This window comes from Bordetella tumbae (assembly GCF_054780995.1).
Map to the genome: position 1 here is coordinate 57,672 of NZ_BAAGVG010000022.1, position 57,671 is coordinate 115,342.

A 57,671-nucleotide genomic window follows, 5' to 3' on the forward strand; every position below is an offset into this window, starting at 1 on the left:
GTTGCCCGAGGCGTTAGCGGCGTCACGCGCAGCAGCGACAGTGTAAGCAGTCTGCATGGCTTTCTTGGAGTGACCCAGAGCGACGTGGCCCATTTCGTGGCCAATCACGCCACGCAGTTCGTCGTCGGTCATCAGGTCCATCAGGCCGCTGTACACGCGCACGCAACCGTTGCCCATGGCCCAGGCGTTGACGTCTTCGGTCAGGTAGACCTTGTAGTTGACCTTTTGGCCGTTCAACGTCATGTTGCCAAAGCCCTTCATGACCTTTGTCAGACGCTTGCTGTATTTGTTGCCAGCCGGAGCGACTTTGGAGGTCTGATCGCTCTCTTTGCACGAGGCATCGGACAACTGCACGATCTGCGCGTCAGTCAGGGTGGCAGCCGAGTACAGATTAGAGCCAGCCGACATGGCGCTATCGAGATTCATGCCGCTGCAACCAGCCAAAAACACGCTGGCAGCCAACGCCGTAGCTATAAATTTGGTTTTGCTTTTCATTTTCCGAGATCCTCTTCTCACTGGGCACATTATGTGGAACGTCGTTGCTTTTTCTCGGTACGCCGCTCTCCCGTCCCTTGGCGCAGACGCGTGCCGGCAATTGCCAGCCTGGACCGATTAAAAATTCGCAGGCTCGACTGTAATGACAAGTGTCTGATCGTTAGGTGTTATACGTTTTCGAAATGCAACCAAAAACTTAACGTTATATGGCATGAGGTGACAAAAAAAGCTGCTCGCTGCTCGTATCAGTCCAGCTCCCTCATGGAACAGATTCGTTGGGAATTCATAGGCATGCTGGTTTGGCTTATCGTCGACGGGCGTTAACTCGGCCCGAGAAAAACCTACATGATCACCTAGCACACAATGTAACCAAACATGCCAATTTAATGTTGGCTTCAGGGGCCACGCGGGCAAATAGCCCTCCTGCGTCCCGCTGCCATACGCTCCTGCACAATGAAACCCAATCCTTGATACCAAGCATCACTATTAAAGGTTAGAAAATATATCCTTTAATAGAACTAACACTATTAAAGGATCGCGTTATCTACTTCGCACATTCATTTCGCAAGCATCCTATTTTTATACCCGTGCCAGACCAGGGGCAGAGCGCGTCTGCCGCTCTACTTCGAGTAGTACCCCATCCAAGCCGGTGTACAGCGCGTTCATGACCTCGTGCGCGTGAAAAACTCGATCGCGACGCTGGGTCTGGTCCATTTTGCGCAAAATATCAAAACGGACCAACTCGTCTATAGCGGTATTAGCAGCAGGGAACGTGACGCCCAGACGTTGTGCAATGGCCCTCACCGTCACGACGGGCTGCCCCAACAGCAGGTCGATCACTTTCCAGATAGCCGCGTCGCGCCGCTTGCCAGCTGCCGCGAGCAAGCCTTTCCAGCGCGTTTGAATTGCCCGCAATACGCTGAAAAGCCGCACGGTATGGCGACAAGACGCGATCACGCATTCCAAAAACAACGTGAGCCATGGTGCCCAGTTCAAACGTTTCTGTGCTTGCTCCAACGCGCGGTAGTAGTCTTGTTTACGCACCTTCAGGAAAGTGGCCAAATGCAGGGGAGGCTCGCCGTCTGCTTTGAACATCAGAGGCAATAACAACCGACCCGTGCGGCCATTGCCATCCTTGAATGGATGTATCGCCTCAAACTGCACATGAGCGATCGCAGCCCTCATCAAGATCGAGACCATGGCTGGGCCTTCGGGCTCATATTGAAAGAGCCTCTCCAGATCCGCCATAAGCCGTGGCACCTCTGCAGGAGGTGGAGGAACGTAGGTAGCCGTTTCGATCGCGAATCCACCAATCCAGTTCTGGATTTCGCGCCAATGCCCTGGCGCAGCCTGCCCGTCACCCGCCATCAGCAGGCGATGCAGATCAAGTATCAATTTCTGGTTCAGAGCTGTCGGGCCAAGTTGATCAATTTGCTCTGCGCCGTATGCGAAAGCGTGCACGTAGCCCAGAGTCATATCTGCATCGGCGTCAGATTGCGCCTGGTCCGTGTTCTCGTTGATCTCGTGGATCAATAAACCGTCAAAGCTGGTACGTGTGCCCTCGATCTGGCTACTATCAACCGCCTCCCTGCGATTAAGCATATGGAGTAACAAGTCCGCGTAGGCCTGGTTGTCTGCAATGACCTCTCGGAGTACATCCAACTCTCGCCTGGCCAGCAGAATCAGGGCATGGCAGGACGGCACGTCGATAAAAGTGGGAACGGGAAGAGGAACCACAGCGAAACACCCTGATTTTTCAGGGATAGGAACACACGTCGCTCGCAACTGAGGGGGTAGATCGCTTTTTCGCATTGGAGCGCTATCCTTTAATGGCGCCATTACTATTAAAGGATAATATCACTAAGCTTTAATAATACGAAAACTAATAAAGAATAGATTTGTTTAGCTGTGCAGCCCTACGACCAACCGTGTACAGCGTACCCGTCCCTGTCAGCGACATATGAAGCGAACAGCCCGGTGTGACCATCGTTGAGGCAAAATAGCCCCCAGATTCAGTTCGTAACAAGGGCCTCACACGGTGCTTCTGCGTCTTCGCGTTCTCGTTCCTATTGTCCTGCTGCTCGCCGCAGGCGGTTTTGCCTATACCAAGGTCATGGCGAGAGCCGCCACCGTCACCCCACCTGATCTGGCCGCCAAAGCGCAGCAGGCCGACAGGATCGTCGTCTCCAAGGCCGACAAGGTGATGTATCTATTCCGAGGCGATACCATCCTCAAAAGCTATCGCATCAGCATGGGCAGCCATTGGGATCAGGGCCATAAACAGCGCGAGGGCGACGAACGCACGCCCGAAGGTAGCTATCTGATCGATTGGCGTAATCCCAAGTCGTCGGCCTATCTGAGTTTGCATATTTCTTATCCGAACGCGGACGACACCGAGCGCGCGCGGCAGAGCAATGTCAGCCCTGGAGGGAATGTAATGATTCACGGGTTGCCCAATGGCTGGGGAATGCTGGGAACGCTGCATCGTCTGATTGACTGGACCGACGGTTGCGTGGGGGTGACCAATGAGGAAATGCGAGAGATCTGGTCGCTGACGCCGAATGGCACGCCGATCGCGATTCATGCGAGATGGGAGCCGTAGGAATTACGGCGATCATGCTTTGGGCCCAGTCTCCTTGGAAGTGCGTGGCCCGCTTCTTCTATCGCTACCTTACCGTTTTTCAGCGACCTGTCACTGGCCTTGACGAGCGGGGTCTCTTCCGCCTAAATTTCACCCAACACGGCCCCTCTCGGTAACCTCGCTTCAGCGAGGAAACTGCTGAGGGGTTTTTTATTCGACCGTGCCTACCAATCAGCCTCCCACCCGCTCGTCGAGTGAATACTGTGCCCTTGATTGATGACAGCACCTCTACCCGTCGCTGTCGAGTCGTTTGAGAACTGCCGCCACAATAGCCTCCGGCCGATCCTCCTGGACGAGGTGCCCCGAATCAGCTACGGGAATGCACTCAGCGTCGGAGATCGCTGCCGCGAGGGCCACCCCCTTGTCAAAGGGTATCCATTCATCGTTTCGCCCCCACAGGACGGTCACCGGGCATTCCATCCGCGCGTACTGTGGCTCGATCTCGTCGGTGAATTTCTGATCCATCTGCGCAATCTGACGATAGAACGCGGGTTGGCCGACGGGCCCGAGCCATGGTGCGCTGTAGATTTCCAGGGCCTGTTCGGACAGCGGATTGTGGGCAGCGGTCTGTAAATAAGCTCGCAGCAGCGCCCGGTGCATATAGTCCGGCATCCCGGAGAAGGCTATTTCATGCTTGCGCACATGCTGGACCAACGGGGACCCCCACGGGGCAAGCGCAACGGCGTCAAAGATAGTCAAGGACCTATAGCGCAAGCCGTTCAGATAGTAGGCACGCAGCGCCGTGGCCCCACCGAAATCATGTGCAAGCACATCTGGACGGTCGAGGCCCCATTCCGAGAACAAGGCGGCAAGGACCTTGTTCTGTACGGCCAGTGACACGTCCTGCCCCTCGCGCATCTCAGACAATCCATAGCCGACCAGATCAAAATAGTAGATGGTTCTGCGGTCAGCGAGCTGCGGCACTATCCTGCGCCAGACCTGCGAGGAAAAAGGTGTCCCGTGAATCGCTACCAGTGGCGGCCCGCTCCCGACCTGGCCCCAGCGAACGGCGTTTCCTTCGATGATCGTAGTATTGGGTAGGTCCAACATGGCATCACTCACATTGTCATTTAGCTATATGAAAATATATAATCAAGGCCATGGATAGATCAACCCAAATCAAGGCGATGGCGAGCGAGCAGCGGTTAACCGTCCTGCGACTGTTGGCGGAGCCGCAAAAGCATTTCGGGCATCAGTGGTCGGCCGATCCGATCGAGTTCGGGGTTTGCATGACCTTGATTGCCGAGGCTCTGGCCGTGGCGCAGCCTACGGCCAGCCGGCATTTGGATATTCTCAGGCAAGCTGGCTTCATCACGGTGCGCAAGCACCTGAAATGGTCGTATTGCAAGCGGGATGAGGCCGCGATCAGGGACTATCTGGATTGGCTGGCGGCCGAGCTTTCGTCGACGTTTGAGGCGAAAGCTACGGGACGCAGAACGAACCGTCAGGCGTTGATCACACGTTAAACAAGAAATTCATCACATCGCCATCCTGCACGATGTATTCCTTGCCTTCTGCGCGCATCTTGCCGGCCTCTTTGGCGCCGCTTTCACCCTTGTAGGTGATGAAGTCGTCAAACGAGATCGTCTGCGCGCGGATGAAGCCGCGTTCGAAATCGGTGTGAATGACGCCTGCCGCTTGAGGTGCGGTGGCGCCGACCATGACCGTCCAGGCGCGGACTTCTTTTACACCAGCGGTGAAATAGGTCTGTAGGCCAAGCAGGCTGTAGCCCGCACGGATCAGGCGGTCCAGGCCGGGCTCTTGCATGCCCATGTCGGCCAAGAACGCGACCTTGTCGGCATCATCCAACTCGGCGATCTCGGACTCGATGGCTGCGCAGATCGCCACCACCGGCGCGTTTTGCGCCTTGGCGTATTCGGTCAGGCGATCCAGCAGCGGATTGTTTTCAAAGCCGTCATCGCTGACGTTGGCGACGAACATGGCCGGCTTGGCGGTGATGAAGCCGAACGACTTCAGCGAGAACATTTCCTCGGCGTCCAGGCCCAGCGCGCGGATGGGCTGGCCAGCGTCCAGCTGTTTCTGGCAACGCTCGAGCAATGCGACCAATTTGGCGGCTTCTTTGTCGCCCGAACGCGCCAGTTTGTTGTTGCGGTGAACGGCTTTTTCGACAGTTTGCAGATCGGCCAGGGCCAGCTCGGTGGAGATGACTTCGATGTCGGCGATGGGATCGACTTTGCCCGCGACGTGGATGACGTTGGAGTCTTCGAAGCAGCGCACCACGTTGACGATGGCGTCGGTTTCGCGGATGTGCGACAGGAACTGGTTGCCCAGGCCCTCGCCTTGGCTCGCGCCAGCCACCAGGCCCGCGATGTCCACGAATTCGACCACGGCGGGCACGACACGCTCGGGCTTGACGATCTCGGCCAACTGGGCCAGGCGCGGATCCGGTACCTCGACTACGCCCACGTTGGGTTCGATGGTGCAGAAGGGGTAGTTTTCCGCAGCGATGCCAGCCTTGGTCAGCGCGTTGAAAAGAGTCGATTTGCCGACGTTGGGCAGGCCAACGATGCCGCATTGCAGAGCCATGGAAATCCTTGATTATTCGGCACGCTCGGGCCCAACGTGGGCATAGGTGAAGTGCCGACGATATCGCCGTTACCTCAACTGCTTGCCGCACAGAATCACCCTAGCCAGGGCGTAAAAAAGCGCCGTTTTGTGCCTGATTTGTCCAAATTTATGTCGATTGTAGCTTTGTCGGGTGTCTGTATTCGGCCGTGAGAAAACTCGGTGCACACCCAGGGGAGGAAAAGCGAGGCTCGCAAGGTCAGAAATCGTCTTATTTAACCGACAAACTGTATAAATAAACAGCTTTTCATATTAAGTCGAATAGGCTGGAGGATCTCTGATTCTCTGGTGCGATAGTTGCCTTAGTGCAATCATTGCACTAAACTTTTCATGCCGACTCTCGTCCGCCTCGCCAAGAGCACAATCGTTCTGTACGCCGGTGATCATTTACCGCCACACTTTCATGTGCGAATGAACGACGGACGAGAGGCACTAATTGTCATCGACAACCTGACCGTTCTGTCCGGCTCAATCAAGCCGTACGAGTTGGCCGAGGTTCTTACCTGGGCTCAGAGCAATCGCACCGCGTTGAGACAAAAATGGCAGGAGTTAAACCCGTGAATCAGCCTCAATTCGTTATTACCAACCTATCCGTCACCGGCCCGCAAAGCTTGCGCCTGACTTTTGCGGACGGATACCATGCCGAGGTGGATCTGTCAGGCTTGATCGCCAAATACCCCACATTGGCCCGTTTATCTGACGGCAAGGTCTTTGCCAAGGCAGCACTTGACGAATGGCGGCGTGGCGTCATCTTTGCAGATGACGACAATCTGAGTTTGGCCAGCGACAATCTGCGCGCTCTGGCATTGGAACAAGCCGGCGAGTATTCACATCAACACGTCATCGTGTGGATGCATCAAAACGGATTGACGCTGGACGGTGCCGCTGAAGCACTGGGCATCAGCCGCCGAATGCTCGCGTATTACCGCAGCGGCACAAAACCTGTACCTAAGTCCATTGGACTTGCCATGCTGGGCTGGGAATCGCTGCATCATCGACGCAAGGCCGCGTGAATGCCTGCCGCCTCGCACTCGTTATGAAAACGGCATCGTATGCACTACCCACGCAGCAGTAATCCCCCACACTATTCAGGCCAGTCCCGACTGAAATGAGCACCGCGGCTTTCGTGGCGTGCCGCAGCAGCCTGCACGATCAGTGCTGCCACCTGCAGCAGATTGCGCAACTCCAGTAAGTCGCGGCTGACGCCTTGTGTCTGCCATAACCGTTCCGTCTCTGACACCCACTCGGCGATACGCTGCGCCGCGTGGGCTAGCGTGGCATCGCTGCGCACGATGCCGACCTCCTGGCTCATCAGCTCACGCAAAGCTTGCCGGGTCCGTGCAATATCCGCGTCGGCCCTGCCGGTGATCTGCACATGCCAGACAGGCGCTTCGATGTGAGACAGGCCAGACGCCTCAGCGCGAGGCGGAACGCGTACGCCAGACGAATCGAGAATAGTCTGCGCGGCCCCGCGCCCCATGACCACGCATTCCAACAATGAATTGCTAGCCAATCGATTGGCCCCATGCAGGCCCGTGCAGGCAGTCTCGCCAATCACATAGAGACCCGGCAATTCCGTCCGTCCGTCAACATCGGCAACGACGCCTCCGCAAGTGTAGTGCGCAGCCGGCACGACCGGAATCGGCTGAACTGCCATATCGATCCCGATCGCCAAACAACGCGCATAAATATTGGGAAAATGCGCCAGCAAGAAATCACGTGGCCGGTGGCTGATATCCAGGTACACGCAATCGAGCCCATGGCGTTTGATTTCTTGATCAATGGCACGGGCCACTACGTCGCGCGGCGCCAATTCGGCACGATCATCGTATGTGGGCATGAAACGCGTGCCATCGGGCAGGCGCAACAGACCGCCTTCGCCACGTACCGCCTCGGAAATCAGGAACGTCTCTCCTGTCGGGTCATACAGACTGGTGGGATGGAATTGAATGAACTCCAGATTGGCGACACGGCATCCGGCGCGCCTAGCCATGGCAATACCATCGCCCGTCGCAATTGAGGGCGTGGTGGTGTGCGCATAGACCTGCCCTGCGCCCCCCGTAGCCAGCACCACATGTGCCGCTGCTAAAGTCACAATCTGATTACGCAGCAGATCCAGGACATGCAAACCCTGGCACCCTGCTTGCGGCGTCCAGACCAGATCAATCGCGCAATGCTGTTCGAGCAAGGTGATGTTCGGATGGCTCCGTACTCGCGCACTGAGCGTGGCCATGATCGCGCGCCCCGTCGCGTCATCAACATGCGCGATGCGGCGTCGGCCATGTCCCCCTTCGCGAGTCAAATGCAGCTCGCGCTGTCCCGCCGAGACCGGCGTGAAATCCACGCCCTGGCGTTGCAGCCATTCAATCGCATCGGGCGCGCGGGACGCAATCCGGCGTGTGGCGTCAACATCACACAACCCCGCTCCTGCGACCAGGGTGTCCTGTACATGTTCATCCACACTGTCGTCGGGGTCCAACGCGGCGGCGATGCCGCCCTGGGCGCGATTGCTGGCACTGTGATCGATGGTGCCCTTGGCGATCAGCGCCACGCGTCGATGTGGCGCCAGCGCCAACGCCGCCGACAAGCCGGCCAGGCCGGTGCCGATGATGAGTACGTCGTAGTCCATGTGATTGCACTCCTGCCCTTCAAGCCGGGCCTACGTTGGCATACAGCGTCGTGTCGCGTGCCATGTCGCCGCTGGCACGTACGCGTTGCTTGCGCTCGTCGGCAAATGCCAGCATGCGGTCTATGGGGGTTTTCGCTCGCCGTCCCAGTTCAGGATCGAGCGTGATGGCGTTGTGGCCGTGTTCCAACACATCGGCCAGGTTGGACAACGCGTTCATGGCCATCCAGGGACAATGCGCGCAGCTCTTGCAGGTGGCGCTGTTGCCAGCGGTCGGCGCGGCGATAAAGGTCTTGCCGGGCGCAGTCTCGCGCATCTTGTACAAAATACCCTGATCGGTGGCGACGATGAATGAGGCGGCATCCAGCTTGCGGGCAGCGTCGATCAACTGCGTGGTGGAGCCGATCACGTCAGCCTGCGCCAACACCGGCTGAGGCGACTCGGGATGCGCCAGCACTTTGGCCTGCGGATAATCGGCACGCAGTAGTTCGAGCTCTGTACCCCTGAACTCGTCATGCACGATGCATGCGCCTTGCCACAGCAGCATGTCGGCGCCCGTCTGGCGCTGCACGTAATCGCCCAGATGCCGGTCGGGCGCCCACAGGATGCGTTCGCCGCGCGCGTGCAGATCGGCCACGACATCCAGTGCGATAGAAGACGTCACAACCCAATCGGCCCTCGCCTTGACCGCAGCGCTGGTGTTGGCATAGACGACTACGGTACGGCCAGGATGCGCGTCGCACCAAGCGCTGAACGCGTCCGGGGAGCACCCCAGATCGAGCGAGCAGGTGGCCTCCAAATCGGGCATCAGAATACGTTTGCCCGGGCTCAGGATCTTGGCGGTCTCGCCCATGAAACGCACGCCGGCCACGACCAGCGTATCGGCCGGATGGTCGCGCCCGAAACGGGCCATTTCCAGGGAGTCCCCCACACAACCGCCCGTGGCCTCGGCCAGCTCCTGCAGATCGGCATCGACATAGTAGTGAGCCACCAGCACCGCGCGTTCGCGCCGCAGCAGCTCGCGGATACGTTCAATTAATGTGGCTTTTTGCGCTGCCTGCAGCGGCTCCGGCACGTGGGCCCAGGCTTGCGCGACGGGCGTAAGGCCGGAAGCAGATTGAGCGGGCAGATCACATTCGATCGTTCGAGGGGCAAGCGTTTCCATCGCGAAGTCTCCATTGGGTGCTATCTGGGCAGCATGTTTATATGCTCAATATGAGCATATATTGATCAAAAAAAGAGCACAGGCACTTATGCTACCTTTGAGCATAAGTGCCTGTAAAGCCCTATTTGTGCGTCTGAGCCATTCGTGTGTCTACGCACACGCCCCCGCGCCATGGAAACACCCGCAGGCAGCGGTTTGGCATTGGCAGCCAGCGGTTTACGCCCCTTCCAGCCAACGCTCGATTTCGTTACAGAGTCACCCGCGGCTTTCACTCTGTTGTCACGTCCCCCTTTTAGGCTTGCATCGGCTTGACGCCTCGTCGCGTCGAGCCGTTTTTCATCCTTCGCAAACCTCTGACCTATGCCCAACCTTTCCTCTGTACGCCTATTGGCCGCGTCTCTGGCGATGGCCGTTCTGCTGGCGGCCTGTGGCAGCGGCGATGACGACGACTCATCGCCCGCCCCCAGCGATCCCGGCACCGAACAGCCCGCCCAACCCCAACTGCGCTGCGCGCCCTGATGCCCGCCATCCGCCCACGACCGCCTCACAAATCCCCATGACCTCCCGCCGCCAATTCCTGCAAACCACTACGGGCGCAGGCCTCGCCGCCGCCGTCCTCGCGACGTTTCCGCCCAGCATCCGCAAAGCGCTGGCCATCCCCGCCAACAACAAGACAGGCACCATCAAGGACGTCGAACACGTCGTCATCCTGATGCAAGAAAATCGTTCGTTCGACCATTATTTCGGAACGCTCAAAGGCGTACGCGGTTTTGGTGACCGCTTCACCATCCCCATGGTCAACAACCGCAAGGTCTGGCAGCAGGAACGCCAAAACGGCGCGCTCTTGACGCCCTATCACCTGGATAGCACGGCCAATAATGCCCAACGCGTATCAGGCACGAACCACACCTGGGTCGATAGCCAAGAGGCCTGGGACAATGGCCGTATGACCCAATGGCCCCGCTACAAGCAGGATCAATCCATGGGGTATTACAAGGAACAGGAAGTCCCCTTTCAGTTCGCGCTGGCCAATGCATTCACACTCTGTGATGCCTACCACTGCAGCATGCACACAGGCACGGACGCGAACCGCTCTTTCCACCTGACCGGCACCAACGGGCCGACCGCGCAGAACGTCGCCTACGTGAACAACGAATGGGACTGGATCGCCGGCACGGCGGGCAATGAGGAGACCGGCTACACCTGGAAAACCTACGCCGAGAATCTCGAGGACGCAGGCGTCAGTTGGATCTGCTACCAGAACATGCCTGACGAATGGGGCGACAACATGTTGGGCGCGTTCCGTCAGTTCCGTGCGGCCAATCTCGCCTCGGGCTTTCCGGTTTCCAGCGGCGGCGAGCCGAATTCGCCGTATGCCAATACGGGCCAAGCGCTGCCGTATCACGCCTACGACGCAGCCACGGATAACCCCGGCAATCCGCTGTATAAAGGCATCGCCAATACCTTGCCAGGCACCACGCCCGATACGTATCTGGATGCCTTCCGGCGCGATGTTCTAGAGGGCAAGCTGCCGCAAGTCTCGTGGATAAATGCGCCCTCGATCTACTGCGAACATCCCGGCCCCTCCAGTCCGGTGCAAGGCGGCTGGTTCATCCAGGAAATCTTGGATGCGCTCACCGCCAACCCGGAGGTCTGGAGCAAGACAGTCCTGCTGGTCAACTTCGATGAGAACGATGGTTTCTTTGACCACGTGCCCTCACCGTCCGCTCCCTCGCACAATGCCGACGGCAGTCTCGCAGGCAAGACCACGCTGTCAGAGGGCGATATGGCGTACGAATACTATACGCAGGCCTCGCCGGAGGGCAGCTCTGGCCAGCCCGAGGCTGACGGACGTGTATTTGGCCCCGGCCCTCGCGTTCCCCTGTACGTGATTTCCCCGTGGAGCCGCGGCGGCTGGGTCAACTCGCAAGTCTTCGACCACACGTCTGTACTGCGTTTTCTGGAGTCGCGTTTCGGTGTCCAGGCACCTCACATCAGCCCATTTCGCCGTGCCGTCTGTGGTGACCTGACCAGCGCGCTGAATTTCGCCACGCCCAATGAAGAGGTACTGCCGACGCTGAGCGGCCGTCTCACACGCGCCGATGCAGATCAACTACGCGATGCTCAGGCCGCACTGCCCCAGGTACCGTTACCCACCGATTTGCAGATGCCTCTGCAAGCCAGCGGCACACGTCCGTCACGCGCGCTGCCCTATGAGCTGCACACGAGCGCACGTGCCAACGCTGACGGCCAGGTTCAACTGCTGTTCTCCAACACGGGCACGCAGGCTGCCGTGTTTCATGTCTATGACCGCCATCATCTAGACCGCATTCCGCGCCGCTACACGCTGGAGGCCGGCACCACGCTGGATGACACGTGGAACGCGGGCCTGGACAATCTGGGACGCTACGATCTGTGGGTGCTGGGGCCCAATGGCTATCACCGTCACTTTGCCGGCGACACCGCGCGCATCGCCGACAGCGGCGCGCATCCGGAAATCCGTGTCTGCTATGACATCGCCAACGGCAATGTGTACGCAGAACTGATGAATGGCGGCTCGGCGGACTGCACCTTCACGATCACGCCGGTGGCGTATCGTGAGGATGGCCCATGGACGGTCACCGTCGCGGCGGGCGCCCAGGAATCCCTGCATTGGGAACTGGCCGACAGTGGTCGTTGGTACGATTTCCAGGTGAAATGCGATAGCGATACCGCATTCATGCGCCGCTTTGCCGGGCGTGTAGAGACCGGTGAACACTCGGTGAGCGATCCAGCGATGGGCACTGAATCTCAAACCTAGCACCACAAACAACAACGCCAACTCCGAAGAGTTGGCGTTGTTTTGCATCTGGTGGTGGGCCCTGCGAGACTCGAACTCGCGACCAACGGATTAAAAGTCCGCTGCTCTACCGACTGAGCTAAAGGCCCGACCGAAGCCCAAGATTATGACGAAACTGAATCAGCCTGTCAAATCTAAAATTACGTTCCTGCTCAAAATACCGCCGGCGGCAACGCGTATGCCGCCGATTTACGCCACCCCGAATTACCAGGCGGCAACCACCGCACCCTTGAATTTCTCAGCGATGAAGGCCTTGGTAGCGGCGCTCTGGTAGATGCTGGCCAGCTTTTTCAGATCTGCTCGGTCTTTGTCTTGCTCGCGCACCACCAGCACGTTGGCATAGGGCGACTCGGAGGACTCGCGCACAATCGCGTCCTTGTTCGGATCCAGGCCTGCTTCCATGGCGAAATTGGTGTTCACGGCGGAGGCATCGACGTCATCGAGCGAACGCGGCAGTTGTGCGGCATCCAATTCCACAAAACGCAGCTTGCGCGGGTTTTCCGTGATGTCGATCGGCGTCGCTTTGAGACCCGCGTCGGGGTTCAGCTTGATCAGCCCGTGTTGCTGCAACAGCAGCAAGGCACGGCCACCGTTGGTCGGATCGTTGGGGATACCGATCTGCGCGCCGTCTTTCAGCTCGTTCAGGTTTTTGACCTTTTTGCTGTAGATGCCGATGGGGAAAATCACCGTCTTGCCGATGCTGACGAGTTTGTAGCCACGATCCGCATTGGCGGAGTCCAGGTAGGGCTGATGCTGGTAGCTGTTCATATCCAGATCGCCAGCAGACAGCGCAGCGTTGGGCTGCACGTAGTCGCTGAACTCGATGATCTGCACTTGCAGGCCCTGCTTGGCAGCCTCTGCCTTGACCACGTCAAAGATCTGCGCGTGCGGCCCCGCCGTCACACCGATCTTGAGCGGCTTGTCTTGGGCGAGCGCGGGTTGAGTAACAACGGCGGCGCCCAAGGCCAGGGCGGCCAACGATTTCAAAAATTTGATGCTCATGATGAGACTTCCGAGGAGGACAAATTAACGATGCGACATGCGACGGACCAGCCAATCGCCTAGCCCTTGTACAAACTGCACCAAAACAACCAACACCACCACGACGGCCAGCATGACCTCCGGCTGGAAGCGCTGGTAACCGTAGCGAATACCTACGTCGCCCAGGCCGCCACCGCCAATGGCACCCGCCATGGCGGAATAGCCAATCAGACTGATGATGGTCACGATCGTGGCAGCCACCAACCCCGGCAGGGATTCCGGCAACAGGACTTTGACAATGATCTGCAACGGACTCGCGCCCATGGCGCGCGCCGCGGTCAACAGCCCCGAGTCGACCTCGCGCATGGCGTTTTCAGCGATACGGGCCATGAATGGAATAGCCGCGACAGACAGCGGCACGATCGCCGCCGTGGTGCCGATCGAGGTCTGGGCGATAAACCGCGTGAACGGGATGATGGCCACCATCAAGATGATGAACGGCACTGAACGGGTGATGTTGACGACGGCGCCCAACACACGGTTGACGGTCAGGTTTTGCAGCATCGCGCCGCGTGCGGTCACCACCAGGATGACACCCAGCGGAATACCGATGATGACGGCAATCAGGCTGGGCACGCCGACCAGCAGCAAGGTTTCCAGCAGCGAGGTGACGAGCAAGTCGAACAGTTGCGAACTCATGGGGCGATGTCTTCTACGGAAATATCTAATGCAGCCAGGGCGTTCAGCGCCTGATTGACGGCGTCAGGTGCGCCTTGCACCAATACGAACAAGGTACCGACAGCAACCCCCTGGATGTCTTCGACGCGGGCCTGGACCAGGCTGACATCCAGCGCGTGCTGACGCGTCAGGTCGGACAACAGTGTGCCAGCCGAGGCGCCGCCCGCCAGGCGAATACGCAGCAGACGCGCCTGCGTCCCGGGCCGTGCGGCGGCCATGTCGGCCATGCGTGCATGCGTGGCGGCCAGAGTGGCGTCGGTCAGGTCCGAGGCCGTCGCGGCCGACACCATGGCGCTGGTCACCTCGTGCCGGGGCGAGGCAAAAATGTCCTGCGTACGGCCGGACTCGACCACCTGGCCATGCGACAACACCGCCACACGATCGCAAATTTCGCGCACGACTTCCATCTGGTGCGTGATCATGACGACGGTCACACCGGTTTTCTGGTTGATATCCCGCAGCAAGGCCAAAATGTTGTGCGTGGTTTCCGGGTCCAGCGCCGAAGTCGCCTCGTCGCTCAGCAGCACATCGGGGTCGTTGGCCAGGGCACGGGCAATCCCCACGCGCTGTTTCTGCCCACCACTGATCTGGCTGGGATAGCGATCGCGCAGATGTTCCAACCCGACCAACGCCAGCAAACGCTCGACTTTGGCAGGGATCTGATCGCGCGGCACGCCAGCGATCTCCAGAGGCAAGGCCACGTTGCCGTACACCGTACGACGGGCCAGCAAGTTAAAGCCTTGAAAGACCATGCCGATGCGGCGGCGTTGGTTGCGCAGCTCGGTCTCGCCCAGGCAGGTCAGCTCGGTGCCCCCAATAGAGATCTGGCCGCTATCGGGACGCTCCAGCAAATTAATGCACTGGACCAGCGTGCTTTTTCCTGCCCCGCTGGGGCCGATGATGCCGAAAACTTCGCCCTGTTCGATTTGCAGGCTGATGTCGCGCAGCGCCTCAAAGCGGCCGTGCGGCGTCGCGTAAGTCTTCGATAGATGTTGAATGTGAATCATGGCGTTGCGATTGTCGAGGATCGCGTTTCTAAAGAGAACGACTGTTTCGTCTCTTTTTAATAACTATTAGAAATATAACTGCGCCATCTACGAATCCATCTGCCCCCTGCGGCAAGCAGGGGTACGAGGACGGATCAATGGGAACAGCAAGATCGGCGTCCATCGGCATTTACCGCCGATGGACGCCGGGAGACGCTGGTTACCGAGCGCGCGAGATGCGGACTTCGGCGCCGCGGCGTTTGACTTCCAGCCCTTCGGAGGGAAGGATGCGTAGGCCTTCGAGGCCCTTGATATAGCTGGACCCCTGCATTTGCATGACACGGATCTTGTTGCGCATCACCACGGGGTTATGCACCGGCATGCCGAACATCCAGACTTCGTCCAGGATGCGTGCGGAGTTGAACTCGCCCGCATGCTGCGCCACAGGGCCCAGACACAACATATGCCCTTCACGGCCAAAGACGGGGTATTTATCCGTTCCCCACTCGACGGCCAAGGTGGTGCCGCCTTCGTAGCGATAGCCGGTGTTCAAATCCCACCAGGCATCGCCCTTGGGCAGATACACGTTCACGCTATTGCCCGGCTGCATCACCGGGGCCACCAGCAAGGCCGGCCCTAGCAAATACTGCAGGTCCCAATTGTGGGCCTCAGGGTCATGCGGAAAACTCAATGCCATCGAGCGCTGCACCGGCAGCCCGGTACGCGCCGAGTCTTCGATCGCGCCCAAGACGTAGGGGACCAAGCGGTAACGCCATTGCAGCCAGGTACGCGACTGCTCGAGCGCCTCATCGCCAAATGCCCAGGGCATCAAGCCAGGAACGCCCTGGAAGCAGAAATTCGCCGAAAACACGCCAACAGTCAGCCAGCGCAGATACAGCTCGGCGCTCATGCCATCGAGCGGCGCCTTGGCAGAACCGATGTTATGCACCTGCACCGGCACACCACTCGCCCCGATGGACAACGCCGTACGCAAGGTCTGTTCCAATCCAACCCAGTCGTTGGTGACTTGCGGGCCGAGCTGCCACGGCAGGCGTTGGGCCGCCGGGAACAAATCGGTGCTGGGCACTACGCCCTCGGGGGGGACCTTGTGGCCCGCTACAGCCTCGAACAAGGCGCGGCGTGCCAGCAACGGATATTGGGAACGCAGGATCGCGCCGTTGTCGCCGTTGCGTGCGCTGACGTCGTCAGGAATGGCAATCTGCGCATCACAGACGGGAGCGTCCAGACCGTCCTCGATCAATTGACGATGGCGCTCGATCCAGAGGTTATAGACGTCGCGATAGGTCAGATCCAGCAGACCATAGGGCCGACCGGCCGTGGCTTCGTTGCCGTCGAAAACCTGGGCACTGCCATCATCGCGGGTCAATAGCCAGCCCCGATCCTCCAGTTCCTCGAACAGGGGACTGGCCTGGATGACGCCAGGAAAACCGGTTGCCGCGACGTGAACGTGGTGCTTGTGAAACAGCGCCAACATTTGTTTGGCATCCGGGAAACGCTGGGCGTCCCATTCAAAGACAGCCTTGTCGGACTGGAACCCCCAGGCCGAGGGTGCAGCCAGCTTGACGGCGTCCAGCGGCAACTGCAGCTCGCGCATCCGCTCGACCAGGGCAGCGGTCTCGGTGGGCATCTCGCCCTCGGCCTGCTGCAGCCAGGCACCCATCGCCCACAGCACCGGCTGGCCGGCACGGCCTGTCAACGCTGTGTATTGGTTCAGGATCTCGCTAGGGTCACCGACGAACAGGAACACGTCCAGCACGGTGTCTTCGATACTGACCGTGTAGGCAGACGCCGTCGGCGCCACCCCCAGATCGTGGTGCACGCGATGCATCGTATTGACATAGATGCCCCAACCGCGCGGGCTCCAGGCCAACGGCAGCGCGCGATGATCCGGGTCATCGGAAACGATCGCTTCTTCGCGACGATTCAGATCACCAGAGGTTTCGCCCAGGCCGTAGAGACGCTCATCAGCCTGCAGAGTGAAAGCCGCGCTCCAGACCGCATCATCTGCCTCATCCAGCGCATCATGGCCAAAAGCGGGCTCGTGCTCCGAGATATCAGAAGCAAGCACCTGCGTTTCGCCACGATACAAGGCGATCCGCACCGGATCCGTCTGGATATCGAACGACACCTCGCCCTGAGCAATACGCCAGCCTTTGCCGTCGTCTTGGGGCGTGACCGTACACTCGCCTACTGCTTCTTGGCGAGCCAACAACATTTCCGCAACGGCGCGTACGCGCGCGCTGGGTTTTTCCTCATTAAGGGCACTCGCCTGGCCACAGCGCAGGCGAAAGACACCAGGCGCATGCGCCTCGACTACCAGGTGCAACCCGTCTCCCGCGTCGAAATCGATGCGGCTCGGGCGTGACGACAGCAACTCGACGGACTCGAGTTGGGTAGTATGGGCAAAGTCGAACTTGGGCGGCACAGAGCATCCCCCGGCTTAAGCCAAAAAACCGTTAAAAGACGTTATTTTGACGGATTTGGCCCACGAAATAAAATCGCTTTCGTTTTTCGGGTCGAATCCCCATGTCAAACCAGCCGAAAACTTGAATACAGAACCCGGCAATCTGGGATTACCGCGTAGTATCTGCCGCACAGATTTATTTGATTTATCGAGGCTTCTGCGGTCAACAACCGCCATCGTGGCGTTAACGCGGCGCAATGGCGGCAAGCAGATCTGCCTCTAGCGGCAGCGGTTCCCCGCATAGCGCACTGGCAATCAGATCCCCGCTCAATGCCGACCAACTGAGGCCTCGCGACGCATACCCTGCCGCAATCCACACCCCAGGGGCATGTGACAAAGGGCCGATCGCGGGCAAGCGTCCAGGCAGGACGGCTCGCCATCCGGCCCACCCGGGCAGTTCGCCCGGCGTCAGCGATGCCCAGTCCGTGGGCAAGCCCCCCAAGAGTCCGGCGACTTTGTCCAGATTGGTTTGCCGGCCAGTTGCGCTGACCTCGGAAACCACGGCGCCATGCTCATAGGTACTGCCGGCCACGCACTGGCCCTGTATTGCAGGTAGCAGATACCCCTCACCGCCGACGATACAGCGCGGGCCGAGCCCTGCGCCGCCGGTCTCGTGTCCCTCGTACGCCGGCAGCAAGCTGACTTGTCCTGCCAGCCGATGCATCTGCGCCAACCTCGGCAGCGGATCCAGCAAACCGCTCTCGCGCAACAACGCCTGCGCCCCGAACGCGTTGGCCAATACCACGGTCGCCGCCTGAGCCAGGACCTCACCGTCGGCGCCACGAACCTGCCAACCCGAGTCCAGACGCCGCAAATCGAACGCACACCCCGATACACACCGCACACCAGGGGTGTGCAACAAGGCAGGAATCAACGCTGCAGGCTGTACCAATGACCCATCGGTGAAAAACAAGCCCCCTCTCGCGACCGATATGCCTGCCAGCGCCGAGGCCTCGTCACGATCGACGGCTCGCACCCAGTCTGCGGGAAACTGCAGTTGCCGCAATGTGTCGCCCAGCGCAGCCATACGGCCCGCGTCGCGCTCGAGCTGCAAGGTGCCGCAGCGCAACGGAGCAGCGTCCGATGCCAGCCCGGCCCAACGGGCTTGGGCTCTGAAACTGCCCGCGCGCGACAATCGTGCGCGGGAATTATCATCTCGAGCGATCACTGGCGTCAGGGCCGCCGCAACGTGGCCGGCATGGGCCAGGTCATCTGCCGAGTTTGCGGGATCAATCACCACCACTGACCGGCCTCGCAGCGCCAATGCCTGTGCGATGCCGGCTCCCGCCAGTCCGGCCCCGACAATGACGATCTCGCCCGCGCCGAGACTGTCCGCATCACGGGCCTGTGACCAGGCCTCATCCAGTGCGGAGATTTTGTGGCCCAACGGCGTGCCGCCTTTCGCTTGTGCAGATAGCCCCGATTGCACGGGCGGCGCGGCTTGCGCTGTCCGCACGCCTACCGTCATGTGCAATTTGCCCGCATATCCTGGCTGCTTGCGGACCTCGAACCCCGCTGCGCTCAAGGCCTGACGCACCACGCCCGCACTGGCCCACGTCGCCAGTGTGGCATCGGGCGCAGCCAAGCGTGCCAAGTCATGCATCAATGCGGGTTGCCACAAATCGGGATTGCGCTTTGGCGCAAAGCCATCCAAAAAATACGCATCCACGCTGGCACGTAATTGCGGTACGACGGTCTCGGCTCGACCAAACGCCAATGTCAGCGTGATTGCGCCCCGCTCGAACTCGAGACGATGCAGGCCCGGCAGGCACACCGGCCATTGAGCTGCCAGTTGATCCGCCAATGCGCGCAACGGTTCGGGCGCCAATCGCCGCAGCACCTGGGCCAGCGTATCGCGCGTAAACGGATGCGCCTCGACCGAGAGCATATGCAATCGTGCACAACGAGCGGGATCTTTGCGCCATGCATCCCACAACGCCAGAAAATTCAACCCTAATCCGAAACCCGTTTCGCACACGGTAAACGTGTGCCGACCACGCCACCGCTCAGGCAAACCGTTGCCCCGCAGAAATACATACTCTGCTTGCCCAAGCGCGCCCGCAGTCGAATGATAAACATCGCCATACGAGGCATTGCGAAAATGGCCATCGGCATCGAAACCGGCGTCAGGAGCAGTCAGCGGAACGTAAGAGGACATAGATACAGAGAGACAACGACAAGGCGGGCAATGTTGCTATTTTGGAGCAAATTACGCGATTTTCACGACGAGGCCCCGCGCCGCCTATCACCTCGTTGCGATAGACAGCATACCTAAGACGACAACACCATGACGTTGGGTGAAAGCCACGTATAAACGACTGATTCTGGCAGAAGTGCCGAGCCCACCGCTTCAAAGGCTTACACTGGACTCATGCTGAAGACCGGACGTACTACGATGCCTTCAACCTCCGCGCTGGATCTTGGCGCTGCGATCGACGCTGCCGCATCGGCAGCCCATTCAGGTGCAGCCATCCTGCAGTCCTATGCTCATCATCGCAGCGACCTCGTGATCGACCACAAAGCCCGCAACGATCTGGTTTCACAAGCCGATCGCGAGGCCGAGGCTGCCATTATCGAGGTGCTACGCTCGCGCACGCCTGATTTTGGCATTGTGGCCGAAGAAACAGGCGGCACCCCTCAGGGCCCCGCCACCTGGTATATCGACCCGTTGGATGGCACGACCAACTTTCTGCATGGCGTACCCCACTATGCCGTGTCGATTGCGCTGGTCGCGCATGCGGGCACACGAGTCCCCGGCACGGACCCTCTGCAAGAAGACACGCCGGTCATCGGTGTCGTGTATGACCCCTGCCGCGAAGAACTATTCACCGCCGTCCACGGCATCGGCGCGTGGCTCAACGGCCGGCGCATTACGTGCTCGCGTACCAAAACCCTCAATGACGCCGTCCTGGCGACGGGTTTTCCGTTTCGCGATTTCTCGTTCGCCGATCAATACATGCCCATGCTGAAAGAAGCCATCTGCATCACGCGGGGCGTGCGGCGCATGGGGGCGGCAGCACTGGATCTCGCATGGACGGCATGCGGACGTTATGACGGCTATTGGGAAATGGGCCTGGCGCCGTGGGATGTGGCGGCGGGCACCTTGATCATGCGCGAGGCAGGCGGTGTTTGCCACGACATGCACCAGCATGACCCGTGGCCTATCGGCGGGCGCGTGGTGGCAGGCAACCCCGCCATTGTGGAGGCCCTGCACGGCATGATCGCGCCGCATCTGCACAAGCAATGAAACTAGTCCGGCCGTAATTCGCGCCGCAGAATCTTGCCCACGTTACTCTTGGGCAGCTCGGCGCGAAACTCCACGCTGTGTGGGCGTTTATAGCCCGTGAGCTTGTCTTTGCACCAATCGATCAGTTGGGCTTCAGTCAGCGACTCGTCTTTCTTCACCACAAAGGCTTTCACGGTCTCGCCAGAATGCTCATCGGGCACGCCCACCACCGCGCATTCCAGCACACCCGGATGCGATGCGATGACGGCTTCGACCTCGTTCGGATAGACCTTGAACCCAGATACGGCAATCATGTCTTTCTTGCGATCGACGATACGGGTATAGCCCTGCTCGTCCATGATGCCAATATCGCCCGTCCGAAAGAAACCGTCCGCAGTCATGCACAAGCGCGTTTCATCGGGTTTTTGCCAATACCCCAGCATGACTTGCGGGCCGCGTATGCACACTTCTCCACGCTCTCCCAGCGGCAAGGGTTTGCCCTCGTCATCCAGAATCGCCACATCGGTCGATGGCAAAGGCAGACCGATTGAACCAGAATACGCCGTCGTGTCGGTAGGATTGACCGTGGCAACGGGCGAGGTTTCCGACAAACCATAGCCCTCTACCAAGGGATGTCCCGTGATCTGCAGCCAGCGCTCAGCCACATGGCGCTGCACCGCCATCCCACCACCCAGCGTCAATCGCAATCCAGAAAAATCCAGCTTGGCAAAATCCGAGTTGTTCGCCAGGGCATTGAACAAGGTATTCACGCCCGGGAAAATATTGATGCCGGCCTTGCGCCATGCATCGATCAAGGCCGGCTGATCGCGGGGATTGATGATCAGCACATTACGCATCCCCGCATAGAGACCGAACAAACCGCACACCGTCATGGCAAACACGTGATACAGCGGCAAGGCGCTGATAATGGTGAGCTGCGTGTTGTCCAGATCTTTCAGTGCGGGCCGCGCCACGGCCTCGAGCTGCAGTACGTTGGCAATCAAATTACCATGCGACAGCATGGCTCCCTTGGGTGTGCCGGTGGTCCCACCTGTGTACTGCAAAACCGCGACATCATCATGCCCCAATGGAGGGGCTGTGAACGCGGCCGATGCGCCCTGCGACAACACGTGAGACAAATGGTGTGCCCCCTCGATCCGCCAATCGGGGACCATGCGCTTGATGTAGCGAGCCACGAAGTTCACCAGGGGTGCTTTCAAACCACCCAATAGATCCCCCGGCCCCGTTACCACCACATGCCGCAGCGCACCACGGTCACTGACGGCTTGCAAGGTATGTGCGAAATTTTCCAGAATGACGATGACTTCGGCACCGCTGTCGAGCAATTGCCGCTGCAACTCATCTGTCTTGTAAAGCGGATTGACGTTGACCACCACCAGGCCCGCGCGCAAAGTCCCTAACAAGCACACTAGATAAGCCGGCACGTTGGGCATCATCAGCGCCACGCGAGCGCCTTTTTTCAGCCCCTGGCTCTGTAACCATGCGGCAAACGCGCGCGCCTGGCGATCCAGCTCCGCGTATTTGATATCCGCCCCCATGGCCGTGCACGCGACGCGGGCGGCATGCTTGCGGCAAGCCCGATCCAGCAAGTCGGGCAATGACGCATAAGGCTCGATGGATATTTCCGCAGGAACGCCAGCGGGATAATGAGCAAGCCAAGGACGCGACATAGTGAGGTCTCCACGTGTGATACATATTCTGAGGGTTTTTGTTTGATAATACCCTTGTTGCCCTTGGCTCAACTCCATCGAGACTCCGATGAATCTGTTAGAACCCATCGTCGCCTGGCACGAAGAGATCGCCCGTATCCGGCGCGGCATTCACGCACATCCGGAATTGTCTTTCGAGGAATTCCGTACCTCTGACGTCGTCGCCACCCAGCTCCTCGAATGGGGCATCGAAGTCGATCGCGGGTTAGGCGGCACAGGCGTTGTCGGCATCATTCGCGGCAATATCGACAGTCCTCGCACCGTGGGGTTGCGCGCCGACATGGATGCGCTGCCGATGCAAGAGGCAAACACCTTTGAACACGCCAGCCAGAACGCAGGCAAAATGCACGCCTGCGGCCACGACGGCCACACTGCCATGCTGTTGGCTGCGGCACGCTATCTGGCGCAGTACCGCGATTTTCCCGGCACCGTCTATGTGATTTTCCAACCCGCCGAAGAAGGCGGCGGCGGCGCGAAACGCATGATCGATGACGGCCTGTTCACCCGATTCCCGATGGACGCCGTGTTCGGCATGCACAACTGGCCTGGCCTGCAGGTGGGCCAATTTGGGGTAACGGCCGGCCCCATCATGGCGTCGAGCAACGAGTTCGTCATTACGATTCAAGGCAAGGGCACGCATGCAGGCATGCCCCATCTGGGCATAGACCCGGTCATGACGGCAGTGCAACTGGCGCAATCATTGCAGACCATCATCACGCGCAACCGCAACCCGCTGGATGCAGCGGTGCTGAGCATCACGCAGATCCATACCGGCAGCGCCGACAACGTCGTGCCCAATGTCGCCATCATGCGAGGCACGGTACGGACGTTCACGCACGAAACGCTGGACCTGATCGAACGCCGCATGCACGATATCGCTCGGCATACGTGCGAGGCCCTGGACTGCACCGTGGAATTCGAATTCCACCGCAACTACCCGCCGACGATCAACCATGCCAACGAAACGGCATTCTGTGTCGAGGTCATGCGCAGCATCGTCGGCGCGGAAAATGTCCACGACCACGTCCAGCCGACCATGGGCGCCGAGGATTTTGCGTTCATGCTGCAGGAACTGCCCGGCTGCTATGTGTGGATAGGCAACGGTGACGGCACACACCGCGACGTGGGGCATGGCGCGGGCCCGTGCATGCTGCACAACGGCAGCTACGATTTCAATGACGACCTGCTGCCGCTGGGCGGGACGTATTGGGTGGAACTGGCAAGGAAATGGTTGGCTCGTCCCGACTGACTCGGTACTGGTCACACCTCGGATCGTAGTGTCAGGCAAGACTCCAGAAAACGCTCGGCCGCGCGCGCCGAGCTCTGCGAGTGCGGGACGAGAATACTGAGTGTGCGTGTCAACGGCTGCGGCAAGAGCCGGATCACGGCCAAGGTACCATCCTCGTGCCGCATTGACAGCAGCGAGACGAATCCGATCCCCAGGCCGGCACGCACGGCCTGTTTCACCCCCTCGACGCCAGCCAGCTCCAATCCCACGGCAGGCGCCAAACCCTCGTCGGCAAACGCCCGCTCGACCAATTGCCGCACACCCGATCCCGGTTCTCGCATGACCAGGGCAAAATTGACCAGCTCCTGCAAATGCGCGACACCGTGCCGCGCCAAGGGATGGTCTGCACGCGCAATCGCCACGACCTCGTCCTGCCGCCACTGGTGGACCATCGTATCCACGGGCAGGCCCGCCGGCACCTCCCCCTCGATAAAGGCCAAATCCAAAGTAGGCAAACGCTCCACGATCTGGCTGGTGTTGCCGTCGGACAGATGCAGACTGACTGCCGGAAACCGCTGGTGGAACTCGGCGACGAGCGCGGGCAGCAGATAGCTGGCTGGCGTCGTGCTCGCCCCCAGCCGCAGCCTGCCCGTTTCCAGCCCTTGCCACGCCTCACGCAGGGTTTGCGCCTGCTGATAGACCTGGCGTAGCTGACGGGCTTGCTCGGCCAGGCGCTCGCCCGCCGGGGTCAAGACCACGCCATGCCCCTTGCGCCGATACAGCGGCTCGCCGAACCAGTCTTGCAGCAAACGTAACTGCCCCGATACGGCCGGCTGGGATAAATACAGCAATTCCGCCGCGCGGCTGATATTGCCCACGTCCGCAACATACGCAAAGGTCAAAAGTTGATCTGGTGTCATTGGAGGAAGGCCAGGGGTCCCGGTCGATATCGTTATTTCGAATATTTAATATCCAAATTAAAAATTTCTCAAATAACGCGGCCAGATTTAATATTCCTTCCAGTTATTAAGTTATGCAGCAACCCCCATGTCGACTTCTACTACCCTCCCCCTGGCCACGCCGTGGCGCGACAAGCTCAATGGTGTTTTCTTTGTTGCGCTGATGACCGTGGCAGTGATGCAGCTGAGCGACCTGCCGGCGATTCGCCAGCTGGGTTTTTCGCCGCTGATCATCGGCATCGTATGCGGCATGCTTTATGGCAATTTCCTGCGTGGCACCATGCCGGCCGATTGGGCGGTGGGCGTTAATTTCACTGCGCGCCGCCTGCTGCGTATCGCAGTCGCGTTTTACGGCCTGAACATCAGCATCCAGCAGATCGCCGCCGTCGGCCTGCCGGGCTTGGCCGTGTCGGTGATTATCGTGGTGGGGACGCTGCTAATAGGGACTGCTGTTGGCCAACGGCTGCTGGGCCTGGATCGCGATACCGCGATGTTGACCGCCGCGGGCAGCGCCATCTGCGGCGCAGCGGCGGTGTTGGCTTTTGAGCCCACGCTGCGTGCTGCCCCCCACAAGAGCGCCGTGGCGGTGGCCACCGTGGTGCTGTTTGGCACACTTTCCATGTTCCTGTACCCGGTAGCCTATCAGGCAGGCTGGCTCGCGCTAACGCCCCAGGAATTGGGCCTGTACATTGGCGGCACCGTACACGAGGTCGCCCAAGTCGTCGGGGCAGCCAGCAATATTGATCCCGCCACGACGGACGTGGCCACCATCGTCAAAATGACCCGCGTAGCGTTGCTGGTGCCGGTATTGCTGATATTGGGCCTGTGGCTGCGTAGTGCAGCCTCGGCCAGCGGACCGGGCCAGGCCAAGACGCGCTTGCCTATCCCGTGGTTTGCCGTAGGCTTTCTGGTTCTGGCCATCATCAATTCCCTGGACGTCCTGCCGGCAGACGTCATCACTGCCATCCGCCGCCTGGATGTCTTTGCCTTGACCATGGCCATGACCGCCCTGGGCATCGAAACGAGGTTTGGCCAGATCCGCCAGGCAGGCCCCAAGGTCATGCTGTTGGGATTGATCTTGTATGTCTGGCTGGTACTGGGCGGCTATGGAGTCGTGAAGTTGGTGATGTAGGGGCGTTTTCGCCTTGGGGCGGCCCGGCGGCGAAAAATCCCCATCAATCACCGCAGAGGAATGCGTTTTGCTGCATAATCGGCCGGTTTTCATCAGGACTGGAGCCGGCCCATGTCTAGCGTCAAAGATTTCACGACTACCCTGCCTGCCGGTCGGGATCCCGTGTTGCGTGTCATGCCCATGCCCTCAGACGCCAATATTCATGGCGATGTGTTTGGTGGATGGATCATGTCGCAGGTCGATATTGCGGGCTCGATCCCTGCGGCGCGCCGTGCTGCGGGGCGTGTCGCGACCGTCGCTGTCAACGCGTTTCAGTTCAAGCAGCCCGTATTCGTGGGCGATCTGCTCAGTTTCTACACGACCATCGTCAAGACAGGCAAAACTTCGGTTACCGTATCTGTCGAAGTCTATGCCGAACGTAATCGCATGGATGCCGAGGTGGTCAAGGTCACCGAAGCCGTCCTGACCTACGTTGCCACTGACGAAGCCCGGCGCAGCCGCCCCCTGCCTATTCTGTAAGTTTGTAGCCTATGACGCAGCCCGCCGCCGCGCCCGTGCCGCCCCGCCGCCTGGACCCTGAAGACGCTCAGCACGCCTTGGCTGAGGTCCAGGAACGCCTGCGCCGCCAACAGCTCGTCGAAGACCTCGTGCACCGCCAGGAACAGGGTGACGACAAAGCCTCGTTGGTCGAGGACCTGGTCCATCGCCAGCACGAGGCCGAACTCAAAGCCCTGGTCGACGCCCTGCATCCGGCCGATATCGCGTTCATTCTCGAATCCTTGCCCAAGGACGAGCGTCAGACCGTCTGGAAGCTGGTCAGTCCCGAACACGACGCCGACGTGCTGCTCGAGGTCGAGGACTGGGTGCGGGAGTCGCTCATCGAGGCCATGGATCGTCAAGATCTGGTGGCCGCGACGGGCAACATGGATGCGGATGAGCTGGCCGACCTGGCCCCCGATCTGCCTCCCGATGTGGTGGCCGAGGTCCAGAAAGGCCTGACCGAAGAAGAGCGTGCGCAACTGCTCGAGGCAATGGGCTACCCCGAGGACAGCGTAGGCGCCATCATGGATTTCGAGATGGTACGCGTGCGCGAGGATGTCACCCTCGAGGTGGTGCTGCGCTATCTGCGCCGCCTGCACGAGCTGCCCGACCATACCGACCAGGTGTTCGTCGTCGACCGGCAGGACAAATTACAAGGCGTATTGCCCTTGTCCCGCCTGTTGGTCAGCGAGCCCGAGACCGAAGTCCATGCGGTCATGAGCACGGATTTCCTGACGCTGAACCCGCTGGACTCCGATGCGGACGCGGCCGGCGCATTTGAACGCTATGACCTCGTCTCGGCGCCCGTCATGGACGACCAGGGCCGGTTGATCGGCCGGGTCACTATCGCGGACGTCGTGGACGTGATGCGCGAAGACTCGCAAGAGCAAGCCCTGTCGCGCGCCGGTCTGCAAGAAGAAGACATCTTCGCCCCGGTGGCCATGGCCTTGCGCAACCGTGCCCCCTGGTTGCTGTTCAACTTGTGCACAGCCGCGACGGCCTCGTTCGTCGCCTCACGATTCGAAGACACAGTCAGCCATATTGTGATCCTGGCGTTTCTGATGTCGATTGTGGCCGGCATCGGCGGCAACTCGGGCAATCAGACGATGACCATGATCATTCGTGCCTTGGCCGTGGGCCGTATTACCGGCCGCAACCTGTGGCAGTTGGTCAAACGCGAGATGATGGTCACGTTCATGGTTGGCCTCTGTGGCAGCGTGGTGGCGGCGCTATTCGCCTGGGCCATCTCAAACTCCATTGCCATCGCGGTCGTGATGATGGCCTCCATGATCTGCAACATGCTGGTCGGTGCGTCGTTCGGCGTGCTGGTCCCCATGTTGCGTGCACGCTTTGGCAAAGACCCCGCCATGGGTTCTTCGGTCTTGCTGACCTTTGCGACGGACTCGCTGGGTTTCTTTATCTTTCTGGGCCTGGCGACGGTTTTCCTGCTGTAGGTCGCTTGCGCGTACTTCCGCCTCGAAAGCGCGGTGCCATGCCATCACGCTGGCGTCTACGTCTGCCCGCTCCACTCAGTATGCTTCGCGAATAATAAGAAACATCCCGTTGCACCCAACTGAATCAGAGACACGCATCATGTATCTGACTTAAATCGGAAATATTCAATACCCGAGGCTCGGCCTCATGTTCCCGCTTGACGGTGAGATGTGCGGTATTCGGTTCGACCTGCCGTCTCACCTTGCTACGGAGTCCCTATGACCAAGAAACTCCGGGCAGTGTTGTTCTGCCTGCTTTGTTCGCCTGCTTTTTCGGTATTTGCCTGTGACAGCCTGCCGTCATGGGCTCAGTCCGCCTGCCAACGTATCGACCAGATCTGGACCGAAGGCGGCAATGAGCTCTATCTGACAGGTTATTCCTGGCACAACCGCGCCACGTACAGCAAAAAGAAAATCGATAGCTTCAATGAACTCGCCTGGGGCGGCGGGTTGGGCAAAAGCCTGTATGACGAAGATGGCGACTGGCACGCGCTCTACGCCATGGCGTTTCTGGATTCGCACAGCAAAATCGAGCCGATGGCCGGCTACGGATTCCAGAAAATAGGCAGGGCCGGCGAGAACTGGCGTTTTGGCGCCGGCTACACCGTATTCCTGACTTCGCGCTCGGATATTTTCAATCGGATTCCGTTCCCGGGGATTCTGCCCCTGGTCTCTGCGGGATATCGCAATGCCACGCTCTACGCCACCTATATTCCCGGGGGCAGCGGCAATGGCAACGTGCTGTTCATGTTCGGTAGCTGGGCGTTCTAGGGGCTCAGGCGTATCGGTCCGCCGTCAAGCCATCCAGGTCGACCTCCGGTTGCCGCCCCGACACGATATCGGCCACGATTTTTCCGGTACCGCACGCCTGCGTCCAGCCATTCGAGCCGTGACCGCAGTTCAAGTACAGATTCGCGTAGCGTGTCTTGCCCAGGATCGCCGGACCATCCGGGGTCATGGGACGCAAGCCCGCCCAGGCCTGGGCATCGTCGAGGCTCACGCCCTCGGGAAACCATTCACGCACGACGCCCTTTAAAAAAGCGACGCGGCCTGGATCAACGGCTAATCCGTAGCCCTTGAGTTCCGCCATCCCCGCAGCCCGCACGCGATCACCCAGACGCGAAATCATGACCTTGTTGTATTCGTCCATCAGCGCCGCGCGAGGAGCACGATCCGGATCATCGATACGCGCCGTAATGGAATATCCCTTCAGGGGATAAATCGGCAAAGACAGACCCAAAGGACGCAGCAAAAACGGCGTTTGCGGTCCCAGGGCAATCACATAGGCGTCTGCGCTGAATAGCTCGGCCTGGCCCTCGATCCGTACGCCCTGAATGCGGTCAGCAGCCTTGACCAGTGCCGCGACGGGCGTGTCGTAGCGAAACACCACACCTTGCTGCGCCAAATACGCAGCCAACCCCGTAGCAAACTTGTGGCTATCACCCGAGCCGTCACGAGGCAGATACAAGGCCCCCGCAATCGGCGCGCGAGATCCGGCCAAGGCAGGCTCCAGGGCTCTGGCCTCGTCACCGTCCAGCAAACGCCACGGCACCTCATATTCGTCCAATGCCTGTGTGATGCCTTTGACGACTTTCAGATCGGATTGACTGCGAAAAACTTGCAGCGTGCCGTCCCGGTGATAATCAAATTCGACTGGCAGCCCCGCACCGGCCAGATCCTGCAGGCATGCGTTGCTATAGTGCGCTACACGCTGCATCCGCAGTTTATTCGCGCGAAAACGTTCTGCATTGCAATTGCCCATCCAACGCGCCAGCCAAGCCAGTTTGCGCGGATTCGGCGTAAAGGAGAAACGAATCGGAGCTTCTTTCTGCAAGGCCATTTTCAAGACCTTGCCTATCATGCCGGGTGCGGCCCAAGGGCCCGCAAAACTGGGGCATAGCCCGCCGGCATTGCCAAAGCTGGTCTCGCGTGCCGCGCCGCTTTGGCGATCCAGCACCACGACTTGATGGCCATCACGCCACAGATAATAGGCAGCGGCCACCCCGGCGACGCCTGCCCCCAGCACTGCGACCTTCATCAGGGTCTCCGAAAACTCGCCGCTCAGATTCAGCGCTCAAACGCCGACGTTCAACTCGCGCACGCCGTCTTTATACTCCAGCACCAACCGTCCCAATCGGGGGATCAATGCTGTGTCGTCATGCACGACATTCAGCCGCAGATTGCCCAACACCACATCCCAGCCAGTGTCGACCTCTTCGACTCGGGCATCGGCGATGATCCCCAGGCGCCAGGCCACCGCCTGCTCCTCAGCGGCTCGCACCTCGATTTGATGGATACGCAATGCCCCATTGGGATGCGCCATGAGCGTCGGCATCCATACGCATTCGGGGGTGAGATGCTGGCAAAAATACATCCGAATCCCGGGTAACGGCTGCTCGGCAAACCGCACCGTGCGAAAGCTCGCCTGCATCTCGCGGCCATCTACCACCGCTGGACGGGTCAGCGCTTGCACAGGATTGACGGCAAAGCCCTCGTCACGTAAACGCGCATAGGTCGCGTCCGCATCGAAAGACCGAAACACCAACGCCTCTAAGCCGAACGGAGAATCAGCGATTTCCTTGCGTGCTGGCGGTGCCCCCGGTGGCCAACCCAATAGCTCGACATAGGTGCCTTGCAACGGAATCAGGCGATTGCACGATCCCAGGTTATGGACCGATTTATCGCTCACCAGGAAGCCCTGTTCCTCGAAATGCGGCGCCAGCTCATCGAGCCGATCACGCACCATGATCACTGCATGATCGAATTCAGTCTCGTCAGAGGGATGCAGCATGACTATGCCCGCCTTAAAAAAACACTGGGGATGGCAATTTACCATCCCCAGTGTTTAGCTCACCAGTGCACGATGCCTCATCGAGAGGCAGTGGCCGGAAAAGACATCAAGCCAGCTTGCCGTGGCACTGTTTGTACTTTTTGCCGCTACCGCACGGGCATGGATCGTTGCGTCCGACCTTGGGCAAGACATTGCGTGCCGGCTGCTGAGCCGATTGCTCGTTCTGCGTGGCCTCGTCGGCATTCGCCAAGGCCTCATCGTAATCAGAATGGTGATACTGCACATTCTGCACGTGCGACTGATTGGTCTCGGCCTCGGCCTGCTCGACCTGCTCGGGTGACTGCACCCGCACCGTCAACAGCACGCGGACGACATCGTCACGAATGCGATCGAGCATCCCCGAGAATAGCTCGAACGCCTCGCGCTTGTATTCCTGCTTGGGATTCTTTTGCGCATAGCCGCGCAAATGGATCCCCTGGCGCAAGTGATCCAACGACGACAAATGCTCGCGCCAATGCGTATCGATCGCCTGCAACATGATCGAACGCTCGAACTGCGCCCAAGGCTCGTCACCGACCAGAGCGATCTTGCCGGAATAGACCTCTCGCACCGCATCGTTCACGCGGGCCAGAATATCGTCATCGGTCAGGCTGGACTCTTTCTCCAGCATCTCGGTCAAGGGCAAGACGATCTGCCAATCTGCAGCCAGGGCCTTTTCCAGTGCTGCCACGTCCCACTGCTCTTCGACAGAGTCAGCAGGGATATGCTGGCGAACCAGATCGGTCACAGCGGCTTCGGCGAGATTTTCCACGGATGTCCGGATCGACGAGGCCTCAAGCACGTCGTTACGCTGCGCGTACAAGACCTTGCGCTGATCGTTGGAGACGTCGTCGTATTCGAGCAGTTGCTTGCGAATATCGAAGTTGCGGCCCTCGACCTTGCGTTGCGCAGTCTCGATGGAACGCGTCACCATGCCTGCCTCGATGGGCTCGCCCTCGGGAAGCTTCAGGCGTTCCATGATGGCGCGCACGCGGTCGCCCGCGAAAATCCGCATCAGCGGGTCTTCGAGAGACAGATAGAAACGCGACGAGCCCGGATCGCCCTGACGGCCCGCACGGCCGCGCAACTGATTGTCGATACGGCGCGATTCGTGGCGCTCGGTACCAATGATGCGCAGACCGCCCGCAGCCTTTACCTGCTCGTTGGCGGGTTTCCAATCGGCACGAACTTTTTCGATACGGGTTTCTTTGTCGGCATCGGACAGCGACTCATCCGCACGGATCAGATCGACTTGTTTCTCGATGCTGCCACCCAGCACGATGTCGGTACCCCGGCCGGCCATATTGGTCGCAATCGTGATGTGGCCAGGCTTGCCGGCCTCGGCCACGATCTCGGCTTCGCGGGCATGCTGTTTGGCGTTCAACACCTCGTGCGGCAGCTTGGCTTGCTTGAGCAAGCCGGCCAGCAGTTCGGAGTTTTCGATGCTGGTCGTCCCCACCAGCACGGGCTGGCCACGCTCGTGGCAATCGCGGATGTCGTCCAGGATGGCGTTGAACTTTTCCTGCGCCGTCTTGAAGACCTGGTCGTTTTGATCCTTGCGGATCATCGGCTTGTTGGTCGGGATGATGACCGTTTCCAGACTGTAGATTTCCTGGAATTCGTAGGCCTCGGTATCGGCCGTCCCCGTCATGCCCGAGAGCTTCTCGTACATGCGGAAGTAGTTCTGGAACGTGATCGATGCCAGCGTCTGGTTTTCGTGCTGGATCTTGACGCCTTCTTTGGCCTCAACCGCCTGGTGCAGACCATCGGACCAACGACGGCCCACCATCAGGCGGCCTGTGAATTCGTCAACAATCACCACTTCGCCGTCTTGCACCACATACTGCTGATCGCGGAAGAACAGCGTATTGGCGCGCAATGCGACCATCAAATGGTGCATCAGCGAAATATGGCGCGGATCGTACAGGGACTCGCCCTCGGGCAGGATGCCCTGTTGGCTCAGCAGACGCTCGGCAGTCTCGTGGCCTTTTTCCGAGAGATAGACCTGCTGGGACTTTTCGTCGACCCAGAAATCGCCTTCGGGCTCGGGTTCGTGGGCCTTGGGCTCGGAAGCCATGCGCGTCAACAGCGGCGGCACGGCATTCATCCGAATGTACAACTCGGTATGGTCTTCGGCCTGCCCGGAGATGATCAGCGGAGTGCGGGCCTCGTCAATCAGGATGGAATCCACCTCGTCGACGATCGCGTACGCCAGCGGACGCTGACGGCGATCTTCGACGCGATATTCCATGTTGTCGCGCAGGTAGTCGAAACCGAATTCGTTGTTGGTCCCGTAGGTGATATCTGCGGCGTATGCGGCGATCTTCTCGTCGTTGGGCTGCTGCGGCACCACCACGCCGGTGGTCATCCCCAGGAAACCGTACAGGCGGCCCATCCAGTCCGCATCGCGACGGGCCAGGTAGTCGTTGACCGTCACAACGTGCACGCCCTTGCCCGCGATCGCGTTCAGGTAGACGGGCAGCGTCGCCATGAGGGTCTTGCCTTCGCCAGTACGCATTTCGGCGATCTTGCCGTTATGCAGCGCTATACCGCCCAACATCTGCACATCGAAGTGGCGCATGCCGAATACACGCTTTCCGGACTCGCGGACCACGGCAAAAGCCTCGGGCAACAGATCGTCAAGCGATGTGCCCTGGGCATGCCGGCTGCGGAATTCATCGGTCTTGGCCGCGAGCTCTGCATCGGAGAGCGCGGCAGTCTTGGATTCCAGTGCGTTGATCTGGGTTACCAGCTTGCGATACTGCTTAAGCAACCGGTCGTTGCGGCTGCCTATGAGTTTTTTGAGCAAAGAAACCATGCGTGTCGGTGGCAGCGCCGTCGTTCCCTGTCCCAAAAAAGGCCAGGTACCGCTCGGCGCGGAATGTTACTTGGTTGAGCGGAGCAATCCCGCTGGGAAACGATCGAGTTTAACGCACCTGGGCGGTATCGGTCCCAAGCCGGATAAAACGAGCCGTGTTCACTCGATGCAATGTGCGCTTGTGGCGTTTGCCCACGCCGCACAAGCCGGAAACTGAAGGCGCTGGGACGGAGGAGTTATCCTGCACTCAGCGCGTCACGGACTGAGCCGGCGCCGGTCCTGCCCGCGCTACGGCACTGCCCGTCGCCGTACCGGCTGCCTGCCCGGAAACGGGCAGACCAGATGCCTGGGCCACCACAGGCCGCGTGGCATCCGGGGATTTCAGGAACAGGCGGGGATCCAGCGGCTGCCCTTCCAGACGCACCTCAAAGTGCAAATGCGGCCCCGTAGACTGGCCGGTCGAGCCCACCAAAGCGATTTCCTGGCCGCGGCTGACCAGTTCGCCAGGTTTGACCAGCAACTTCGAAGCATGGGCATAACGGGTGATCATGCCGTCGCCGTGATCCACCTCGACGGTATTCCCATAGCCTGATTGAAAACGCGACTCGAGCACCACACCGCCGGAAGCCGCCAAAATCGGGGTACCCGAGGGCGCAGCGAAATCCAGGCCCTCGTGCATGGCATACCGGTGCGTGACGGGATTGCGGCGCCACCCATACGAGGAGCTGAGAAAGGGATAGTCGCTGACCGGCATGGTCGACGGCAGACGGGCCTGGTCTGCCGAGCGGCGCGTCAGGGCCACATCCAGCATACGCAGATTGTCGGTCTGCTGGAGCAGGCGCGCCTGCAACTCATCCAATTGGCGGCCCAGCGATTCGGCCGACTCTTGCAGAGGCGGCGGCTGACGGTCGGTGAACAGATTATCCATCACTTGCTCGGCCTTGGCAGGCGCGTTCAGGCCCGCGGCCAGCTCAGGATCGGTATAAGCCACTCCGGCGACCTTGGCGACCCGGCGCCCGACGCTGTCGATGCCCACCAGCTTGGCTTGCAATTCGCCGACCTTTGCTGCCAGCAACCCTACGTTTTCACGCAAAAAAGCGGAATCGCGCTCCGGTTGTCCGCCGGGAGAATACGCAGCCCAGTCGACAGAATACGAAGGCGGCGCAATAGGAGTAAGGTAGCGCTGTACGGTGGCGCCAATCAGCGCCGCCGTGGCCAGGAAAGCGGCCAGCACCAGCCACAAACGAGCGCCGCCCAGGACCTGTTGTCCGGGCTGACCCTCGCGGGCGTGCATAATCACGAATTTCAAGGTACGTAAATCCTGTTATTGAGCTGGCATGAACAGACCTGCATCAAACCGTTCTCGTTCTTCTGCCAGCCGGCGGGGAGAAACCCCGCTGGGGTGGCTGGGTCACGATACGCGCGGCGCCGGCGTGCTGGCTACGGCGCGCGTGCACCTGCAAATACAGCATGCTATCGCCGCTGTGTTACCGCCAGCGCTCGGCGCTGTCTGCGTCGTGGCCAAGCTGGAAACCCCTCGGCTGCAACTAGCGGTACCGAGCGCGGCACACGCGGCCAAGCTGCGTCAGCTGGCTCCGCGGATTGCACAAACACTCAATACCCAAGGTTGGAACCTTAACGAAATTGCCGTCAAGGTTCAAGCCGGAATGCCCCGCCCTGGGGCAAAAGCGCCCCGTCCCCCAAAAGAAGCTCAGCCCCTGGGAGAAACAGCGCTCGATGCTTTCGAAACGTTACAAGGGAATCTGCGCCCGGGGCCGCTGGCCGATGCAGTCGCCAAACTGCTGGCGCACCACAAGAACAAATAGAGGCGTTGGGGCAGAAAAACGGCTCGCAGAGCCGCTCACAGCTCAGCGCATAATCAGGCGAGTTTCCACTCGTGGCGGAATGCCTGGGGGGCTGCAGCCTGGGATTCGTAAGTCACCAGTTCCCATGCATCACGCTGCGCCAACAGCGCGCGTGCAAGCTGGTTATTCAGACCGTGGCCGGATTTGCAGGCGACGTAGCGCGCCACCAAGGGCTTGCCCAGCAGGTACAAATCGCCGATCGCGTCGAGAATTTTGTGTTTGACGAACTCGTCGTCATAACGCAGGCCATCGCTGTTCAAGACCCGGTATTCGTCCATCACGATGGCGTTGTCCAGGCTGCCGCCACGGGCCAGGCCCATCGAACGCAGTGCCTCGACCTCGTTGACGAACCCGAAAGTCCGCGCGCGAGCGATTTCGCGGACATAGGAATGCGTGGCAAAGTCGATCTCGGCGAAATTAGCCGTGGAATCGATCGCGGGATGACGGAAATCAATCGAGAACGCCAAGGCGAAGCCCTCGTGCGGCTCCAGGCGCGCCCATTTCAGGCTGCGGCCCTCACCCTCGCGGATTTCGACGGGTTTCTTGACGCGAATGAATTGCTTGGGAGCGTTTTGCTCGACGATGCCAGCCGAGCGCAACAGATACACGAACGTCGCGGCACTGCCGTCCATGATGGGGACTTCTTCGGCAGTGAGATCGACGTGCAGGTTGTCGATGCCCAGGCCCGCCAGCGCGGACATCAGGTGTTCGACGGTAGAAACACGGACGTTGCCTTGTTGCAGCACAGACGCCATGCGGGTATCGCCCACGCCGTCAGCCTGCGCGGGCAGATCCACGACCTGCGGCAGATCGACTCGGTGAAAGACGATACCAGTGTTGGCTTCGGCAGGACGCAGAGTGAGCTCGACCCGACGTCCCGAGTGGACGCCTACGCCTGTTGTGCGGACGAGATTCTGAATACTGCGCTGTCGAAACATAGTTATTTGTGCTAGAGCCTAGCCGGCAAAAATCAATGAAATCACCGGCATAAGATCATATTGTAACCCCGGCAGGCGCCCTGCGCCACGCCTTTGATACATCTGCCGACACATCTGCCCCACTGTACCGAACCCATTACACCTGCTATCGGACGGTATTGAAAGCAAGACAAAACTTTCGAGCGCACACCGCCCGGCGTCCGGCCCGTCAGGGGAAACGGGCCGGCGCTGAGGGAGTCGGGCCAGTTCCCCAGCCCGGTTAACGCAACATCAATCCGCTTGCTTGCGCAGGAATGCCGGGATATCGAAGTGATCCATCCCCGAGCTTTCCAGAGCACGCACCTGGGCCGATGCCTGGGTGCGCGGGTTGCGCATTACCGAGGGCATGTCCAGATTGCGGTAGTCGCCCTGCTGGCCCGTCATCCCGCCCATCACAGGCATGTTGTCGGTACCGGTACGCAGGCCTTCGGCCACGTTTTGCACGAGCTTCGGTGCAGCAATGCTACGGCCCAGGCCGGTGGCAACGACCGTCACGCGCAGGCTGTCAACCATGGACTCATCGTAGGCCGTACCGAAGATCACGGTCGCGTCGTCCGAAGCGTAGCTGCGGATCGTTTCCATGATTTCGCGCGTTTCGCGCATCTTCAGCGTGCGGCTGGCCGTGATGTTGACCAACACGCCACGAGCACCATTCAGGTCCACGCCTTCGAGCAGCGGGCAAGCGATGGCTTGCTCGGCTGCCACGCGGGCACGATCGGCACCGCTGGCGGTCGCCGTACCCATCATGGCCTGGCCTTGTTCGCCCATGATCGTCTTGACGTCTTCGAAGTCAACGTTCACGTTGCCTTCGACGTTGATGATCTCGGCGATACCGGCGCACGCATTGTGCAGAATATCGTCGGCGGACCTGAAGCAATCTTCTTGCGTAGCGTCCTCGTCCATCAGCTCATAGAGGTTCTCATTGAGCACCACGATGAGAGAATGTACGTGCTTGGCCAGCTCGTTGATGCCGTCTTCAGCCATCTTCAGGCGCTTGTTGCCTTCGAAGGTAAAGGGCTTGGTCACGACGCCCACGGTCAGAATGCCCAGCTCTTTGGCGACTTCCGCCACCACCGGACCGGCACCCGTTCCTGTGCCACCACCCATACCGGCAGTGATGAACACCATGTGAGCGCCGTTCAAAGCCGAACGGATTTCTTCGCGTGCGGTTTCTGCCGATGCGCGGCCTTGTTCAGGCTTGGCACCAGCACCCAGGCCGGTACGGCCCAGGCGAATCTGCACCGGCGCGTTGGTTGCGGCCAGCGCTTGGGCGTCGGTGTTAGCGCAGATGAAATCCACGCCGTTGACGCCACTGCGGATCATGTGCGCGACGGCATTGCCGCCTGCACCCCCAACACCCACGACCTTGATAACGGTCCCTTTGGCGTTGTTTTCAAGCATTTCAAAGTTCATCATGATGACTCCCTCACAAGTCTGGATATGCAAATCACAAAAATTCCCCAACAACCTATGCTTTCTTTTGTGAATCGCTTCAAAGCCGACGCCGATCGGATAATCCGCAACGGGTTTGAAGCGTCTCCCCTATTCGGCCTGCGCCGTCTTGCGACGGATCAAGCCAGGAGCAGGCCCCGGTCTGCCCCTTGATCAATTCATGAACCACTCCTTCATACGAGCCAGCAGGCTCTTGAAGTTGCCCGTTTGTGCAGCGACTTTGCGGCCACGCACACGCTGCATGCGCGCTTCTTGCAACAAGCCCATCACGGTCGAGAAACGCGGATTGCGCATCACATCGGACAGGCTGCCTTCGTACTCGGGCGTTGCCACGCGCACGGGCTTGAGGAACACGTCCTCGGCCAGTTCGATCATGCCGGGCATCTGTGCAGAGCCTCCGGTCAACACCACGCCCGAAGCCAGGAGGTCTTCGTAGCCCGACTCCCGCACGACTTGTTGCACCAGCGAAAACAGTTCTTCGACGCGCGGCTCGATCACAGCGCCCAATGCCTGGCGTTTCACTTGGCGCGGGCCGCGATCGCCCAGCCCCGGCACCTCGACCGATTCGTCGGGACGAGCCAGGACTTGCTTGGCCACGCCGTAACGCAGCTTGATTTCTTCGGCATCCGGCGTTGGCGTGCGCAGCATCGCAGCGATGTCGTTCGTAATCTGGTCACCCGCGATCGGCAGCACCGCGGTGTGCCGAATCGCACCACCGGTATAGATCGCCACATCCGTTGTGCCGCCACCGATATCGACCAGCACCACGCCGAGCTCTTTTTCGTCGGCGGTCAGGCAGGCCAGGCTGGAGGCCAGCGGCTGCAGAATCAGGTCTTGTACTTCGAGGCCGCAGCGGCGCACGCACTTGACGATGTTTTGTGCCGCACTGACGGCACCAGTGACGATATGCACGCGGACCTCGAGGCGCAGACCGCTCATGCCGATGGGTTCGCGGATGTCTTCCTGGCCATCGACGATGAACTCCTGGGTCAACACGTGCAGCACTTGTTGATCGGTGGGGATGTTCACCGCTTTGGCCGTCTCGATCACACGTGCGACGTCGGTCGCAGTGACTTCCTTGTCTTTGACTGCCACCATACCGCTCGAATTAAAACTGCGGATGTGGCTGCCCGCGATGCCGGTATAGACGTCGCGGATTTTGCAGTCGGCCATCAGTTCGGCCTCTTCGAGTGCCCGCTGAATGGAGTTGACGGTGGTCTCTATATTGACGACCACGCCTTTGCGCATGCCGCGCGATTCGTGCTGGCCGAGGCCGAGCACTTCAAAACGCCCTTCCGGCAGGATTTCGGCGACCACGGCCACTACTTTGCTAGTGCCGATATCGAGGGCGACGATGAGGTCCTTGATGTCACGGGTCATGGCGTTAACGCTTCTTTGAAGATGTGGATGAAGATTTCGATTTCGGTTGCCCTTCTGGCAGCGGCGCCAGAGCCAGGGCGAACCCATTGGGATAACGCAGGTCGGCCTGTGTCACGCCTCGGCCCTCGAGCCGGCTGATGACTGCCGGCCAGGCTTGCACGAACCGCTGGATACGAGCCGCGAACGGCAGCGCGCCGGGCACGCCATGCGGGTCGGGCGCATCGGCACCCGGATCGCGGCCCAGATCGAGCACCAAACCGTTGGACATCGTGGCCTTCCAGGCATAACGCGGGCTCAAGTCCAGTTCGCGCACGTGTAAATCCAGCGGCGCGAACCAGCGGGCCAATTCGGCGTAACGCTGCACCACCAGCCCCTCTGTGCCCTCGGGCCCGGAGAACTGCGGCAATTCCGTATCGTCGTCGAGCTCGCCCGTATTGGCTGTGAACGCTTCGCCCCAGGTGTTGATCATCTGGTTTTCGTTCCACAGCGCCAGCGGCTGCTCTTCCTCGATCTGCACACGCAAGGTTCCAGGCCAGATGCGCCGGATCGATGCGCGACGTACCCAGGGCACCGATTCGAACACTTCGCGGGCTTCGTCCAGATTCACGGTGAAAAAGTTCCCGTCGAATCGATGGGCTATCACTGCGCGCACGGATTCGGCAGATACGTAGTGCAACTCGGTGTCGGGAGCCGGCTCCAGTTCGAGCGCCGACAACGTAAAGTACGGACGATGCCCGATCCACACTACGCATGCCGCGAGCATGGCCACCACTGCCAGCACGGCTAGCGTGTTGGCAATCAGGTTGGTGGTGCGAGCGTCGTTCCACACAGAAGATTCCGATTCAAATTACGATTGACGGGCGGGGCTGTGCACCTTGCACGAAGCCTCGGACAAAATAGCGACACACAATTCGGCGTAACTCATACCTACTGCCTTGGCAGCCATGGGGACCAGCGAATGGCTGGTCATCCCCGGCGAGGTATTGGCCTCCAGTAACCATGGCTGGTTGTTCGCATCCAGCATGAAATCAATACGCCCCCAGCCGGCGCAACCCAGCGCGCGATAGGCACGCTCGGCGATGTCCTCAACATGACGCGCCACTTCGTCGGGCAAATTGGCGGGGCAAAAATACTGCGTTTCGTCGGAAAAGTATTTGTGCTCGTAGTCGTAGTTGCCGCCTGGCGCCACGATCTCGATCACTGGCAAAGCGTGCGCTGCGCGCCCGGTGCCCAACACGGCCACGGTCAACTCGCGTCCGACGATGAATTGCTCGGCCAGGACCTCGTCATCAAAACGTGCTGCCTGCGCATAGGCCTCTTTCATGTCGGAATAGCCCACGACCTTGGTAATACCGACGGTCGAACCCTCATGCGGCGGCTTCAGGATCAACGGCAAACCGAGACGATCCGGAACGGTGCGCAACTCGGATTGCGCGTCGAGCGACTCAAAGGCCGGTGTGGGCAAGCCATACTGCAACCACACTCGCTTGGTCATGGTCTTGTCCATGGCCAAGCTGGACGCCATGGGGCCGCTGCCCGTATAGGGCAATCCCAGTAATTCCAACGCCCCCTGCAAGGTGCCGTCTTCGCCATAGCGGCCGTGCAAGGCAATGAATACGCGATCAAAGCCCGCTGCTGCCACATCCGCCAGCGAACGTTCGCCCGTGTCGAACAGATGCGCATCGACGCCCGCGCTCTGCAAGGCCTGATGCACGCCTTGACCAGACATGATCGACACATCACGCTCGGCAGATCGGCCTCCATACAGGACGCCAACCTTGCCCAGGGCCTTCACATCGATGAGCTGTTTTGCCGTCTGGCTCATGCCAACTCTCCTACCAAGCCGGGCACTTTGCTGATCGAGCCAGCGCCCATGACCACCACAACGTCACCGTCACGCACAAAGTCCACAATGGCTTGCGGCAATTCGGATACGTCTTCCACAAATAGGGGTTCCACGCGTCCCGCGACACGCAGCGCACGCGACAAGGCACGGCCGTCGGCCGCCACCAGCGGCGGCTCGCCTGCGGCATATACCTCGGTCAGCAATACCGCATCGGCATTGCCCAGCACGCGGACGAAGTCTTCGAAGCAATCGCGTGTACGGGTATAGCGGTGCGGCTGGAAAGCCAAGACGATGCGCCGATCCGGCCAGGCGCCCCGCGCAGCGGCCAATGTGGCGGCCATTTCCACGGGATGATGACCATAATCGTCGATCACCGTGAACGTTCCGCCGCCATGCGCCGCAGGCACCGCGAAATCACCCGTTTGCGTAAAACGGCGGCCCACACCCGTAAACGATGCAAGAGCCTGGCAAATCGCCTGATCGTCCACACCCAATTCGGTCGCGACCGCCACGGCAGCCAGCGCATTGCGCACGTTATGCAGGCCCGGCAGATTCAGTTCCACGTTCAAGGGCGGCAATGACACATCACGATCCTGACGCAGCACGGTAAAGCGCATGCGAGTGCCATCGGCTTGCACATTTTCAGCCCGGACCTGCGCATCGGGGCTCAGCCCGTAAGTCGTAATCGGCCGCGACACGAACGGCATGATCTCGCGTACGTTCGCATCATCCGCGCACAACACGGCGCTGCCATAGAACGGCAGGCGTTGTGTGAATTCGATGAACGCACTTTTCAGACGCGCGACGTCGTGACCATAGGTGTCCATATGATCGGCATCGATATTGGTCACGATCGCCATGACCGGCAACAGATTGAGGAACGAGGCGTCAGATTCGTCGGCCTCGACCACGATGTACTCGCCTTGTCCTAACCGGGCGTTGGCGCCCGCCGAGTTCAAGCGGCCACCAATCACAAACGTCGGATCCAGGTCGCCGGCGGCCAATATGCTGGCAACCAGGCTCGTCGTGGTCGTCTTGCCATGCGTGCCCGCCACAGCAATCCCGCGCTTCAAGCGCATCAGTTCAGCCAGCATGATGGCGCGCGGCACCACCGGAATCCCTGCGGCGCGTGCCGCGATAACCTCGGGGTTGTCTCCGGCGACTGCCGTCGACGTCACGATCGCATCGGCACCGGCAACATTAGAGGCCGTATGGCCGAGGGCGACCGCCGCCCCCAACGAAGCAAGACGGCGAGTGACCGCCGACTCGCTCAAATCAGAGCCGCTGATGGTATAGCCGAGGTTCAGCAGCACCTCGGCGATGCCGCTCATGCCCGAACCGCCGATACCGACGAAATGAATATGCTGGATTCTGTGTTTCATGTTGCGCGCCTCGCTGCTTGTTCGCAGACATCGGCGATATCTGCCGCAGCTTGTGGACGCGCATGATGACGCGCCCGTTCCGCCACGGACTGGAGTTCAGGACGCGTGCGCTGGCGTAACCACTCAGCCAGCCACTCAGGCGTCAGTTCGGGTTGCGAGCACAGCCAGGCGGCCTGCACATCGCTCAAAAAGCGGGCATTGGCAGTCTGGTGATCATCGATGGCATGCGGAAACGGCACAAACAACGCCGCCACACCGGCGGCCGCGACCTCGGCCACCGTCATCGCGCCCGCGCGGCAAATCAACACGTCAGCCTGGCTCATCGCCGCTGACATGTCGTCAATAAAATCGCGGCAATCCGCTTGCACACCCGCTTGGGCGTAACCGTCACGCAATGCTTGCAGATGTTGTTCGCCGGCTTGGTGCGTGACCTCCGGACGGGATTGCGGCTCGATCAGGGCCAGCGCGCGCGGCAACACGGTGTTCAGCGCTTGTGCCCCGAGACTGCCTCCCACGACCAGAACTCGCAACGGCCCGGTACGCTCGCCATAACGCGCAGCAGGCTCAGGCAGTGCGCACAGATCTTGGCGCACTGGATTCCCGAGGACTTCCCCACGCGGCAGTACATTCGGAAAACCGCTCAACACCCGGCGGGCACGCTTGGCCAGCCATCGATTGGCGGTACCGGCTACCGCATTTTGCTCATGCACCACCAAAGGCATGCCACGCAACGACGCCATCATGCCGCCAGGAAAGGCGACATACCCGCCCATGCCCAGCACCACATCGGGACGGACCTGCGACAAACGCTGCCAGGCTTGCATGCAAGCGCGCGCCAACAGGAACGGCAACTTGAGCAGTGCCATGAGGCCACGCCCGCGCACGCCCTGAAAGCGCATCGGCACCAGATCAAATCCACGGGAAGGCACCAGGCGGCCTTCCATTTTGTCAGGATTACCCAGCCACAGCACGCGCCAACCGCGCTCGCGCAGAATCTGCGCGACGGCCAAACCGGGCATGATGTGTCCGCCCGTGCCACCTGCCATGATCAGGATAGTGGGCGCCGTCATACACGCCCCCCTCGCATCATGATGCGATTTTCAATATCGACCCGCAGCAAAATGGCCAGCGCAATCAGATTCATCACAATGCCCGAGCCGCCATAGCTCATCAACGGCAGTGTCAGCCCCTTGGTCGGCAACAGCCCCAGGCAGACGCCCATATTGATGAATGCCTGTACACCGATCCAGATGGCGACACCCTGCGCGACCAAGCCGGCAAAAGTACGCTCCATGGCGATGGCCTGCCGGCCAATATCAAAACCGCGCTGAATAATGACGACAAACAGGAACAACACCAGCAACACGCCGGCGAAACCCAGCTCTTCGCCCACGACGGCCATCAAGAAGTCGGTATGCGCCTCCGGCAGGTAATGCAATTTCTCTACGCTGGCACCCAGGCCGACACCAAACCATTCGCCACGGCCCAATGCGATCAGCGAGTGTGACAACTGATAGGCGCTGCCGTACGCATTGGCATCGTCCCAGGGATCCAGATAGGCAAACAAACGCGCGCGCCGCCACGGCGACAACCAGATCAACAGGAGAAAAGTCCCGACCATCACGCCCGTGAGGCAGCTGAAGTATTTACCGTTGATGCCCCCGACAAACAGGATGCCGATCGCGATCGCTACGATCACGATGAACGCCCCCAGATCGGGCTCCAGCAACAACAGCATGCCCACTGCACCTAAGGCAAACGCCATAGGCAAAAAGCCCCGCACGAAAGACTGCATGTATTCCTGCTTGCGCACGGTGTAATCGGCGGCGTAGAGCAAGGCGCACAGCTTCATCATTTCCGACGGTTGAAAATTCAACGGGCCTAGCGGAATCCAGCGATGCGCGCCGTTGACTTCACGGCCGATACCCGGAATCAGCACGGCGAGCAGCAAGGCCAACGCGACCATGAATCCCGGCACCGCCATGCGCTGCCAGAATCGGATGGGCATCGACAACGCGACAGCGCCTGCGATCAGGCCGGCCGCGAGGAACAAACCATGGCGGATCACAAAATAGAACCGCCCATATGAGGCATAGCGAGGCCCGTCGGCCAAGGCGATCGACGCCGAATAGACCATCAACAGGCCGAGCAACAGCAGCGTCACGGACGCCAGCACCAGCGGCGCATCGTAATTGCGCATGCGCGTGCGTCCCGGGCGGACGGCGTTCAGGCTGGTCGTGAGCTCGGCGAATAGACTCATCTCACACCTCTCCGTGATCGCGCGCGAGGTCTTCGACCTCTTCGGCGAACACCGCACCGCGATGCGGGTAGTTGCGGAACATGTCCATACTGGCGCAAGCCGGAGACAACAGCACGGCATCGCCAGGCTCGGCCAGCTCGGCGCTGCGGCGAACTGCCTCACGCATATCTTTTGCTGAGACGCACGGCACACCAGTCTCGGCCAGCACGCGCCCAATCTCGGGGCCGTCAGTGCCGATCAACACCACGGCGCGCGCATAACGCGCCACGACGGGAGACAATGGCGAGAAATCCTGGCCTTTGCCCAATCCGCCCGCAATCAGGACAACGGGCTGGCCCAGTCCTTCCAATGCAGCGACAGTAGCGCCAACATTGGTGCCCTTGCTGTCGTTGATGTAATCCACGCCATTGACCGACCGCACGAACGCCGCACGATGCGGCTCGCCCGTGTATTCACGCAACGCGCGCAACATGGGGCCCCAGCCAATATTCAGCACGCGGGCCAACTGCAAAGCCGCCAACGCGTTCAAACCATTGTGCAGCCCACGGATACGCAACGCGTCCAGCGGCATCAACCGGCTGATGCGCCCGGTCTCCCGCTGCGGAGGCGGCGCGTTTTTCTTGCGCTTGACCGGCGGTGCCGGCTCATCAAAGTCTGTGGATTCGCAGGCCACGAGCCACGCCATGCCTTGGCCCAGCTCCATACCCATATCACCGATCAATTCGGGCATGTCGCGACCGAACGAGCGCACATTCAAATCCGGCAATGCTTGCACCATTGCAGCGACCCGCGGGTCATCACGGTTCACGACGGACACGCGCGCAAGTTTCAGCAACCGGGCTTTGGCTTGGGCATAGGTTTCGATATCGCCGTGCCAATCCAGATGGTCCTGCGTCACATTCAGTACGGTTGCGGCATCGGGTGACAGACTCTGCGTCGTTTCCAGTTGGAAACTGGACAGCTCCAACACCCACACCTGAGGCAGATCGTCCTCGTCGAGCGCTTCCATCAGCGCAGCCAGTGCGGCCGGGCTGATGTTGCCCGCAGCACGCGCGCTGAAGCCGCCGGCCTCAACCAGTTGCCGCGTCATCGCCGTCACTGTGGTCTTGCCATTGGTGCCGGTCACGGCCAACACGTGAGGGCGATAATCCTGAGATGCCGCCAACTCGGCCAACGCCCTGGCAAACAGCTCGATTTCACCGACGACCTCAATACCGCGCTCAGCCGCCAGTTGCAACAACGCCTGCGCAGGCGCTTGATTGGGCGCCAAGCCTGGGCTGAGCACCAGCTGCGACACGTCATCGAGCAGTGCCGGTTCAAAGACATCCCCACAACCCAGACGGTAATCCACGTCCGATCCGGTTTCAGCCAAAGCAGATTTCAACGCGGCCAATCCGCCCGGCTCGGCACGCGTGTCGGCCACTCGCAGCGCCGCCCCTTGGCGGGCGCACCAGCGAGCGGCGGCCACGCCCGTCTCGCCCAATCCGAGGATCAGGACAAGCGGCGACTCCGCGCGGAGGGTGTCAGGACTATTCATCGCAACTTCAGGGTAGAAAGGCCGATCAGCACCAGCATCATGCTGATGATCCAAAACCGTACGACGACCTGGGTTTCCTTCCAGCCGCCGACTTCAAAATGGTGATGCAGCGGCGCCATGCGAAAAATCCGCCGCCCCTGCCCATATTTGCGCTTGGTGTACTTGAACCAGGTCACCTGCATCATCACGGATAGGGTTTCCACCACAAATACGCCGCCCATGATGAACAACACAATTTCCTGACGCACGATCACCGCAATCGTGCCGAGCGCGCCGCCGAGTGCCAGAGCACCCACGTCGCCCATGAAAACCTGCGCCGGATAAGCGTTGAACCACAGGAACGCCAACCCGGCCCCGCCGATCGCTGCACACAACACCATCAACTCGGCCGCCCCCGGGATATAGGGGAACAACAAATATTTGGAGAAGTCGACGCGACCCACCACGTAAGCAAAAATCCCCAGCGCACTGCCGACCATGACTGTGGGCATGATGGCCAGGCCATCCAGGCCATCGGTCAGGTTCACCGCATTGCTCGTGCCCACAATCACGGCCCATGTCAGGACCACGAAGCCCAGCACGCCCAACGGATAGCTGACGGATTTAAAGAACGGCACGATCAAATCGGCCCGCGTCGGCAACGGCATGGTGAAACCGCTGCCCACCCATGCCTTGAACAAAGGCCACAGTTCGGCATTGGCCGGCGCCGACACCGCAAACGCCAGATACACAGCAGCCACCAGACCGATGGTGGCTTGCCAAAAGAATTTTTGCCGGGCCGGCATACCTTCAGGATCGCGATGCACGACTTTTCGGTAGTCGTCCATCCACCCTATCCAGCCGAATCCGAATGTCACCAGCAACACGACCCAGACGAAACGGTTGGTCCAGTCTGCCCACAACAGTGTGCTGATGGCGATGGAAATCAGGATCAGCGCTCCACCCATCGTGGGCGTGCCGTTCTTGACCAAATGCGACTCCGGACCATAGGCACGTACTGCCTGGCCGATCTTCATCTCGGTCAATTTGCGAATCACGCGGGGTCCGGCCACCAGACCGATCAACAAGGCCGTGGCGCATGCCAGCACGGCGCGCATGGTGATGTATTCCAGCACGCCGATAACGCGCACATCGTCAGACAGCCAACGAGCGATTTCAAGCAGCATGAGAGCCTCCTTGGCGCGCAGCCGTCATATTGTTGTTATTGTCGGTAGACAGCACCTTCACCACCCGCTCCATGCGCATAAAGCGCGAACCTTTCACTAATAAACTCGCCGGACGCATGCTTTGCAGCGCCGCCACAATGGCCTCGACAGACTCGCAAGATACGGCCCCATCGCCAAACGCGGCCGCCGCATCGCGACTGGCCTCTCCCAGCGTATACAGCGCGTCGATACCATGCTCACGGGCATACTCACCCACTTCGCGATGCATCGCCGGGCCGTTATCGCCCACCTCGCCCATATCGCCCAACACCAGGGCGCGCGGACCGGGCAATTGCGCCAACACGTCTACCGCTGCACGTACCGAATCCGGATTCGCGTTATAGGTATCGTCGATCAGGGTCGTCCCGTCGGGCAGGACCTTGCGTTGCATCCGGCCCGCCACGGCGTTGAACGACTCCAGTGCCCGCACGGCTGCGGCTAGCGGCGCACCGGCTGCCAACGTTGCAGCGATAGCAGCCAACGCATTGCGTACGTTATGCAGGCCTGGGACCGGCAGCACCAGATCTGCAGACCCCGCTGGCGTCACGACGTGGCAGCGCGTGCCCTGCTCGGTCGCCGTCAGGTTCTCGGCATAAACATCCAATCCAGGTTGCAGGCCGAACCGCAATACGCGCCGCGCTGCGGCCTGGGCTTCCCACACACCGCAGTGCGCGTCATCTCCCGGGAATACGGCGACGCCATCATCCGGCAGCGCCTCGATAGCCGCGCCGTTTTCTTGCGCCACGGCCTCGACCGAGTGCATGAATTCCTGATGCTCGCGCTGCGCATTCGTGATCAATACGACCGAGGGCGCCGCCATGGCGGCCAATACCGCGATCTCGCCGGGATGGTTCATGCCCAGCTCAAATACCGCAGCACGATGCTGTGCGCGCAGACGCAACAGCGTCAGCGGCACACCAATGTCATTATTAAAGTTGCCCGCTGTCGCCAGACGGCCTGCTTCGCCCAGCCAATCGGCCAGAATCGCAGAGACCATTTCTTTCGTCGTGGTCTTGCCGTTGCTGCCCGCCACCCCGATCACCGGCAGCGCGAATCGCGCACGCCATGCAGCACCGATACGCATCAACGCGACACGGGTGTCTCCCAAGACCAGTTGCGGCAACGATACGTCAGCGACCGGATGCGCCACCACGGCCGCGCAAGCCCCCGCCTGCTGCGCCTGCGACAGGTAGTCGTGACCGTCGAAATTCTCGCCCGCCAGCGCCAGGAACACCTCATCGGCACCCACCTTTCGCGTATCGGTAGACAAGGCTGCCGCATGCGGCAGCAGCAAAGCCAGCTTTGCCCATTCGCGATCGTCGAAAGGCAACTTGACGCCTGCGACTTCCTGGTATGTCTCGTGCCCCTTGCCCGCCAGCAAAATCACATCATTGGGCTCGGACGCCCAGATCGTCTGCATGATCGCGCTCGCGCGATCTGCCTCGACGGTGAGCCGAGCGCCGCGCGGAATACCGGGCAGGATCTGCGCAATGATGGAGGCAGGATCCTCGCCACGCGGATTGTCGCTGGACACCGTGATCTTGTCGGCCAGGTCGGCGGCAATACGCCCCATTTCCGGGCGCTTGCCGGCGTCGCGTTCTCCACCGCATCCGAACAGACACACCAACCGGCCTCCTCGCGCATCCGCGATGGGCCGCAACGCAGTCAAGGCACGCGCCAACGAGTCCGGGGTGTGAGAGTAATCCACCACCACGAGAGGGCCACGGCCTGCAGCAGTCCCCGCATTCAGTGTCAAAGGCTCCACCACCTGCAAACGCCCGTCCACCGGTCGCGTCTCGGACAATGCACGCGCAATCTGCGTCAGCGGCCACCCGAGCTTGGACAACACGCCGGCGACCAACAACAGGTTCGAGACGTTGTGACGCCCTAAAAGCGACGTCACTATCTGCGCTTCACCATCCGGCGACACCAAGGTAAAGACCTGGCCATGCGCCGTCGCCTGCAGGTCTCGGACCTGAAACGCAGCGGGCGTATCCTGCTGGGTATATCCCAATGCCAAGGTATCGGGCAACGATTGCAACAACCGCTCGCCCGCGGCGTCATCGGCGTTGATGATGGCTGCGGCCAGCCCAGGCCAACGGAATAACCGTGCCTTGGCCTGCTCGTAGCTGTCCATCGAGCCGTGGTAGTCCAGGTGATCGCGGGTCAGGTTGGTAAAGCCAGCGATTTCGATACGCACGCCGTCCAACCGCCCCTGCTCAAGGCCGATTGACGACGCTTCGAGCGCGACCGCCTGGGCTCCCGCCTCACGCATCAACGCCAAGATGCGATGCACCGTCAATACGTCCGGCGTCGTCAAGCTGCCGCCCAGCGACTGCCAATCCGGCAGCAACGCACCCAGCGTGCCAATGCTGCCGCAGGGTTTGCCTGCGGCTGTCAACGCCTGCGAAATCCATTGCACGCAGGAGGTCTTGCCGTTGGTGCCGGTAATCGCCACCACGCTCAAGGCCGCCGAAGGCTGCCCATACCACTGGTCGGCGAGTTCGCCGAGCCAGGTGCGCAACGCCGGCACAGCATGTACCCGGGCATCATTCTGAGCGCCAGCCGGCGCGGGTGCTTCGCACAACACCGCCGAAGCGCCTTGCTCCAAAGCCCGTGCAATGTAATCCCGGCCATCCGCCGAGCCGCCCGGGCAGGCCACGAACACATCGCCCGCTGCGATCTCGCGGGAATCCAGACGCAAATCGGCGTCCGCCGCCGCATGCGCGCGCAGCCAGACCAATGCCTGGGCAGCAGCGGACAATTGACGAGCGGCGGTCATCGCGCCTTCTCCTGTACGCCGGCCACAATGGTCGATTCGAACGGCGCATCGGGCTGCACGCCCATCATGCGCAGGCTGCCGCCCACGATCGTGGAGAACACAGGTGCCGCCACCGCGCCACCGTAGTAACCGCCGACCTTGGGTTCGTCAATGGACACGGCCACGACAATCCGCGGATTCGACACCGGGGCGAACCCGACAAACGAACTGCGATAGCGTTGGGTACTGTATTTACCATCCACGATCTTGCGTGCCGTACCGCTCTTGCCGGCGACCCGATAGCCCTGTACCTGGGCAGCTTTGGTGCCCTCGGGGCCTGCCGCTGCCTCGAGCATGCTGCGCACCAGTTGCGCCACCTCGGGGCTATAGACTTTCACGCTGGTCGGATCGCTATCCCGCTTGATCAAGGTGGGCGTCACCATATCGCCATTACGCGCGAAAACCGTATAGGCGCGCGCCACCTGCAACAAGGACACGGACAAACCATACCCATAGGCCATGGTGGCTTTTTCAATCAAACGCCAACGGTCCCAGGGACGCAGACGCCCGGGCGCAGCCCCAGGGAAACCCAGTTGCGGTACACGGCCAAAGCCCAATTCGGTAAAGCGTTCCCACATCTCGCGCGACTGCAGCTTTTCCGAGATCATCGTCATTCCGATATTGCTGGAACGACGCAGCACCCCCGCCACGTTCAGCATGCCATTGCGGCTCACATCATGAATCGTGCTGCCTTGATAGCGGAATGCACCATTGCCCGTGTCGAACTGCGTTTTGGTATTGATACGCCCCAGATCCAGCGCCAAGGCCGCGGTGAAGGGCTTCATGATCGAGCCAGGCTCGAACGTGTCGGTAATGGCCCTGTTACGCAGATTGGGGGTCTGAAAGCTTTCGCGGTCATTCGGGTCGAACGTCGGCAGACTGGCCAGCGCCAGAATCTCGCCCGTACGCACATCCATAATGATGGCGCTGGCCGCAGAGGCCTGGTGCTTTTTCACCGCCTCGCCCAACTCGCGGAACACCAGATATTGCAGGCGGGTGTCGATCGACAGGCTCAGATCGCGCCCATTGACCGGCGCTGTCACCGCCTGGACGTCTTCGATGACGCGGCCCAGCCGGTCTTTGATCACGCGGCGGCTGCCTGGCGTGCCCGACAGCAACTTGTCGAATGTCAGTTCGACGCCTTCCTGCCCCGAGTCCTCAACACTGGTAAAGCCCACCAAGTGGGCTGTGACCTCGCCATCCGGGTAATAGCGCCGCGTCTCGGCTTGCTGGTGAATACCCGGGACTTCGAGTTTTTTGATCTGGTCGGCGATTTCCGTGGGGACTTGCCGTTTGAGATAGACGAAATTGCGGTCCACGTCCGCCAAGCGGCCACGTAGATCGGCAACCGACAGGCCCAGCAGCTTGGCCAGATTGGAAAGCTGCTCGGCTGTCGCGGGCTTTGCATCCTCGGGAATCGCCCAGATGGCGCGCGCCGGCACGCTGGAAGCCAACACCACGCCATTACGGTCGAGAATCTTGCCACGCGTCGCGGCCAGCGTCAGCGTACGCTCGTAGCGGCGCTCACCCTGCTGCTGCAAAAACTCGGTAGACAGGCCTTGCAAATACAGCGCGCGCCCTGCCAACACCACAAAAGCTGCCAGCAACAGCACGAGAACCAGCCGAGCACGCCAGGTAGGCAGTTGCCCACGCAGCATGGGATTGTCGAAGAACGGCACGCGCTTCATTGCACACCTCCGACAGCCGGAGCCGGAATCGGCGCTTGATTCAAATAGATGGTGCGGTCAGGCACGATGGGGATCATCTTCAGATCCTGGCGCGCCGCATGATCGATCCGTGCGTTGCGCGCCAGCTCGGCGCGCTCCAGTTGCAGGCGCCGCCAATCCGTGTCCAACGTATTGGACAGCGTATTGCCGCGCTCTAATTCAATAAAGAGTTGGCGCGATTGATACCGGCTGGTGACCAGCGAGATGGCCGACAGCATCAACAATATAGAAACGATGAGGCTCAAGCGTGCCATTAGCGCGGCCTCCGTTTGGCGCCGCGCCTGGCGGCAGGCGATTCGCCCGGCACACGCATGGCCGGCACAAATGTGGCCGCATCGGCATCCAGGGGTGTGCTGGTACGCTCGGCAACTCGCAACACCGCCGAACGCGACCGGGCATTGCCAGCGATCTCGTCATCGCTGGCAAGCACCCGCCCCAACGAACGCACCAGCGGCTGGGGCAATTCGCTCTCTCGCAACGGCAGACGTGCATGCGCGACAGCAGGCTTGGCTGCCGCCGCGATGCACTGTTTGACCATGCGGTCTTCGAGCGAATGAAAGCTGATCACCGCCAACCTCCCCCCTGGGGCAAGCAGTTCTAGAGCTGACGCGAGGGCGCGCGCGAGCTCTTCGAGTTCCCGATTGATGTAAATCCGTAAAGCCTGAAAGGTGCGAGTGGCCGGGTGCTGGCCTTTTTCGCGCGTCCTGACGGCGCTGGCGACGCACTCGGCAAGCTCGAGCGTGGTGCGCAGCGGCCGTGTTGCGCGGCGAGCAGCAATCGCCTTTGCAACCTGAAAAGCAAACCGTTCTTCGCCATAATCTGCTATGACCTCCCGCATCTCATCCACGCTGGCATCTGCCAGCCAATCCGCAACCGTTGGGCCACGGGTCGTATCCATACGCATGTCGAGCGGGCCTTCGCGCATAAACGAAAAACCTCGTCCGGCATCATCCAATTGAGGTGAAGACACCCCAAGATCCAACATCACGCCATCGATATGCTCGATGCCGAGTCCTGCCAACGCCTCGCGCATGGTGGCAAAACCATCATGCACAACCGTCACTCGCCGATCGCGCGCCGCCAACTCCGTGGCCACCGCAATCGCCTGAGGGTCCTTGTCGAACACCACCAACCGGGCCTCAGGTCCCAGACGGCTCAACAACTCACTGCTATGCCCACCGCGCCCGAAGGTGCCGTCGACAAACACGCCACGCAGTACGCGCGCGTGAGCTTGTGCTTCGGCCTGCGCGTCATCCGCCTGGCCTGACCGTGCCGCGCCCTTGCCGCCAAAATTGGCCTGCAATAACGCATCCACCGTCGGCGCCAGCAGCACGGGCCGATGTTCGAATTCCATACTCGGTTTCAGAACGAAAACTGGTTCAACACGTCCGGCATCCCCTGAGCTAGGTCCTCCGCCTCGCGGCGGGCCAGGGAAGCGGCATCCCAGAGCTCGAAGTGCGCGCCCATACCGAGCAGCATCACATCGCGCGTCATACCGGAAGCGTTGCGCAGTTCAGGCGCGATGAGCACACGACCGGAACCGTCCATCTCGACGTCCTGAGCGTTGCCCAACAACAGCCGCTGCAGTGCGCGCGCCGACATGGGGAACGCAGCGATCTGATCGCGCTTTTTTTCCCACTCTTGCCGCGGATACACCAACAAGCAGCCATCGGGGTGGCGGGTCAGGGTCAGCCGGCCTTCGGCCTGCGCAACGAGCGCGTCACGATGCCGGGTCGGAATCGAGATCCGTCCCTTGGCATCGAGCGTCAGCGCGCTGCTTCCCTGAAACACCACATTCACCCCACTTAATTGCACAAATTCCTACTTTTTCCCACTCTACGGTAATGGACAAAGCGGGTCAAGCGGACGGTTGCAATTTTTTCAATCACAACAAGGACTTAGAACAGTTTTTGAAATGGCAAAAATAAAAACCCCCTGATAAATCAGGAGGTTGCGGTAACAATTAAAAGTCCTTAGTCAGGAGTGGGACAAATAGAGCGCCCTTTCAATGTTTTACGTTCGGTCTTGCCGCAGCAAAACCGCCCCGTTGATGGTATTCAGCTGCAAGACAGGTCTATAGGCCGGATTCTGTACGCCGAGTCACCTCGGCGGGCAATCATTCCTCTGCGCGGACCATTGCTGAGCCGCTGTAGCCACCTACCCGCATGCTAGAGCGAGCCGCCCTTCAGGCCCGAAAGCCGTGCACATGCCTATTTGGTGTTGCTCCGGATAGAGGTTGCCGCGTTTCACCCTGCCACGCCGCCCATCGTCGCCGATGAACGCAGTACGGAGATGGCCGTACCGGTGCGCGCCAAAGCGCGCCCGCGCCGCAGACTCGTCTCTGTGGCCCTATTCCTCAACCACCGGCCGGACGTGAGTCCGGCGGCGGCTGGACGGCCGTTAGCCGCTATCCTGCTCTGTGGAGTCCGGACCTTCCTCGATGGATTCGCACCCACCGCGATTGCCCGACCTGCCTTGCGGACGCCATTGTACGGTAAGCCGGCGCAGCAACTCGGTCCCTATTTAGATAGGCTGAGTCGGACGCTATACGGAACGCAAAGCGCGCGACCTGCGACAATAGCGATATCGCAGCAAATCACCGCACTTTGTCTATTTCATGGCCAACAACACTTTGATTACCTTGACGGACGTACAACTCGCGTACGGCCACCACCCGTTGCTGGACCACGCTGATTTCGTCATCCAGGAAGGCGAACGTATCGGATTGATCGGCCGCAACGGTGCCGGCAAGAGCTCACTATTGCGCCTGCTGGATGGGCGCAACGTGCCTGACGATGGCGACATCGCCCGCAATTCCGGCCTGAAAGTCGCCACCGTCGAGCAGGAACCCGATCTCGACGAAGACGCATCGGTATACGACGTGGTCTTTAATCGCGACGATGATCACGAAGACTGGCAGCGGCCATCGCGCGTCCAAGCCTTGCTGGAACGGCTCGGCCTGCCTGGCGACGCGCGCATTGCCGGCTTGTCCGGCGGCACACGCAAACGTGTCGCGTTGGCGCGCGCGCTGGCTGACGAGCCTGACCTCCTGCTGCTCGACGAGCCTACCAACCATCTCGACTTCACCGGCATTGCGTGGCTTGAGGAACTGCTTCGCACTTGGCGCGGTGCGGCCGTCATCATCACCCACGATCGGCGCTTTCTGGATGCGATTGCCACGCGCATCGTCGAACTGGACCGCGGCAAGCTGCTGAGCTTTCCCGGCAACTTTTCACAATGGCAGGAGCGCAAGGCACAGTGGCTGGAGTCCGAACGCCTGGAAAACGCCCGGTTCGACAAACTGCTCGCTCAAGAAGAAGTCTGGATTCGCAAAGGCGTCGAGGCCCGCCGCACCCGTAACGAAGGCCGCGTGCGGCGTCTGGAGCAGCTGCGAGTCGAGCGCTCCGAACGTCGCGATCGTTTGGGGAATGTGAGCCTGGCCATCGCCGAAGGCCAGCGCTCGGGCAAGCTCGTCGCCGAGCTGGACAATGTCTCCAAAAGCTTTGGCGACCGAGTGGTGATCCAAGACTACAGCACGACGCTCATGCGCGGCGACCGCATCGGCATCATTGGTCCCAACGGCGCCGGTAAAACCACGCTATTGAAAATCATGCTGGGCGAACTGGCGCCAGACACCGGCAACGTCCGCCTCGGTACCAACGTGTCGGTCGCCTACTTTGATCAGATGCGAGCACAACTCGACGAAAGCGCGAGCCTGGTCGACATCATCAACCCAGGCAGCGAGTGGGTAGAAATCGGCGGCACCCGCAAACACGTCATGAGCTATCTGGGCGATTTTCTGTTTTCGCCTGCACGGGCGGGTTCGCCAGTCAGCAGCCTGTCCGGCGGCGAGCGTGCACGTTTGTTATTGGCGCGCCTGTTTGCCCGCCCCGCGAACGTACTGGTACTGGACGAACCCACCAACGATCTGGATATCGAGACCCTGGAACTGCTGGAAGAGCTCCTGCAGGAATACACCGGCACCGTCCTGCTCGTCAGCCACGATCGTGCCTTTCTTAATAATGTGGTGACACAAACCATTGCCTACGAAGGAGAAGGCAAATGGCGTGATTATGTCGGTGGCTACGACGACTGGGTCGCTCAACGTCCGGCTTCGGCCGCTCCTGCAGCCCAGCAGGAAAAACCCGCGCGCGCGGCCGCCAGCGGCGCGAACACCACAGCCACGAACAACTCGGACACTGGGACAGCGGCCCTGCGTACCAAGGCCACCCGCGTAGCCAAGCTCAGTTCGTGGGAACAACGCGAACTCGAAGGATTACCCGACGCGATCGCCAAAATCGAAGCGCGCCAGGAAGACCTATCCGCTCGTTTGGCGGACGGTACACTCTACCGCGATGCGCCTGATGAAGTCGAACGCATCAATACCGAACTCGCGGCCCTGGACAAAGAACTGGAAGAAAAATTCGCCCGCTGGGAATTGCTGGAGGCTCGGCGCGGCGACAGCTAATCAATAGACTGCAACTGGCAACCCTGCCACCTGGACGGGCACCTTGGCGAGGAGTTCACACCTCGCCAAGGTGCAGCACAATTCCATGCCGATCCAGCCCATCAGGCGATGGGGCATCACCGCCAGAAGCTCTCAAGCCACACGCCAATCCAGTGATTCGCCGGCCGCCAAGGGGACCAACGAGGTATCGCCAAACGGCAACTCAGCGGGAATCGAGAACGACTCGCGCCGCAACGTCAGCGTATCGGTGTTGCGTGGCAGGCCGTAAAAATCCGGTCCGTGAAAACTGGCGAAACCCTCCAGACGATCCAGGCGCCCGGCGCGCTCGAATGCCGTGGCGTAGAGTTCCATGGCGTGCAGTGCCGTATAGCAACCCGCACAGCCACAGGCATGCTCTTTCAATCCGCGAGCGTGCGGAGCGCTGTCCGTGCCCAGGAAAAAGCGCGGGCTGCCGCTCGTGGCGGCATCGACCAGCGCCTGGCGATGCACCTCTCGCTTCAGGATAGGCAGGCAATACCAGTGCGGCCGCACGCCGCCCTGGAAAATCGCGTTCCGGTTGTACAGCATGTGCTGCGGCGTGATCGTCGCGGCTGTCGGCCCCTCGGCATCACGCACATACTCTGCACCGTCCTTGGTCGTGATGTGTTCGAACACCACCTTCAGGCCGGGATAGGCTTTGCGCAGCGGACGCATCACGCGATCGATAAACACGGCCTCGCGGTCGAACACGTCAATATCCGGGTCGGTGACTTCGCCATGCACCAGCAAAGGCATGCCGCAACGTTCCAACGCTTGCAGTGCCTTGCTGCATTTGCCCAGCAGATCCGTCACCCCGGCGTCGGAGTTCGTGGTCGCCCCGGCCGGATAAAGCTTGACCGCGTACACCTGGCCGGACGTATGCGCGCGCATGATCTCATCGGCCGTCGTATTGTCCGTCAGGTACAGCGTCATCAAAGGCGTAAAAGCCGGGACATTTTCCTGCTGCCGCAAGGCGTCCTCGATCCGTTGGCGATACGCCAATGCCTGTTCGGTCGTCGTCACAGGCGGACGCAGATTAGGCATGATGATGGCGCGCGCAAACTGGCGCGCCGTATCGCCCACCACGGCCTGCAATGCCGCACCATCGCGCAAATGCAAATGCCAGTCGTCGGGACGGGTAATCGTAAGTTGAGTAATGTTTTGATCAGACATGAGAGCAACCTGGCTTATTCAGCCAAAGGCATGCCACGCTCGGCCAAGGCGCAAAACATCGC

47 protein-coding genes, 1 tRNA gene, 1 other RNA gene and 1 pseudogene (2 of these 50 cut by a window edge) are annotated in these 57,671 nt (G+C 60.4%); 14 read left to right on the forward strand and 36 right to left on the reverse strand.

Translation table 11 applies throughout. The features are described from left to right. Both loiP and ACYVI2_RS22235 read right to left on the reverse strand, forming a co-directional pair. On the reverse strand, positions 1 to 495 hold the 5' portion of the coding sequence (gene loiP / locus ACYVI2_RS22230; RefSeq protein WP_460490356.1) for a M48 family metalloprotease. The gene continues 267 nt to the left of window position 1, outside the view; the window shows 495 of its 762 coding nt (coding positions 1-495); its start codon is at positions 493 to 495; its stop codon lies off the left edge, out of view. Positions 496 to 1,074: 579 nt separating this feature from the next. Then, positions 1,075 to 2,232, reverse strand: coding sequence for a Fic family protein (locus ACYVI2_RS22235; RefSeq protein WP_415820062.1), 1,158 nt, complete (start codon positions 2,230 to 2,232; stop codon positions 1,075 to 1,077). Positions 2,233 to 2,533: 301 nt separating this feature from the next. Here ACYVI2_RS22235 and ACYVI2_RS22240 point away from each other — a divergent pair, with 301 nt between their 5' ends. Then, a complete protein-coding gene (locus tag ACYVI2_RS22240; RefSeq protein WP_415820061.1) occupies positions 2,534 to 3,097 on the forward strand; it encodes a L,D-transpeptidase family protein in 564 nt (187 codons plus the stop codon). 267 nt (positions 3,098 to 3,364) lie between these two features. Here ACYVI2_RS22240 and ACYVI2_RS22245 read toward each other — a convergent pair whose 3' ends face one another. Continuing rightward, positions 3,365 to 4,186, reverse strand: coding sequence for an alpha/beta fold hydrolase (locus tag ACYVI2_RS22245; RefSeq protein ID WP_415820060.1), 822 nt, complete (start codon positions 4,184 to 4,186; stop codon positions 3,365 to 3,367). 50 nt (positions 4,187 to 4,236) lie between these two features. On the opposite strand from ACYVI2_RS22245, the gene ACYVI2_RS22250 reads away from it, so the two are divergent. Beyond that, the gene (locus ACYVI2_RS22250) at positions 4,237 to 4,602 is read left to right on the forward strand and encodes an ArsR/SmtB family transcription factor (protein ID WP_415820059.1); all 366 of its coding nucleotides are present in this window, start codon (positions 4,237 to 4,239) and stop codon (positions 4,600 to 4,602) included. Here the strand turns inward: ACYVI2_RS22250 and ychF are convergent. After that, on the reverse strand, positions 4,592 to 5,683 hold the full coding sequence (gene ychF / locus ACYVI2_RS22255; protein ID WP_415820058.1) for a redox-regulated ATPase YchF: 1,092 nt from the start codon (positions 5,681 to 5,683) through the stop codon (positions 4,592 to 4,594). The genes ACYVI2_RS22250 and ychF overlap by 11 nt on opposite strands. Before the next feature lie 369 nt (positions 5,684 to 6,052). On the opposite strand from ychF, the gene ACYVI2_RS22260 reads away from it, so the two are divergent. Both ACYVI2_RS22260 and ACYVI2_RS22265 read left to right on the forward strand, forming a co-directional pair. Further along, the gene (locus ACYVI2_RS22260) at positions 6,053 to 6,283 is read left to right on the forward strand and encodes a DUF4160 domain-containing protein (RefSeq protein WP_415820057.1); all 231 of its coding nucleotides are present in this window, start codon (positions 6,053 to 6,055) and stop codon (positions 6,281 to 6,283) included. Further along, positions 6,280 to 6,735: a hypothetical protein gene (locus ACYVI2_RS22265; protein WP_415820056.1), complete on the forward strand. Its 456-nt coding sequence runs from the start codon at positions 6,280 to 6,282 to the stop codon at positions 6,733 to 6,735. The genes ACYVI2_RS22260 and ACYVI2_RS22265 overlap by 4 nt, the downstream gene beginning before the upstream one ends. Positions 6,736 to 6,806: 71 nt before the next feature. Here the strand turns inward: ACYVI2_RS22265 and nadB are convergent, their stop codons facing one another. Then, positions 6,807 to 8,351: an L-aspartate oxidase gene (gene nadB / locus ACYVI2_RS22270; protein ID WP_415820055.1), complete on the reverse strand. Its 1,545-nt coding sequence runs from the start codon at positions 8,349 to 8,351 to the stop codon at positions 6,807 to 6,809. A 19-nt stretch (positions 8,352 to 8,370) separates the two neighbouring features. Further along, entirely contained in the window at positions 8,371 to 9,513 is a 1,143-nt protein-coding gene (gene nadA / locus ACYVI2_RS22275; protein WP_415820054.1) for a quinolinate synthase NadA, read from the reverse strand. A gap of 360 nt (positions 9,514 to 9,873) precedes the next feature. Between nadA and ACYVI2_RS22280 the strand changes: the two genes are divergently transcribed. Continuing rightward, positions 9,874 to 10,032 carry a hypothetical protein gene (locus ACYVI2_RS22280; RefSeq protein WP_415820053.1) on the forward strand — a complete coding sequence of 53 codons (159 nt, stop codon included), beginning with the start codon at positions 9,874 to 9,876 and terminating at the stop codon, positions 10,030 to 10,032. A 37-nt stretch (positions 10,033 to 10,069) separates the two neighbouring features. Continuing rightward, positions 10,070 to 12,313: a phosphocholine-specific phospholipase C gene (locus ACYVI2_RS22285; RefSeq protein ID WP_415820052.1), complete on the forward strand. Its 2,244-nt coding sequence runs from the start codon at positions 10,070 to 10,072 to the stop codon at positions 12,311 to 12,313. A 52-nt stretch (positions 12,314 to 12,365) separates the two neighbouring features. Here ACYVI2_RS22285 and ACYVI2_RS22290 read toward each other — a convergent pair. The 6 genes and pseudogenes from ACYVI2_RS22290 to mnmC form a co-directional block, all read right to left on the reverse strand. Beyond that, a tRNA-Lys gene (locus ACYVI2_RS22290) sits at positions 12,366 to 12,441 on the reverse strand. A gap of 115 nt (positions 12,442 to 12,556) precedes the next feature. Continuing rightward, positions 12,557 to 13,354 carry a MetQ/NlpA family ABC transporter substrate-binding protein gene (locus ACYVI2_RS22295; RefSeq protein ID WP_415820051.1) on the reverse strand — a complete coding sequence of 266 codons (798 nt, stop codon included), beginning with the start codon at positions 13,352 to 13,354 and terminating at the stop codon, positions 12,557 to 12,559. Positions 13,355 to 13,378: 24 nt separating this feature from the next. Then, positions 13,379 to 14,032, reverse strand: coding sequence for a methionine ABC transporter permease (locus ACYVI2_RS22300; RefSeq protein WP_415820050.1), 654 nt, complete (start codon positions 14,030 to 14,032; stop codon positions 13,379 to 13,381). Continuing rightward, positions 13,992 to 15,078, reverse strand: a pseudogene (locus ACYVI2_RS22305) (methionine ABC transporter ATP-binding protein); the annotation flags it as partial. The pseudogene ACYVI2_RS22305 and the gene ACYVI2_RS22300, both read right to left, overlap by 41 nt. A 199-nt stretch (positions 15,079 to 15,277) precedes the next feature. Then, entirely contained in the window at positions 15,278 to 17,503 is a 2,226-nt protein-coding gene (locus ACYVI2_RS22310) for a glycoside hydrolase family 31 protein (protein WP_415820049.1), read from the reverse strand. Positions 17,504 to 17,726: 223 nt separating this feature from the next. Next, positions 17,727 to 19,700: a bifunctional tRNA (5-methylaminomethyl-2-thiouridine)(34)-methyltransferase MnmC2/FAD-dependent 5-carboxymethylaminomethyl-2-thiouridine(34) oxidoreductase MnmC1 gene (mnmC, locus tag ACYVI2_RS22315; RefSeq protein WP_415820048.1), complete on the reverse strand. Its 1,974-nt coding sequence runs from the start codon at positions 19,698 to 19,700 to the stop codon at positions 17,727 to 17,729. A gap of 237 nt (positions 19,701 to 19,937) precedes the next feature. Between mnmC and ACYVI2_RS22320 the strand changes: the two genes are divergently transcribed. Continuing rightward, a complete protein-coding gene (locus tag ACYVI2_RS22320; protein ID WP_415820047.1) occupies positions 19,938 to 20,789 on the forward strand; it encodes an inositol monophosphatase family protein in 852 nt (283 codons plus the stop codon). A 2-nt stretch (positions 20,790 to 20,791) separates the two neighbouring features. Here the strand turns inward: ACYVI2_RS22320 and ACYVI2_RS22325 are convergent, their stop codons facing one another. After that, complete coding sequence (locus ACYVI2_RS22325; RefSeq protein WP_415820046.1) at positions 20,792 to 22,459, reverse strand: AMP-binding protein; 1,668 nt, start codon at positions 22,457 to 22,459, stop codon at positions 20,792 to 20,794. Positions 22,460 to 22,547: 88 nt separating this feature from the next. On the opposite strand from ACYVI2_RS22325, the gene ACYVI2_RS22330 reads away from it, so the two are divergent. After that, complete coding sequence (locus tag ACYVI2_RS22330) at positions 22,548 to 23,747, forward strand: M20 aminoacylase family protein (RefSeq protein ID WP_415820045.1); 1,200 nt, start codon at positions 22,548 to 22,550, stop codon at positions 23,745 to 23,747. Between the two features lie 11 nt (positions 23,748 to 23,758). Here the strand turns inward: ACYVI2_RS22330 and ACYVI2_RS22335 are convergent, their stop codons facing one another. Then, positions 23,759 to 24,646: a LysR family transcriptional regulator gene (locus tag ACYVI2_RS22335; RefSeq protein ID WP_415820044.1), complete on the reverse strand. Its 888-nt coding sequence runs from the start codon at positions 24,644 to 24,646 to the stop codon at positions 23,759 to 23,761. Between the two features lie 127 nt (positions 24,647 to 24,773). Between ACYVI2_RS22335 and ACYVI2_RS22340 the strand changes: the two genes are divergently transcribed. From ACYVI2_RS22340 to pagP, 4 genes are all read left to right on the forward strand, one after another. Continuing rightward, positions 24,774 to 25,817: a YeiH family protein gene (locus ACYVI2_RS22340; protein WP_415820043.1), complete on the forward strand. Its 1,044-nt coding sequence runs from the start codon at positions 24,774 to 24,776 to the stop codon at positions 25,815 to 25,817. A 111-nt stretch (positions 25,818 to 25,928) separates the two neighbouring features. Continuing rightward, complete coding sequence (locus tag ACYVI2_RS22345; protein ID WP_094823077.1) at positions 25,929 to 26,336, forward strand: acyl-CoA thioesterase; 408 nt, start codon at positions 25,929 to 25,931, stop codon at positions 26,334 to 26,336. 11 nt (positions 26,337 to 26,347) lie between these two features. Next, complete coding sequence (gene mgtE, locus ACYVI2_RS22350; protein ID WP_415820042.1) at positions 26,348 to 27,811, forward strand: magnesium transporter; 1,464 nt, start codon at positions 26,348 to 26,350, stop codon at positions 27,809 to 27,811. A 258-nt stretch (positions 27,812 to 28,069) separates the two neighbouring features. After that, positions 28,070 to 28,621, forward strand: a complete 552-nt coding sequence (gene pagP / locus ACYVI2_RS22355) for a lipid IV(A) palmitoyltransferase PagP (RefSeq protein ID WP_415820041.1) — start codon at positions 28,070 to 28,072, stop codon at positions 28,619 to 28,621. 4 nt (positions 28,622 to 28,625) lie between these two features. Here the strand turns inward: pagP and ACYVI2_RS22360 are convergent, their stop codons facing one another. The 4 genes from ACYVI2_RS22360 to ACYVI2_RS22375 form a co-directional block, all read right to left on the reverse strand. Then, a complete protein-coding gene (locus ACYVI2_RS22360) occupies positions 28,626 to 29,891 on the reverse strand; it encodes a D-amino acid dehydrogenase (RefSeq protein ID WP_415820107.1) in 1,266 nt (421 codons plus the stop codon). 33 nt (positions 29,892 to 29,924) lie between these two features. After that, positions 29,925 to 30,641 (reverse strand): VOC family protein, encoded by a 717-nt coding sequence (locus tag ACYVI2_RS22365; protein WP_415820040.1) that lies wholly within the window; start codon positions 30,639 to 30,641, stop codon positions 29,925 to 29,927. A 106-nt stretch (positions 30,642 to 30,747) separates the two neighbouring features. Further along, positions 30,748 to 33,498, reverse strand: a complete 2,751-nt coding sequence (gene secA / locus ACYVI2_RS22370) for a preprotein translocase subunit SecA (protein ID WP_415820039.1) — start codon at positions 33,496 to 33,498, stop codon at positions 30,748 to 30,750. 247 nt (positions 33,499 to 33,745) lie between these two features. Continuing rightward, entirely contained in the window at positions 33,746 to 34,792 is a 1,047-nt protein-coding gene (locus ACYVI2_RS22375) for a M23 family metallopeptidase (protein ID WP_415820106.1), read from the reverse strand. A gap of 43 nt (positions 34,793 to 34,835) precedes the next feature. On the opposite strand from ACYVI2_RS22375, the gene ACYVI2_RS22380 reads away from it, so the two are divergent. Continuing rightward, positions 34,836 to 35,324, forward strand: a complete 489-nt coding sequence (locus tag ACYVI2_RS22380) for a DciA family protein (protein WP_415820038.1) — start codon at positions 34,836 to 34,838, stop codon at positions 35,322 to 35,324. Between the two features lie 53 nt (positions 35,325 to 35,377). On the opposite strand, the gene lpxC is transcribed toward ACYVI2_RS22380, so the two are convergent. The 16 genes from lpxC to rnpB form a co-directional block, all read right to left on the reverse strand. Next, positions 35,378 to 36,301, reverse strand: coding sequence for a UDP-3-O-acyl-N-acetylglucosamine deacetylase (gene lpxC / locus ACYVI2_RS22385; RefSeq protein WP_094837321.1), 924 nt, complete (start codon positions 36,299 to 36,301; stop codon positions 35,378 to 35,380). 270 nt (positions 36,302 to 36,571) lie between these two features. Continuing rightward, on the reverse strand, positions 36,572 to 37,756 hold the full coding sequence (gene ftsZ, locus ACYVI2_RS22390) for a cell division protein FtsZ (RefSeq protein WP_415820037.1): 1,185 nt from the start codon (positions 37,754 to 37,756) through the stop codon (positions 36,572 to 36,574). A gap of 189 nt (positions 37,757 to 37,945) precedes the next feature. Next, positions 37,946 to 39,172, reverse strand: a complete 1,227-nt coding sequence (ftsA, locus tag ACYVI2_RS22395; RefSeq protein ID WP_094819929.1) for a cell division protein FtsA — start codon at positions 39,170 to 39,172, stop codon at positions 37,946 to 37,948. A gap of 4 nt (positions 39,173 to 39,176) precedes the next feature. Further along, positions 39,177 to 40,001: a cell division protein FtsQ/DivIB gene (locus ACYVI2_RS22400; RefSeq protein ID WP_415820036.1), complete on the reverse strand. Its 825-nt coding sequence runs from the start codon at positions 39,999 to 40,001 to the stop codon at positions 39,177 to 39,179. An 18-nt stretch (positions 40,002 to 40,019) separates the two neighbouring features. Beyond that, on the reverse strand, positions 40,020 to 40,997 hold the full coding sequence (locus tag ACYVI2_RS22405; RefSeq protein ID WP_415820035.1) for a D-alanine--D-alanine ligase: 978 nt from the start codon (positions 40,995 to 40,997) through the stop codon (positions 40,020 to 40,022). Further along, positions 40,994 to 42,400: a UDP-N-acetylmuramate--L-alanine ligase gene (gene murC, locus ACYVI2_RS22410; RefSeq protein ID WP_415820034.1), complete on the reverse strand. Its 1,407-nt coding sequence runs from the start codon at positions 42,398 to 42,400 to the stop codon at positions 40,994 to 40,996. Before murC ends, ACYVI2_RS22405 begins: the two co-directional genes overlap by 4 nt. Continuing rightward, positions 42,397 to 43,470, reverse strand: coding sequence for an undecaprenyldiphospho-muramoylpentapeptide beta-N-acetylglucosaminyltransferase (gene murG / locus ACYVI2_RS22415; RefSeq protein ID WP_415820033.1), 1,074 nt, complete (start codon positions 43,468 to 43,470; stop codon positions 42,397 to 42,399). The genes murC and murG overlap by 4 nt, the downstream gene beginning before the upstream one ends. Continuing rightward, entirely contained in the window at positions 43,467 to 44,660 is a 1,194-nt protein-coding gene (gene ftsW / locus ACYVI2_RS22420; protein ID WP_415820032.1) for a putative lipid II flippase FtsW, read from the reverse strand. Before ftsW ends, murG begins: the two co-directional genes overlap by 4 nt. 1 nt (position 44,661) lies before the next feature. Further along, positions 44,662 to 46,197: a Mur ligase family protein gene (gene murD, locus ACYVI2_RS22425; RefSeq protein WP_460490357.1), complete on the reverse strand. Its 1,536-nt coding sequence runs from the start codon at positions 46,195 to 46,197 to the stop codon at positions 44,662 to 44,664. Continuing rightward, a complete protein-coding gene (gene mraY / locus ACYVI2_RS22430) occupies positions 46,194 to 47,363 on the reverse strand; it encodes a phospho-N-acetylmuramoyl-pentapeptide-transferase (RefSeq protein WP_094819922.1) in 1,170 nt (389 codons plus the stop codon). Before mraY ends, murD begins: the two co-directional genes overlap by 4 nt. Next, positions 47,353 to 50,184 carry a bifunctional UDP-N-acetylmuramoyl-L-alanyl-D-glutamate--2,6-diaminopimelate ligase MurE/UDP-N-acetylmuramoyl-tripeptide--D-alanyl-D-alanine ligase MurF gene (murF, locus tag ACYVI2_RS22435; protein WP_415820030.1) on the reverse strand — a complete coding sequence of 944 codons (2,832 nt, stop codon included), beginning with the start codon at positions 50,182 to 50,184 and terminating at the stop codon, positions 47,353 to 47,355. Before murF ends, mraY begins: the two co-directional genes overlap by 11 nt. Beyond that, positions 50,181 to 51,911: a peptidoglycan D,D-transpeptidase FtsI family protein gene (locus ACYVI2_RS22440; RefSeq protein WP_415820029.1), complete on the reverse strand. Its 1,731-nt coding sequence runs from the start codon at positions 51,909 to 51,911 to the stop codon at positions 50,181 to 50,183. Before ACYVI2_RS22440 ends, murF begins: the two co-directional genes overlap by 4 nt. Beyond that, complete coding sequence (gene ftsL / locus ACYVI2_RS22445) at positions 51,908 to 52,204, reverse strand: cell division protein FtsL (RefSeq protein ID WP_094837318.1); 297 nt, start codon at positions 52,202 to 52,204, stop codon at positions 51,908 to 51,910. Before ftsL ends, ACYVI2_RS22440 begins: the two co-directional genes overlap by 4 nt. After that, the gene (rsmH, locus tag ACYVI2_RS22450) at positions 52,204 to 53,304 is read right to left on the reverse strand and encodes a 16S rRNA (cytosine(1402)-N(4))-methyltransferase RsmH (protein ID WP_415820028.1); all 1,101 of its coding nucleotides are present in this window, start codon (positions 53,302 to 53,304) and stop codon (positions 52,204 to 52,206) included. The genes ftsL and rsmH overlap by 1 nt, the downstream gene beginning before the upstream one ends. Positions 53,305 to 53,312: 8 nt before the next feature. Then, complete coding sequence (gene mraZ, locus ACYVI2_RS22455; protein ID WP_415805637.1) at positions 53,313 to 53,741, reverse strand: division/cell wall cluster transcriptional repressor MraZ; 429 nt, start codon at positions 53,739 to 53,741, stop codon at positions 53,313 to 53,315. A 270-nt stretch (positions 53,742 to 54,011) separates the two neighbouring features. After that, positions 54,012 to 54,427, reverse strand: an RNA gene (gene rnpB / locus ACYVI2_RS22460) — RNase P RNA component class A. Positions 54,428 to 54,567: 140 nt separating this feature from the next. Between rnpB and ACYVI2_RS22465 the strand changes: the two genes are divergently transcribed. Continuing rightward, positions 54,568 to 56,418 carry an ATP-binding cassette domain-containing protein gene (locus ACYVI2_RS22465; RefSeq protein WP_415820027.1) on the forward strand — a complete coding sequence of 617 codons (1,851 nt, stop codon included), beginning with the start codon at positions 54,568 to 54,570 and terminating at the stop codon, positions 56,416 to 56,418. A 132-nt stretch (positions 56,419 to 56,550) separates the two neighbouring features. Here the strand turns inward: ACYVI2_RS22465 and pyrC are convergent, their stop codons facing one another. Beyond that, on the reverse strand, positions 56,551 to 57,609 hold the full coding sequence (gene pyrC / locus ACYVI2_RS22470; RefSeq protein WP_415820026.1) for a dihydroorotase: 1,059 nt from the start codon (positions 57,607 to 57,609) through the stop codon (positions 56,551 to 56,553). A 14-nt stretch (positions 57,610 to 57,623) separates the two neighbouring features. After that, a protein-coding gene (locus tag ACYVI2_RS22475; RefSeq protein ID WP_415820025.1) for a M20 aminoacylase family protein crosses the window boundary here: on the reverse strand, positions 57,624 to 57,671 show its end. 1,146 nt of this gene lie beyond the right edge of the window; the window shows 48 of its 1,194 coding nt (coding positions 1,147-1,194); the start codon falls outside the window, past its right edge; the stop codon is at positions 57,624 to 57,626.

Excerpts from the sequence above, each read along its gene's own strand:
- ACYVI2_RS22465 (WP_415820027.1), top strand. The coding sequence starts at position 54,568 with ATGGCCAACAACACTTTGATTACCTTGACGGACGTACAACTCGCGTAC.
- murC (WP_415820034.1), bottom strand. The coding sequence starts at position 42,400 with ATGAAACACAGAATCCAGCATATTCATTTCGTCGGTATCGGCGGTTCG.
- nadB (WP_415820055.1), bottom strand. The coding sequence starts at position 8,351 with ATGGACTACGACGTACTCATCATCGGCACCGGCCTGGCCGGCTTGTCG.
- ACYVI2_RS22250 (WP_415820059.1), top strand. The coding sequence starts at position 4,237 with ATGGATAGATCAACCCAAATCAAGGCGATGGCGAGCGAGCAGCGGTTA.
- ACYVI2_RS22295 (WP_415820051.1), bottom strand. The coding sequence starts at position 13,354 with ATGAGCATCAAATTTTTGAAATCGTTGGCCGCCCTGGCCTTGGGCGCC.
- ACYVI2_RS22375 (WP_415820106.1), bottom strand. The coding sequence starts at position 34,792 with ATGCACGCCCGCGAGGGTCAGCCCGGACAACAGGTCCTGGGCGGCGCT.
- ACYVI2_RS22260 (WP_415820057.1), top strand. The coding sequence starts at position 6,053 with ATGCCGACTCTCGTCCGCCTCGCCAAGAGCACAATCGTTCTGTACGCC.
- ACYVI2_RS22405 (WP_415820035.1), bottom strand. The coding sequence starts at position 40,997 with ATGAGCCAGACGGCAAAACAGCTCATCGATGTGAAGGCCCTGGGCAAG.
- ACYVI2_RS22345 (WP_094823077.1), top strand. The coding sequence starts at position 25,929 with ATGTCTAGCGTCAAAGATTTCACGACTACCCTGCCTGCCGGTCGGGAT.
- pyrC (WP_415820026.1), bottom strand. The coding sequence starts at position 57,609 with ATGTCTGATCAAAACATTACTCAACTTACGATTACCCGTCCCGACGAC.
- ACYVI2_RS22320 (WP_415820047.1), top strand. The coding sequence starts at position 19,938 with ATGCCTTCAACCTCCGCGCTGGATCTTGGCGCTGCGATCGACGCTGCC.
- ACYVI2_RS22330 (WP_415820045.1), top strand. The coding sequence starts at position 22,548 with ATGAATCTGTTAGAACCCATCGTCGCCTGGCACGAAGAGATCGCCCGT.
- ftsA (WP_094819929.1), bottom strand. The coding sequence starts at position 39,172 with ATGACCCGTGACATCAAGGACCTCATCGTCGCCCTCGATATCGGCACT.
- secA (WP_415820039.1), bottom strand. The coding sequence starts at position 33,498 with ATGGTTTCTTTGCTCAAAAAACTCATAGGCAGCCGCAACGACCGGTTG.
- ACYVI2_RS22340 (WP_415820043.1), top strand. The coding sequence starts at position 24,774 with ATGTCGACTTCTACTACCCTCCCCCTGGCCACGCCGTGGCGCGACAAG.
- murD (WP_460490357.1), bottom strand. The coding sequence starts at position 46,197 with ATGAATAGTCCTGACACCCTCCGCGCGGAGTCGCCGCTTGTCCTGATC.
- rsmH (WP_415820028.1), bottom strand. The coding sequence starts at position 53,304 with ATGGAATTCGAACATCGGCCCGTGCTGCTGGCGCCGACGGTGGATGCG.
- ychF (WP_415820058.1), bottom strand. The coding sequence starts at position 5,683 with ATGGCTCTGCAATGCGGCATCGTTGGCCTGCCCAACGTCGGCAAATCG.
- ftsW (WP_415820032.1), bottom strand. The coding sequence starts at position 44,660 with ATGAGTCTATTCGCCGAGCTCACGACCAGCCTGAACGCCGTCCGCCCG.
- murF (WP_415820030.1), bottom strand. The coding sequence starts at position 50,184 with ATGACCGCCGCTCGTCAATTGTCCGCTGCTGCCCAGGCATTGGTCTGG.
- mraY (WP_094819922.1), bottom strand. The coding sequence starts at position 47,363 with ATGCTGCTTGAAATCGCTCGTTGGCTGTCTGACGATGTGCGCGTTATC.
- ACYVI2_RS22325 (WP_415820046.1), bottom strand. The coding sequence starts at position 22,459 with ATGTCGCGTCCTTGGCTTGCTCATTATCCCGCTGGCGTTCCTGCGGAA.
- ACYVI2_RS22380 (WP_415820038.1), top strand. The coding sequence starts at position 34,836 with ATGAACAGACCTGCATCAAACCGTTCTCGTTCTTCTGCCAGCCGGCGG.
- pagP (WP_415820041.1), top strand. The coding sequence starts at position 28,070 with ATGACCAAGAAACTCCGGGCAGTGTTGTTCTGCCTGCTTTGTTCGCCT.
- ACYVI2_RS22440 (WP_415820029.1), bottom strand. The coding sequence starts at position 51,911 with ATGAAGCGCGTGCCGTTCTTCGACAATCCCATGCTGCGTGGGCAACTG.
- ACYVI2_RS22335 (WP_415820044.1), bottom strand. The coding sequence starts at position 24,646 with ATGACACCAGATCAACTTTTGACCTTTGCGTATGTTGCGGACGTGGGC.
- ACYVI2_RS22300 (WP_415820050.1), bottom strand. The coding sequence starts at position 14,032 with ATGAGTTCGCAACTGTTCGACTTGCTCGTCACCTCGCTGCTGGAAACC.
- ftsL (WP_094837318.1), bottom strand. The coding sequence starts at position 52,204 with ATGGCACGCTTGAGCCTCATCGTTTCTATATTGTTGATGCTGTCGGCC.
- ftsZ (WP_415820037.1), bottom strand. The coding sequence starts at position 37,756 with ATGATGAACTTTGAAATGCTTGAAAACAACGCCAAAGGGACCGTTATC.
- lpxC (WP_094837321.1), bottom strand. The coding sequence starts at position 36,301 with ATGTTTCGACAGCGCAGTATTCAGAATCTCGTCCGCACAACAGGCGTA.
- ACYVI2_RS22285 (WP_415820052.1), top strand. The coding sequence starts at position 10,070 with ATGACCTCCCGCCGCCAATTCCTGCAAACCACTACGGGCGCAGGCCTC.
- mgtE (WP_415820042.1), top strand. The coding sequence starts at position 26,348 with ATGACGCAGCCCGCCGCCGCGCCCGTGCCGCCCCGCCGCCTGGACCCT.
- mnmC (WP_415820048.1), bottom strand. The coding sequence starts at position 19,700 with ATGTCCTCTTACGTTCCGCTGACTGCTCCTGACGCCGGTTTCGATGCC.
- nadA (WP_415820054.1), bottom strand. The coding sequence starts at position 9,513 with ATGGAAACGCTTGCCCCTCGAACGATCGAATGTGATCTGCCCGCTCAA.
- ACYVI2_RS22280 (WP_415820053.1), top strand. The coding sequence starts at position 9,874 with ATGCCCAACCTTTCCTCTGTACGCCTATTGGCCGCGTCTCTGGCGATG.
- ACYVI2_RS22365 (WP_415820040.1), bottom strand. The coding sequence starts at position 30,641 with ATGCTGCATCCCTCTGACGAGACTGAATTCGATCATGCAGTGATCATG.
- ACYVI2_RS22245 (WP_415820060.1), bottom strand. The coding sequence starts at position 4,186 with ATGTTGGACCTACCCAATACTACGATCATCGAAGGAAACGCCGTTCGC.
- murG (WP_415820033.1), bottom strand. The coding sequence starts at position 43,470 with ATGACGGCGCCCACTATCCTGATCATGGCAGGTGGCACGGGCGGACAC.